Origin of the sequence: Butyrivibrio sp. VCB2006, assembly GCF_000420945.1 — a bacterium.
Classification (GTDB): domain Bacteria; phylum Bacillota; class Clostridia; order Lachnospirales; family Lachnospiraceae; genus Butyrivibrio.
The window spans coordinates 57672-115342 of the sequence record NZ_ATVX01000008.1 but is presented as its reverse complement, the minus strand read 5'-3'; the positions used below and the strand labels follow the sequence as shown (position 1 = coordinate 115342).

Sequence of the window (57671 nt, the reverse complement as noted above, 5' to 3'; positions counted from 1 at the left end):
CAGCAAAGTTCTTCATTCTAGCTTCGTCGATCTTACCACCGTCGTTAAGAAGATCGATGTAAGTTGTGTCGTCAGCCTTAAGACCTGCGTCAAGGTACTGACCAAATACGTGTGTACCTGAAGACCAGCCAAGGTTTGTAGGCTCTGCGCACCAACCAAATACAGCTGTGATTCCAAGCTCATCCTTCTTGGCATCAAGAGTTTCGCAAGCAGCCTTCCAAGCATCTGGGCTTGTAAGAGAAGCAGGATCTACTCCAGCCTTAGCAAGGAGATCAGCGTTATATCCAAGAGCTGTAGCCTCTACTGTGTAAGGGAATCCGATTGTTCCCATGTTAGCGTCAATAAGTTCGAAACCTGTCTTGTTTGTCCAATCTTCACCTGAAAGATCAGCAAGCATTCCGTCCCATGTTGCAGCCTGGTTAGCTTCGATTACGAAGATATCTGGCATGTTGTCAGCCTGATACATTTTCTTAAGCTCGTCAGATGCGTTTGTATCGCCACCGATAGTCTCAACTGTGAGAACATTACCAGTCTCTTCCTGATACTTAGCTGCAAGTGCCTGCATCTGGTCGTTGATTTCTGGCTTACCATTCAGAAGACGAACAGGAGCTGCACCGGATGCAGTATCTGTAGTCTCTGCTGCAGGAGTTTCTGTTGTTGTGGACTCTGTCTGAGTCTGTGTGTTGTCAGATGTTGTTGTGTCAGCTGATGTTGATCCGCAAGCTACAAGGGATGCTACCATTGCGCCAGCGAGAAGTACTGACATGAGTTTCTTTTTCATTTGTAATCCTCCTTTTGTGCATTTTGCCATAACATGATTATTTTTTGGCGGTTCCTTTTGCGCATAAGTTGTACGCTGAATACAAAATATCACATTATTGCACAAAAAACAAGCGGTTGACGCAAAAATATTGGTTATGAAAGGCGCGGATATCGGTGAAATGCAGATAAATACTGAGGATTTGACATTATTATTTTTTTATTAAATTATAAAATAATAATAAAGAAAAGCACGATAAAATGTATATTTTATAAACTTATGCGCAAAAGTTTCTTTTGGTCAACTTGCATAATGGAATTTGTATATTTTGCGCAACCGGTAACACAGTTGCAATAAAAAAGCTGACAGAAATAAATACTGTCAGCTGAAAATATGTCATATATATCCAAAGATCATTTTCTAATGTCTTTGACGGTATCTCTGATAACAAGCTTGGTGGGAAGCTGTATCTGATTTGGGGTTTTTTGACCGGATAATTGTTTGAGCAGTGTCTGGGCTGCTGTGACACCCTTTACTTTTACATCCTGATGAACGGTGGTAAGAGCAGGTCTGTGAAGCTTACCCAGCATATTGTCATCAAAACCTACAATGGAAATATCATCCGGAACAGATATTCCTCTATCTTCCAAGGCAGCTATGAGTGTAACTGCGTACAGGTCCGAAACACATACTATTGCAGTGAATTCGTTGGAGCGAGCACATATCTCATCTAAGCTTTCTTCGATTTCTTCTGTTCTTGGTCTGATCTTTAAGAAGTTCGTGGATTTGTATTTAATGCCTGCATCCTTAAGAGCCTTCTTGTATCCGTTGAGTCTGGCAAGATCGACACCGTTTGTGTTATCGGATAAGAAAGCAATCTTTTTGTGACCCTGTTTAATCAGGTAATTGGTAATGTCGTAGGTGCCCTGTTCATCGTCAAGTCCCACATTGGTAAAGTGCTTGAGACCTTCAATACTGTAAGTATCAATACACACAATGGGCTTTTTGTATTTTTCGCTGACACGGATTCCGTCGTCGCCGATCATACCAAACAGGATAAGGCCATCAACGTTCCATGTCGAAACGTGGCGCATGATCTCAACAGTATCTGAGGAAATATACAACATCATGAAGTATCCCGCGTTTCGTATTGTCTCCTCGACACCTCCGATAAGTTCTGATACAAATGGGTCCATGATCAGATTTTCGTACTTATCTGCACGGGCTTTAAGAGCTAGGCCGATGATCTTGGATTCGTTCTGTGCTAGGTTTCGTGCATTTATATTCGGCACATAATCAACCTTATCCAGAAAATCCTGAACCTTTTTCTTGGTATCATCAGATACTTCGCTGGTTTTTCCGTGAATAACATTTGAGACCGTTGTAGTGCTCATGTTAAGTTGTTTTGCAATCTCTTTAATCGTTATCATAATTTATTTTGGTCTTTACAAAGAAAAAAAGTTATTGTATGTTGTGTTCAAAATAACATGGCGGAACATAAGTTGTCAAAGAACCTACATTTCTATTGTTGCATAATTATGCAAGAAAGTGAAGAGGAGTATTATGAACACAAATTACAACAGAATATCTGAAGTGTCAGATGCTGTTATGGAAAAACTTGAGGCTGCAGCCGAAAAGGTTGCATCAGTATCAATCCCATCAGATATCCCACATGGGGATATGCCGGGAGATAAGATAGAAATCGGAGATAGTCATACAGCTAAGGCTAAGACTATTTTCCCTAAACTTGTAGATGAACTTAAGAAGACTATCGGATCAAATAAGTACGGACGTGCAGTTGTTGCTGTATGTGGTGGAAGTGGTGTTGGTAAATCCGAGATTGCGTCATGCCTGTCATTTTTACTTGAGCAGGCTGGAATCGGCAGCTACACAATGTCTGGAGATAATTACCCACATCGTATTCCTATGTACAATGATGCAGAAAGACTTCATGTATTTAGAGAAAGCGGAATAAGAGCTATGGTTGACGCAGGTGTCATGTCACAAGAACATATGGAAGTTCTTAAGAAGTGGCAGATTGCTGAAGATGATGCCAATAAGGCTCATGCAGAAACTGACACATGGTTCAAATCATATTTAGAAGGCGGTTCAAAGGGACTTAATGATTACCTTGGAACACCAAAGGAAACAGACTTTGAGGAAGTTGATCAGATTATGAAGGCCTTCAAGGATGGTGCTGACAAGCTCTACCTTAAGAGAATGGGAAGAGATGAAGCTTCTCTTTGGTATGACGAAGTAGATATGTCATCCAAGCAGGTTCTCATTGTTGAGTGGACTCACGGAAACAGCGATTATATGTCACAGGTTGATATTCCTGTACTTCTCAACAGTACTCCTCAGGAAACACTGGAGCACAGAAGAAGCAGAAACAGAGACGGTAAGCTTGACAGTCCATTCACTACTATGGTTTTGGAACTTGAGCAGCAAAAGCTGGTTGATCAGGCTCACAAGGCGAAGATCATCATTACTAAGGCAGGCGAGCTTATAAACTACGACGAGTTTAAGAAATTGTACAATATGGATTGATAAGGAGATTAAAGTGAGTAAAAAATTTGTTGATAACGGACCGATGCTCAATGCTTACCCGGATAGCATGGGTGGAACACTTTCCGATATTGTATCAGTTCTTTCAAAGAAAGAGTTTGAGGACGTATTTCAGTCCTTTTATATCCTTCCAAGTATCTTCAATACAGATCTGGACAGAGGCTTTTCTGTCATCGATTATGGTATAAACGAAGAACTTGCTGACAAAAAAGATCTTGAGGCACTGGATAAGCTTGGAATCAACCTTAAGCTTGATTTCATCCTCAACCATGCATCAGTCCTTTCACCACAGTTCCAGGATCTTATCAAGAATGGTGAAAAGTCCAAGTATGCCGATTTCTTCATCAATTGGAATAAGTTCTGGGAAGGCTGCGGAGAGATGACAGAGGGCGGATACATTCAGCCCAGAGAAGAATATATCAAGGATATGTTCTTTAGAAAACCGGGACTTCCGATCCTTATGGTTAGAATGCCTGATGGTAAGGATGTTCCTTATTGGAATACATTCTATCAGGAGGTACAGTACAAGAGACCTGATGCTCAGGACCTCATGGAAAAGATCGATATTCAGTATCTTGCAGCTTCCAGACTGTCCGAGAGAATCTGCAAGGCTCTGGATGAGGGCAAGAAGCCTGCAGAGATTGATTTTGCGGGTTATGAGAAATACAAGGATGCGGTTATAGATCTTCTTGAATCAGGTAGAAGATACCTTGGACAGATGGATCTTAATATCAAGTCTGACCTTGTATGGGAACATTATCGAAACACTTTAAAGGCTCTTTCCGGATATGGTGCAAGGATCGTAAGACTTGATGCATTTGCTTATGCTCCTAAGGAGCCGGGGAAAAAGAACTTCCTCAACGAGCCTGACACTTGGGATGTACTTGAAAAGGTTAAGAAGCTTGCTGATGAGTTTAACGTATCTCTTTTACCTGAGATTCATGCAAGCTACAAGGAAAAGATATATGAAACCGTAGCAGATAAGGGCTATATGACCTATGACTTTTTCCTTCCCGGACTTCTTATCTATGCTATTGAGCATAAGGACGGAGAAGTGCTTGCAAAGTGGGCAAACGAGATTCAGGAAAAGAAAATCCGCGTAGTCAACATGCTTGGCTGCCATGATGGTATTCCGCTTCTTGATCTTAAGGGAATTCTCTCAGACGAAGACATTGAAGATATGATTCAGACCATCGTTGGAAGAGGCGGCTATGTCAAGGATCTTCACGGTGCCAAGAATATGTACTATCAGGTTAATGCCACATATTACAGTGCTCTTGGTGATGATGACAAGAAGATGCTCTTTGCAAGAGCAATTCAGATGTTCATGCCCGGTAAGCCACAGGTTTGGTACCTTGATCTTTTTGCAGGCAAGAATGACCATGAAGCTGTTAAACGCGCCGGTGCAGGCGGACATAAGGAAATCAACAGAACTAATCTTTCCCTATCTCAGATTGAAGAGGCAATGGGCAAGGATGTAGTTAAGAAGCAGCTTGAGCTCCTTCACCTCCGTAACACCAATCCGGCATTTGGCTTTGATGCTAAGCTTGATATTAAGACAGATGGCAGCGTTATGACATTTACATGGACTAACGGAGAACACAAGATCTCACTTGCAGCAAACTTTGCAGATTATTCATATACAATACAGTAATTATGGTAAGCCATACGACCGTCACCATTGCAGGGGCAGTCGTATGGTTCTTTTTTTGCCCAAAGATGATATACTTCAAAGAGTAGTGAAAACATTAAGGTGTGGATGAATGGCTGAAGAAAACGTTTTGACAAAAAGAGAACAGCTTGATGAAGCAGGAAAGCGGGTGCTGGGGGCATCCAGAACAGAGCTTTATATTGATATGCGTTTTTTTGGCTCGGCTCTTAATAGTCTGGGGTATGAGATGGACCTGTCAATGACTACAGTTGGCACAGATGCTGTGAGTATCAGGTTTAATCCTAGCTATGTACTTCGGCTATTTTTAGAAGAACCGGGCAAGCTTAACAGAACTTATCTTCACATGCTACTTCATTGCATATTTATGCATATGTATACATCGGCGGGGTATAAGGACGAGAGACTTTTTGATGTATGTGCTGATATTGTAGTGGAGTCAATCCTGGATGGAATGGACTATCAGTGCATTTACAGGGTGTCTTCTGACTATAGGGATAGATGGTACGAGCTTTTGGAAAAAGAGGTTAAGGTTTTGACAGTTGAGAAACTTTATCGATATTTTTCTCAGGAGCATGAACTGGATATCTTTGAGCTTGAAAAGCTGGAAAGAGAATTTAAGCTTGATGACCATGGCTTTTGGAGTAGGCTGGTGGATAAGCCTTCAGATGATAAGGATGAGAACTCTGATAATAAACCGGAGGATAAGGAGATGCCTCCCCTTGATGATGACTATCAGAATCCTTTTAATAATGAGAGTAACGAATCAGAGAAAACTACGACAAAGTATATAAACCCAAGGCGCCTACAGCAGATCAAGGATGCCAAAAAAGATTGGGATAAAGAAGGAAAAAGGATCCAGACCGAAATAGAAACCATTGGTAAGGAACACAGCGACAGGCTGGGAAAACTTACATGGCTATTAAAGGTACAGAATACAAGCCATAGAGACTTTCGGGAATTCCTGCAAAGATTTAAGGTTCTAAGGGAAGAAGGAGGCGTTGATCTCGACAGCTTCGACTACGGAATGTACTCCTTTGGCCTTGAACACTACGGCAATATGCCTCTAATAGAAGAAAACGAATTCAGAGAAGTTAAGAAAATTCAGGAGCTGGTTATAGCAATTGATACCTCCGCTTCCTGCAAAGACAGTCTGGTTCAGAGATTTCTTAATGAGACTGCAGGGATACTTCTTGATAGGGAGAGCTTTTTTCAGAGGATAAAAATCTGTGTTATCCAGTGCGATAATCAGATTCAGAAGACGGATTTTATTGAAAAAAGTGATGAAATGAATAAATATTCTTCTGAAATTCATGTGGAAGGCGGCTATGGAACGGATTTCAGACCTGTTTTTGAACATGTAGAAGAATTAAAATCAGCCGGAAAATTTGAAAATCTAAAGGGACTTATATATTTTACGGACGGCTACGGAGAATTTCCGGATAAACCTACAAGCTACGATACAGCCTTTGTTTTTCCAAAGGATGAGGATTACACCGACGAAAACGTCCCGGACTGGGCCCTGAAGCTATACATCTGAGAGGGTAACCGAAACGAGGAGATAATACATAAAAGAAAATAATAACCGAAGTAGAGGTATATATGAACATAGATCAGGCGAAAGAAGAAGTTAAAAATGCGGTAAGAGCTTATCTGGAAAAGGATGAAGCGGGACAATATGAGATTCCTACTGAAAGGCAGCGCCCAATCTTACTTATGGGCCCTCCCGGAATAGGTAAAACTGCAGTAATGGAGCAGATTGCCCATGAACTTGGAATCAATCTTGTTTCCTATACAATTACCCATCATACCAGACAGAGTGCCATCGGACTTCCGATGATCTCAGAGAAAGAGTTCGGAGGCAAAAAATATTCTGTAACTGAATATACTATGAGTGAAATCATCGGTGCTGTGTATGAACAGGTTGAGAAGTCAGGAATTCATGAGGGAATTCTTTTTCTGGATGAAATAAACTGTGTCTCTGAGACGCTGGCTCCGACAATGCTGCAGTTCCTGCAGTATAAGACTTTCGGAAGTCATAAGCTCCCTGAGGGTTTCATAATAGTCACAGCGGGAAATCCGCCTCAGTACAACAAGTCCGTAAGAGATTTTGACATAGTTACACTGGACCGTGTGAGACAAATAAACATCGAGGAAGATTTTGAGGCTTGGAAGACCTACGCCTACAAGGCCGGAGTGCATGGCTCTATTATGGCCTACCTTGAGATCAAAAAAGATAATTTCTACAGTATAAAAACGGATGCTGACGGAAGAAGCTTTGTGACCGCAAGAGGTTGGGAGGATTTATCAAGAGTCATCAAGGTTCACGAAAAGCTTCAGATTCCTGTGGATGAAAACCTTACAGTTCAGTACCTTCAGAACAAAGATATAGCCAGGGATTTTGCTACCTACTACGAGCTGTATCGAAGATATAATGAGCTTTATAAGATTCCGGATATTCTGGAAGGAAGATTTCCTGAGGATAAAAAAGCTATCAGAGAGGGCTCTTTTGACGAAAAGCTCAGTATCATAGGACTTCTTACAGATAAACTTATGGATGAGTTCAAAGATTATGCAATGCAGCAGGCTGTGCAAAAAGAACTGTTTGAAATCATAAAGGAATTTGCTTCCAATAATTCTGATTTTGAAAATGGATTTTTGGCGTACAAGATTTCTGAGCTTGATAGCAAACTTAAATCCCAGCTTGATGCTGGCCTTGTCAGCAGGGAGGAAGAGAAGATTAAGAGGCTTGTGATAGCAGCTCTTAGTGAATGTACAGATATTGCCGGCAAAGCAGCTGTATCGAATTCTGGGGAAAAATCTGGAATTGAGCTTGCCAAGAAGTGGTTCAATGAAAGAGAAGCTGCCCGTCAAAGCAGCATTAAGACAACAGGAGAGCATCTCACAAACAGCTTTGAATTCCTGGAACAGACCTTTGGGAATAGCCAGTCTCTATCCGGAAGCCAGGAAATGGTAATCTTCTTAACTGAGCTTTCCAAGGCATATTACAGCCTTAAGTTCGTAAGAGAAACCGGCAATGAAGCTTATTACGAGTACAATAAGCTCCTTCTTCTAAACGACAGGAAACAGGAACTGAAAAATCTGGCTCAGAGCCTGATATTTTAAGGAAAAAAGTAATTGGGGGATAATATGTCGACCTACGAGGAAATGTTTGACAAAATTTTAAGGGCAGCAAGAGAGGATGACAGAATACGCGCCGTGACAATGGAAGGCTCGGCCGTTACTCCGGGAGCCAAAAAGGACAGGTTTTCCGATTTTGATGTGACCTTTTTTGTGACTGATATCAGGGAGTTTACCGGGGATCATGATTACATGAAGCGCTTCGGCGAAATCCTTATCATGCAGATGCCTGATGATTACTACGCTGAGCCCTATGATTATAACGGTACAAACCGTTTTGCCTACCTTACTCAGTACAAGGATGGTAACAGAATTGATCTGACCTTAATAGATATCAGTAACATTTCCGAGCAAAAGAGCTTTAACGAGCCAAGAACAGTACTTATAAACAAGGACAATTTTCCGGAGCTTAAAAATATCGAATCCAATGAAGTGTTCTATATAAAGAAGCCCTCGGAATTTGAGTTCTTTAACACAGTCAATGAATTTCGCTGGATAAGTAACTACGTAACCAAAGGGCTTTGCAGGCATGAACTGTATTATGCAAAAAGATGCCTTGAAGAATACATGATGGACATGTTCATGAAGATGATCAACTGGAAGGTTGGCATCGACAATGATTTTAAGGTAACAACAGGAGCCAATTCCAAGTATCTTGGTAAATATCTTTCAAAGGAAGAGATGGAGCGATTTGCAGGTATTTTTGCAAATGGCGAATATGAGGACATGTGGAATAAGCTCTTTTTGATGTATGACTATTTTGAAGAATTGTCTATCTATGTATCAGAGAAACTTGGATATCCGCTTGATCTTGAGGAGTCCGAAAATGTCAGGGACTTCATGAAGGCCAGACGCAGTTCTATTTTACGTTAGGCGATAATTCTCCGTTAGCAATGACGGTAAGGTGCTGGGTTGCACGTGACATTGCAGTATAGAGACAGTGTCTTCCCAATAAATCATTAGGGTAGGATTTGCTGTCAGCGTCAGCCAAAATAACATTGTCAAATTCAAGACCCTTGGCAAGTGACAGGTCAATCATAAATGCGCCTTCAGAAGGAAGAGCATCGTCCTCTGCAATAACAACAGGAGCATTCTTTCCAAGCTTAGCAACAGCATTTTCAAGATTAAACTGATTTCTGAAAATTACCGCGGTAAGGCCTTCTTTTTTGGCAGATTCATCAATGAGTCTGGTGAGCTCTGTGTAATACTCTTTATCAGAATCAAATGCTTTTACAGCAACCTTTTCTCCGGGTCTTTGCACAGAAGAAACCTGCAGCTTTTTCTCAGGTGGAAGGAGAGAAGCAAACATATCGGTGATCTCCGGTGAACTTCTATAACTTGTCATAAGAGGAAGCTCTACGAATTTCTTGTCATCGGCATTTGACATCTCAGCAATCTCTGCAAAAGATACAGTGCCTTCTCTGATAGCCTGATTCTCATCTCCAAGGAGCATGAACTTGGCATTTGGGAAGAACTTTCTAAATACCATAAGCTGGGCTTTGGTATAATCCTGTACTTCATCAATCATCATATACTTCATATTACGATCGCAGAAGCCTGTAAGCTCCATCTTGGTGTAAAGCCATTCTGATGCGGTTATGCGGTCACTTCCAAGAATTCTCTTGGCAATATGCATAACATTCACAAAGCCGCAGTGTTTGATATTTCTAAGGGCTCCGCCGTAGTCATTTTCAATTCTGTTGTTTTCGGCGGAATCCGATTTGGCTGATCCTTCTGATTCATCCTCCACCTCTTTATCAAGGTTGTGGAGTGTGTTCTTGGCGCGAACTTCAAGCTCATCCGATACGGTCTGGATGAGGCGCACTCCCATTGGAAATTGAGAGAATCTCTTAACGACAGCCAGCACATCATTTTTGTTTATGACCATAGTATCTTTTTGCTTGATGTCAAAAAAGTCGTCGGCTGTAGGAACAAGCGTAGGCAGCATATCGTGAATCTTTTGAAGATTCTCTGCAGTGGTAGAATCTGCGCCATTTTCAGTAAATGGCACATTTACCATTTCCAGGAATTCGTGCCAGGTAATTGTAAGAGGATTGGTCTCTCCCAGATCCGGAAGAACGTTATCAATATAGTCGCGAAATACTGGATTAAGTGTCATAAGGCACACCTGATCAGGACGCAGGGTTTTTCTTTTTTGGTAAAAGAGATATGCAATTCTCTGAAGAAGAACTGAGGTCTTACCACTTCCGGCAATCCCGTTTACAAGTAAAACGGGAACGTCCGGGTAGCGGATAACAGTGTTCTGCTCCTTCTGAATAGTAGCTGTTATTGCCTGCATCTTATCAGACCTTGCCTGAGAAAGAGATGCAAGAAGCATTGGATCTTCGATGGCAATCTGAGTGTCAAAGAAGGAAAGAAGCTTATCCTGCTTGATATCGAACTGGCGGCGAAGCTTAAGATCAACAGGGATTTCCCTGTCTTCCACAGTGTAGCTTGTATGCCCGCTTTCCTGATTGTAATAAACTTCAGCGATTGGGGATCTCCAGTCTACAACCATCTGGTCATAGCCGTTTTCAGAAATAGCTGCGCGGCCAATGTAGTAGTCCTCCGGATCTTCTGACGGGTCGAACTGAACCTGAATTTTGGCAAAATAAGGGGACTCCAGCAGCTTTTTGACAGTAGAAAGGCGGTTACTAAGTGAACTGCTTTCTACATTATAAGAATCTATATATCTGTTCCAAACCTCAAGCTCTGTCAGAGTTTCCATGGTAGTCTCGATATCAGCGTAGTCGAAACGAAGATTGTCTCTGATATCGTTCTTGTCATCCATGGCCTTTTCATTGAGGGCAGAGATCTGATCCTCCAGATCTTTTTTCATCTCAAGGAGCTTGTCGTATGTTTTGGTCAAATGGGATTGTTCCTGATTAAAGATTTCTTTTTCCATAATAATCACCTGTGTAACTGAATCTGATTGTTGCCATGAGTAGCTGTGTAGTTATTGTGGTGTGTAAAAAGTAAAACTGTGAATTGAGTGCTACTGTGTCTTATTAGTATAACATATATATTCAAATCTATTTTTTGTTTCCAAAATGCGCGCAGTTTTGTACTTTGTTATTTTTCCGTCTCACTTTGATGTAAGCGGAGCATATTTTGCAGAAAATGGCCAGGAAGCTGCACTTGAACAGTTGGAAACTTTGGGAGTAACTTATGGTCAACAGATGCTTATAAGTTCCATCAGCGCAATAGCTTATGGACCTCTTCTCAACATGATCTTTGCAGTAGGCGAAGAGGCCGGCTGGCGAGGCTACATGTATCCTGTGTTAAAAGAGAGATTTGGAAGAGTCGGCGGCTCTATCTTCGGTGGTATTATCTGGGGAATGTGGCACTGGCCGATGATTCTTTTGACTGGATATGAGTATGGTAAGGATTACAAGGGTTTTCCTATAGTTGGAATGGTGTCGTTCTGCGTATGCACAGTATTCCTGGGCGTGTTATGCGACTATGTATACGAGAAATCAAAGTGCACCTGGTATCCGGCAATTCTCCACGGAGCCTTTAACGGAGCAGCAACAATTCCACTTGCTCTGGCTGCACCATCGGTAGTAGCAGCGACGAGACTCCTAGGCCCAGCACCAAACGGATATATCGCCGGACTTCCGATTTATATTGTTGGAGCTGTGATCCTGTGGAAGATGAAAGAAAAAAGAGGATGAGAATATTGTAGAAAAATAGCCAGATGCCTGCAAAAGAGGTCTCTGGCTATATTTTTTTAATATACGAAGTTTGAGAAGCTGGCACTGCCGCTGGCTTCTTTTGTGCTATATACGAAAAGTCCAAAACGTGCGCCGGTGAAATGGTCAAGCTTGAACTGAAGTTTGTTGATGACGCCGAATTGCTGGGGATATCCAAAGGTGGCGGTGTCATCGTCATAGCAAATATTCGCATGAAGTGTTACCTTGGGACTATCAAGCTCGGTACATTCCTGCTCAACAAAGCTTTCAGTGTCATGCCTCTCACCCCAGAAGCCGCCAGTTGTGATCTCACGGTTCCCCTGAACCAGATAGAACTTGCCATCTCTTTTTGTAACACCGATAAAGCAGTAATTGCTCTCGAGAATGCAAAGTCCGGCGTAGTCACCTTCGGACAGATCAGAAGCATCAACATCCATACGGCAGGTGCAGCTTGGGAAGAGAGTGCGCTGAGTCAGGATATTTTTGGCCTGAACAAGGTTATCACAGAGCTTGTCTGTGGTGATGGTTACTGTGCCCTTTGCTGTATCTCTTTTTACTAAGGATAAGTCAGGCTCGTGGTTAAACTGCCAGCGGCTCATAAAGCCAAAGCTTTCGCCATCATCGCTTTTAAAATCATCGCTTCCAACAAGCGGAGTGTAGTTATAGCCAGGGTTTAAATCTTCTATTTCAAAGTCTTCTGGAATCTTGCCATCATCGCCAAATATCGGATAAGGTGAGGCTTCATCCCATGTAATTGGCATCAATACTGGGATTCTTCCTACAGCTCCGCTATCCTGGAAGAGAATTGAATACCATTTTCCTGAAGGCGTCTGAACAACGCCGCCCTGAGCTACTCCTGAACCGCGGTAGCCTCTGTCGTCATACATTACATCTTTTCCGGTATAAGGGCCATATGGATCATCAGCAACGAACACTGCTTCTGTGCGCTTTCCGATAGACTTGGGCATATGAATCAGGAAGATGTAGTATTTACCATTTATCTTGTAGAAGTGAGCACCCTCGTAGCCGAGGTATACATCGTCGGAGTCACTGATTATCACGCGGTCATCGCTGGTATTATCCGTCAGTGTAACCCCCAGCTCAGCTTTTTTAAGAGATAGCTCCTTTATGTGGATATCTTTATTTCCTGAAACAATATAAATCCTTCCGTCATCATCGAACAGAACGGAATTATCGTGATAGAAGCCATCGAGATAGTTCTTTTCCCAAGGCCCATCGATGCTACGGGATGTATAAACATAGGTTTTATGCGTGTCATTGCATACAAAGACAACGAAAAAATAGCCCTCATGATATCGCAGACTTGCAGCCCACATGCCCTGGCCGTAGATATTATCTTTATCCTCAAGGCGCTGAGCAGGAGTGGAATCCAATCTGTCGTAAACAAAGGCGGCATGCTCCCAATGCACCAGGTCATAGGAACGCAGAATCTCGCAGCCAGGCATGAAGTACATGGTGGTGCTGACCATATAGTAGGTGTTATCAACGCGGATAATATCTGGATCTGGGTAATCAAGCTTTATTATTGGATTTATGCTTTCTTTGTTCATAGAAACCTCTCCTAGGCATAATGACTGTTTTTTATCATTTCTAATTATACCTAGTACATGTGTATTTATATTGCAGATTTTTGCTATATTATTCCTTATTATTGCTAGATATAGCTGGAAATGATCACTATGTATAGCAAGGGAATTTGACTTTTTTCAATGTTAAGAGTATAGTTCTAATGCTTTACAAATAAATGATTTGAGCCATTCGGCTCGGTGGTATTTTTATCAGCCACAACAATCCCTAAATGAGATATTTTGTAGAAAATTGTGCATTGAAGATGAGTTATCCTGTCGAAGTGTAACAGAAATGGTATTTTGGCCTTATTTCTGATGGAGAATATGCCAAAAAAGCATGCCAGAAACTGAATCTGTATGAAGAGAATGGATTTGCTATAGGAGAAGATGTGATATTCTCGATGGAGACAGAGGATAGAACGTTGAATATAAAGCAATTGGAGTTAAAGATAGAAAAATACTTGAAATGAACTGCTTTACAAATCTCGCAAATATGGTATAGTAGACAAAGACAATACGCTTTAGCACTTTTAAGTGAAAAAGTGATAAAAGAGTAATGCCGACTAAACTGATGTGCACACAGAATGTGTTATTGATATACTAGATGTGAACAAAATACTTACTTGGAGGACGATACGAAATGCTTAAGCAGGTTTCAATTTATGCTGAAAATAAAAAGGGATGTTTGCAGAATATCACCGGACTTCTTAGAGAGAACGAGATCAATATTCTGGGCTCTGTAACCAACGATTCAGCAGAGTACGGAATTATCAGAATGGTGGTTTCCGATTCAGATAAGTGCATTGAGGTACTTCGCGGTGCCGGATATATGTGCAAGACTTCATCTGTCCTTGCTGTTGAGTGTAAGGATGAGGTAGGTGCCCTTGATAATATCCTTAAGACACTTAACGACAGCCATATTAATGTAGATTATACCTACCTTTCTTTTAACAGAGAGACTGGTAACCCTATCATGGTTATGCATACCGAGGATGTTAATGCGGTAGAGAATATTCTTGTAAATAAGGGCTATAAGTGCGACTAATGTAAAAATGGAATTGTTGCTTCGATAATACTGAGGTAACAATTTCTTTTTATGTCCCGACGCTTTAATGCGGTAATTTGACGAAGAATGCCGGATAGAAGCGGGAATCAAAAGAAATACTGAATCAATGATAAATTTAATCAACAAAAGTGATTAAATTCACCATGATGTAACTGCGCATTTTTATGGTAACATAATAAATATCATAAAATAATGATTAAAATTATTATTTAGGGGTAAATATAATCAACCAATACGACCGATATTAATATTACAGGATAAAATACATCAATTTGATCACATAAGAAAAGGGGAGCAGCGTTATGAAGAATTTCGAGAAGTATCAGCGTCAATATTTCATGCCACCTAAGGCAAGCTACGACTGGGTCAAGAAAGACTACTTAGATCACCCACCTATCTGGTGCAGTGTAGACCTTCGTGATGGCAATCAGGCACTTATTGAGCCAATGAGCCTTGATGAGAAGCTTGAATTTTTTACAATGCTGGTTAACCTTGGCTTTAAAGAGATTGAGATCGGATTTCCGGCAGCTTCTGAGACAGAGTTTGAATTTGCCAGAACTCTTATTGAGAAGAACATGATTCCTGATGATGTTACAGTTCAGGTTCTGACACAGGCAAGAGAACACATCATTAAGAGAACTTTCGAAGCGGTTAAGGGAGCTCCGAGAGCAATCATCCACTTGTATAATTCAACTTCCGTTGCTCAGCGTGAGCAGGTTTTTAAAAAGAGCAAGGAAGAGGTTAAGCAGATTGCAATCGATGGAGCAAAGCTTCTTGATAAAATGGCAAAAGAGACAACAGGAAACTTCTCCTTTGAATACTCTCCGGAGAGCTTCCCGGGAACAGAGGTAGACTACGCTGTAGAAGTCTGCAACGCAGTTTTGGATGTTTGGAAGCCTACCAAGAAAAACAAGGTTGTAATCAACATCCCTACAACAGTAGAGATTGCAATGCCTCATGTATTTGCTACTCAGGTTGAATATATCAGTAAGAACCTTAAGTACCGCGATGCTGTAGTTCTTTCACTTCATCCTCACAATGACAGAGGAACCGGTGTCAGTGACGCTGAGCTTGGATGCCTTGCAGGAGCTGACAGAATTGAGGGAACTCTTTTCGGAAACGGCGAGAGAACAGGAAACGTTGATATCGTTACTTTGGCAATCAATATGTATTCCCACGGTGTTGATCCGGGACTTGATTTTAGCCATATCACGGAAATTGGTGAGGCTTACGAAAGACTCACAAGAATGAGAATCTATGAGAGACAGCCATATGCAGGACAGCTTGTGTTTACAGCTTTTTCCGGTTCTCATCAGGATGCTATTTCCAAGGGCTTTGCGTGGCATGATCAGAAGAAGGACAAGGGCATCTGGTCAGTTCCTTATCTTCCTGTTGATCCCAAGGATCTTGGCAGAGAGTACGACGGAGATGTTATCAGAATCAACAGCCAGTCCGGTAAGGGCGGCGTAAGCTACATCCTCAAGACAAACTATGGCATGATGGTTCCCAAGGAAATGCAGGCAGATGTCAGCTACACCATCAAGGATATCTCAGACAGAGAGCATGCTGAATTGTCACCTGCTAGAATCTATCAGATCTTTGAGGATAAGTACGTTCATAATGACAATGTATTTAAGATCACAGCCTGCCACTTCAAGCAGATTGATGGTATTTTGACTGAGGTTACAATTGCTCATGCTGACAAGGAGCATGTGGTTGAGGCCAATGGTAATGGTCGCCTTGATGCTGTCAGCAACGCTATCAAGCAGTACTTCAACGTAAGCTACGAGCTTTCAACCTACGAAGAGCACGCTCTTTCAAGAGGATCTTCATCCAAGGCCTGCACTTATGTTGGAATCACACACAATGGCAAGAAGTATTGGGGCGTAGGAATCGACGAAGATATCATCAGATCCTCAATCAACGCTCTTGTAATAGCAGTTAATCAGATTGACGAGGTAAAAGAAATCAAGAATAGCAAGGATGAGAGAATCAACTCCATCATCAATTATATTCAGGAGAATTACCTGACTGTAACCCTGGATGATCTCTCAAGCCAGTTCTATTTGAGTAAGCCCTATCTTTCCAAATATATTAAGGAAAAGTCAGGCATGACCTTTGGCGAGAATGTTAAGAGAATAAGGCTTAACAAGGCCAGCACCCTTCTTAGAAACGGCAACATGAAGGTTGAGAAGGTTGCAGAGGCAGCAGGCTACCAGAATGTTGAACACTTCAACAGACTGTTCAAGAAGAAATACGGCATGACACCAGTTCAGTACAGAACCAGCAGATAAGGTCATTAGCTAAATTGTGATAGTTTAATAGAGGATAACCCGAGTATCGTATTGATAAACGGGTTATCCTTTTTTCTTGTATTTTGGGCCAAAAAAGTGGAATAATTATAGGTGGAGAGGTGACATATTTATGGCAAAGAATTATGTAATGATATCAGGAAAAAGAATAGTCTCTTGCATGATTGCCTGCGCTGTTTTGGCCGGATGTGGTAAAGCTCAGCCTCAGATATCAGCGGCCTGGAGTGGGCAAAAAACTTCAGAAACCATTACAAGTCAGAACACCTTAAGTTCGCCCAAGGTTACGGCAATACAAAAAAGCCAGAGCACTCCGGGAACTGTCACAATCTCCATGGTAGGTGATGTTCTCCTTCATATGCCAATTGAGAATGCTGCGGTTGACAGTGATGGATTCTATGATTTCAATTTCCTGTTTGAAAATATGACAGATGAGATAAAGGTCGCAGATGTGGCCATTGTCAATCAGGAGGTAATCCTTGGAGGTGAGGATCTTGGAATATCCGGATATCCATGTTTCAATGCTCCTTTTGAAGTTGGTGATGCTCTGGTACATTCAGGATTTGATGTGGTGTGTCATGGTACTAACCATGCTTTGGATAAGGGAAAGACAGGCATTATTAACTCTTATAACTTCTGGAAAGACAATTATCCGAATATAACAGTCCTTGGGATAAATGCATCCCAGGAAGAAAAAGATACAGTCAAGATAATAGAAAAGAATGGTATCAAGATAGCTCTTTTGAACTATACCTATGGAACAAACGGCATTCCACTGCCTAAGGATATGACATATGCTGTCGACCTTCTGGTGGAAGATAAGGTGGTAAAAGACCTTAAGTATGCCGAGGAAAACGCTGATTTTACAGTGGTTTGTCCTCATTGGGGCACAGAGTACAATCTTGGAACAGATAAAAGTCAGGCAAAGTGGGCGGAAATCTTCAGAGAAAATGGCGCTGACCTTGTGATAGGCACCCATCCTCACGTAATTGAACCAATAGAGATGATGGAGGATTCAAATCCCGGAATAACAAATAACCATGGAAACGGCGATATGCTGGTTTACTATTCACTGGGGAATTTTTGCAGCTGGACATCAAGCTCAGGTAAGAACATAGCAAACCGTATGGTCGGAGGAATGGCCCAGATAACAATAACCAGGGATGATAACGGCGAAGTGGTGATTGCTGATTATGGCGTGAGGGCGCTTGTATGCCATTTGACCGGAGGCTACCACGGAGCTACAGTCTATCCTCTTTCCAAGTATACAGATGAAATGGGAAAAGAAAGTAGGATAAAGACTCAGGATGGTGCTTTTTCCAGGGACTACTGCGTGGACTTGTGCAACAAGGTTTGGGGCAATGGTTGGAAGTAAGTGCTAAGACACTGCGGGGATGACATTGATGTCAAAAGAAAGAGAATATGTTATAATACATTGCTCGCAGATATTTCTTTATGCTATGGAGGTTTTATATGGCTAAAAATGTTGATGTAATTATTATAGGAGCAGGCCCGGGAGGAATCTTTTGTGCCTACGAACTTATGGAGAAAAGACCTGATCTTAAGGTCCTTATGATAGAAAAAGGTCGCTCAATTGAAAAGAGAAATTGCCCTAAGCGTGTGACCAAGACCTGTGCAGGCTGCAAGCCTTGTTCAATCACAACAGGTTTTGCCGGAGCAGGAGCTTTCTCAGATGGCAAGCTTTCTCTTTCACCGGATGTAGGTGGAAATCTTCCTGAGATCCTGGGATATGACGTGGCTACAACTCTTATTCATGAGTCAGACGAAATCTATCTTAAGTTTGGCGCAGACAAGAGTGTATATGGCGTTGACAAGGAGCAGGAGATCAGAGAGATCCGCAGAAAAGCTATCAATGCCAATCTTAAGCTTGTTGAGTGCCCAATCAGACACCTTGGAACAGAGGAAGGTTACAAGATTTACAGTAAGCTTCAGGAGCATGTTCTCTCTAAGGGCGTAGAGATCGAGTTCAACACCATGGTTACAGATATAATCGTTGAAGACGGTGTATGTAAGGGTGTTACTACTGATAAGGGCGAGACATATTATGCCAAGGAAATTGTCAGTGCTGTAGGCCGTGAGGGTGCAGACTGGTTCAAGGATAAATGCGAAGAAATCGGCATTGAGACTAAGCCTGGTACTGTTGATGTGGGCGTACGAGTTGAGGTCAGAGACGAAGTTATGCAGTTTCTCAACGAGAATCTCTACGAGGCTAAGCTTATTTATCACACACCAACCTTTGATGATAAGGTTCGTACTTTCTGTACTAACCCATCAGGAGAGGTTGCAACTGAGTACTACGAGAACGGTCTTGCAGTAGTTAACGGACATGCTTATAAGGGAAAAGACCTTAAGACCAGCAATACAAACTTTGCTCTTTTGGTTTCCAAGAACTTTACTAAGCCTTTCAAGACACCTATTGAATATGGTAAAAAGATTGCAGAGCTTTCAAACATGCTTTGCGGTGGCAAAATTTTAGTTCAGACCTACGGAGATTTCAGACGTGGCAGAAGAACAACAGAGGAGAGACTTTGCAGAAACAACCTGATTCCAACACTTAAGGATGCGGTTCCCGGAGATCTTTCACTGGTATTCCCACACAGAATCATGGTTGACCTTGATGAGATGATTCAGGCTCTTGATAAGGTTACACCGGGTATCGCCTCAGATGAGACACTTCTTTATGGTGTTGAGGTTAAGTTCTACTCCAACAAGGTTATTGTTAACAAGGACTTTGAGACAAGTATTAAGGGTCTTCGTGCTATTGGAGACGGCGCAGGCGTTACACGTGGACTTCAGCAGGCCAGTGCAAACGGACTTAGCGTTGCCCGCAGCATTATTAAATCTTTGGAAAACTAAAATCTATATTTGTATAGATTTGATATCAAGTTTATTAGTTGGGCTACACATAGGTTTACTACTACATGAAAACAATAAGAAAGTTACTACACAACAGAATAATGACAGCCCTTATTGTAAGTTCTTTAGCGCTTGTGTATCTTAACGGGTGCGGTTTTTCGGATGAGACCAAGAAGGTGGTTTTTACCACAGGCTTTTCTGATGACGAGATATTCAGAATTGAGGACAGCGTCTGTAGTATTCAGGAGATAATGGTTTATCTTATAAATACCCAGAATGGCTATGAGAGCACCTTCGGAGCGGAAATTTGGGACACTCAGACCAGTGATGGCACTGTTGCGCAGCAGCTCAAGGAGTCAATTCTTGCTAAGGTTGCTCAGATCAAGGCTATGAATCTTTTGGCAAATGACATGGAAATCGTGCTGGAGGATTCCGAAATCGAAACAGCCAGAAAGGCAGCACAGGCTTATTATGATACTCTTTCTGAGGAGGACATTGAGGCTATGTGCGGGGTGACCTTGGAGGATATTACCCGTATTTATTCTGAGTACGCCCTGGCGGACAAGCTTTATGACTATATTATCAGGGATATCAATCCCGAGATAAGTGATGATGAAGCAAGAACCATCACAGTGGAACAGATTTTTCTAAAGACCTATGATCTGGATGCATCCGGAGAAAAGGTTCCCTATACCGATACCGCCAAAAACACTGTTTATCTCAAGGCAAAGAGCATCAAGAATCAGCTGGTGGAAGGTACCAGCTTTGAGGAACTTATGTCTGAGTACAATGAAGCAGAGGAATCCACTATTTCTTTTGGCAAGGGAGAAATGGAAGAGGCCTATGAGACAGCAGCGTTCAATCTTGGAACTGATGAAATAAGTGATGTAGTGGAAGTGGCCGATGGATATGTGATCATCAAGTGCGTCACTACCTTCAACAGGGAAGAGACTGAATATAACAAGGTCAGGATTGTTGCCGAGAGGAAAAGAGAAGTTTTCGGGCAGCAGTATGATGCTTTTGTAGATACTCTCACCAAGGAGCTTAATGAAGAACTGTGGGATTCAATCACGGTAACTTCAGATGAGAATGTTACTACAAACTCTCTTTGGAACGTATACAACGAATATTTTGGTGAATGATGATATCCCCAATGTCCTGATGGATGTTGGGGATTTTTTTGACTATGGGATTGTTAGCACTCGTAAAAGCTGAGTGCTAATTTTTTATTGACTTTTGTTTTGGGCGGTCTTAAACTAGTTTTTGTACGGAAAATATATTGCCTGGAATAGTTTTTTATACAAATATTTCTGGCGAAAAATATTAAAAGGGAGTGAGAATTATGGCTTCAAAAAAGGGTAATCTTTCAATTAACAGCGAGAACATGTTCCCAATCATCAAGAAATGGTTGTATTCGGATCATGATATTTTTTACAGAGAAGTAATTTCAAATGCTTGCGATGCTATCACCAAGATCCGCAAGATGGATATGATGGGTGAGTACACACTTCCGGATGGCTTCAAGCCTCGTGTAGATGTTGTGCTCAATGATAAAGAGAAGACAATTAAGATCACTGATAATGGTATCGGTATGACAGCTGAGGAGGTTGAGGAGTACATCAACCAGGTAGCTTTCTCAGGTGCTACAGATTTCCTTAACAAGTACAAAGACAAGGCTAATGCAGATCAGATCATTGGTCATTTCGGACTTGGTTTCTACTCAACCTTCATGGTATCTGACTATGTAGATATCGATACACGTTCATACAAGTCAGATGCTGAGTCTGTACACTGGACCTGCGATGGTGGATCAGACTTTGAGATGGAGGACGGCAACAAAGCTGAGGTTGGTACAACAATCACACTTCACCTTTCAGAGGACTGCCTTGAGTTCTGCAACGAGTACAAGGCTAGAGAAGTAATTGAGAAGTACTGCTCATTCATGCCTTATGAGATTTATCTTTCAAAAGAGAATGAAGATGGTACAGAGACAATCAAAGAGTCAGAAAAGCGCGATGACGACGTTGTAATCGAGACCATCGAGCCTGAGAAAAAGGAAGCTAAGGAAGGCGAAGAGGCTAAGGAAGAAGAGAAGAAGCTTAAGATCAAGAGACGTCCTCAGCTTCTTAACGATACACATCCTCTCTGGGCTAAGACACCTAAGGATTGCACAGATGAGGAGTACAAGGAGTTCTACAGAAAGGTATTCCGCGATTACAAGGAGCCTCTTTTCTGGATTCACCTTAACATGGACTATCCTTTCAACTTAAAGGGTATCCTTTACTTCCCTAAGATCAACATGGAGTTTGAGTCAATCGAGGGAACAATTAAGCTCTACAACAACCAGGTATTCATCGCAGATAACATCAAGGAAGTAATTCCTGAGTATCTTATGCTCCTTAAGGGCGTAATTGACTGTCCTGATCTTCCTCTTAACGTTTCAAGATCTGCTCTTCAGAACGATGGATTTGTTAAGAAGATTTCTGAGTACATTTCTAAGAAGGTTGCAGAGAAGCTTGCAGGTCTTTGCAAGACAGACAAAGAGAACTACGACAAGTATTGGGATGACATCAGCCCATTCATCAAATATGGTTGCCTTCGCGATGACAAGTTCTGCGAGAAGATGACAGATTACATCCTCTTCAAGAATCTTGATGGCAAGTATCTCACAACTCCTGAGGCTCTTCAGATCAACAAGGCTGCAGAGGAAGAGGCTGCCAAGGCTGAAGCAGTTGATGAGAACGGTGAGAAGGTTGAGGCAGAAGTAGTAGACGAGGCTGCTAAGGCTGAAGATGACAAGAAGGATGAGGAAAAAGACAAAGAGCCTCGCACCATCTACTATGTAACAGACGAGCAGCAGCAGAGCCAGTACATCAAGATGTTCAAGGCACAGAAAATGGAAGCCTTCATCATGAACCACAACATCGATGTACCTTTCATGCAACAGCTTGAGAGTAAGAACGAGGGCATTTCCTTTAAGAGAATCGATGCTGACCTTACAGATACCTTCAAGTCCAAGACAAGCAAGAAGGCAGCAGCTGAGCTTGAGGAAAAAGAAAAAGAGCTCGCTGAGAAGATTAAGAAGGCCCTTAAGAACGACAAGCTTACTGTTAAGCTTGAGAAACTCAAGGATAAGAAGATGTCTTCAATGCTCACTGTATCTGAGGAATCAAGACGTATGGCTGAGATGATGAAGATGTATGCTATGAACGGCATGAGCATGGGCGACTTTGGTAACGAAGGCCAGACCCTTATCCTCAATGCTAACCATCCTCTTGTTCAGTATGTAATGGACAATGAGGATAACGACAACACCAAGATGATCTGCGAACAGCTCTACGACCTTGCCCGTATCCAGAACGCTCCACTTGAGGGCGAAGCTATGGCTAAGTTCGTTGCACGTAGTAATGAGATTATGATGGTTCTTGCTAAATGATTAGATAAATAATATGAATAGTTAAAAAGAGCTTCTGTCAGTTTGTTTAAGACTGGCAGAAGCTCTTTTATGTAATGGGAAATTGTTCAGCTATTGATGCGCCTTACGGCGTAGGCTTTTTCTTTTGCCTGAAACAATGTATGATAATTCATAAGTTGGAATAATTGTAGCAATTATTGGAATAGCGGTGGTTGCTTTAACTCTTTTAACAAGGAGAGCTCATTCGGTCTCAATTATCGGTGGAGCTGATGGACCTACTTCTATATTCCTAGCAGGGAAAGTGGATCCGTGGTCATTGATTATTGGGATTGTTGTTGGATAGGCACTTCTTGCAGCAGGAGTTGTTATGATTAGGAAAAGAAAATAATATTCAGTATTATGTACAAAACAGGGAGGCGCTTTGAAGAAGATAATTCGTGTTATTCTTATATTTATAGCTTTGATTATTGTAGTAGTGGCAGGGCTTTTGGTAAAAGTACATATTCAGACAGGACGGATTTTAACGGACAATTCAGAGATATATGGAAATGAGAAATACAGCTCTCCGGTATATGTTGAAGGAGTGGAAGTAATAACCCAGGATGTTTCCTGTGGCTATGCATGTATCGAAATGTTTTCAGCGTGGAATGGTGGGAATTTGACAGAAGAAGACCTGTGTAAGGAATATGGCAAAGTAGTGACTTCGACCGGAGATAAATTCTGTGAAGAAATGAACAAGCGCTTTCCAGAGTATACCACAACAATCCATAAATACATGACAAACAAGGACTTGATTGATGCGGCCTATGAAAACCTGGAAAACGGGGTGCCTGTTCCATTCGAGTGGGCAGCAAAGTATGGAGATGTATGGACTCTTCATTATTCCCTGCTTGTTGGGATGGATATTCCCAATGACAAGATAACTGTAGCAAATCCTTATGGTTATGTTGAAGATATATCCGTAGATGAATTCTTACAGCGCACAAGTTTTGAAGCCTATAAAAACATGCCCTTTTATTTTAAATTGGCATTTGCTATAGGCATGTTTGAGAAAAATACGATTTTTACTGTGCAATAAAGATTAAGATTTAACTATCAGTAAAACTTACAATGGAGTGTTACATAATGAAGCTTAATGAGATTGAACTCGTTGATAATATTCTTAAACCTGAGGATTTTGTGAGGCTTAGAAATGCTACAGCATTTGCTGATATTCCTATAGAACACGCAAGAAAGGCGCTCCAGAATGGCCTTATAAATGTCTCTGCTTTGAAAAACGGTGAACTAATAGGAATGGGCAGACTTGTTGGCGATGGTGCGATGTATTGGTATCTGCAGGAAATAGTGGTTTTGCCTGAATATCAGGGCATGGGTATAGGGACCATGATTGTCAATCACCTTGTAGACTATGCTGTGAAGAATTCTTCTACAGGGAAATTCACTACTATAGGCGGAGTTTCTGCCAAGGGAAAAGAAGGTTTTTATCAGAAACTTGGTTTCGAAGTAATACCAAATGGCATTAGAAAAATGATAGAGATATAGGATTATCTTCCAGTTTTATGTTTTATTGGGGGAAGAACAAGTGAAATCTTATTCTGAGTGGATTCAATATCTTATTGCGACAGCAGAACGAGCAGATCTGATGGGATACTCTGATCACATAGTTCAGGTTATTAAGAAACAAAACCGGGAGATACGTTGATATTATCAGAGATCTTGGCAAAGCAAATCTAAAAGGAGAAAAAATAGTTTTGGAAGAAAAAATGACTTTTGAAGATGTGTACAATGAGGCACGAAGCCTGATCAAAAGTAATCCGTTTGAGATAAGGGATGCAGTGGTCAAGGAACTCATAAAACCCATGTTAAAAGAGCATGGGTTTACTACAGGTGGAAATACCTGGTGCAGGAAGTTATCAGATGGGGAGAAACTTGTCATACACATGGATGGAAACAGGTTCAATAATATTCTTTCCGGAGCCTCTTTTGGCTTTCGCATCAGCCTTTATGATGGAAGGAATGGAGCAAAACCCCAATATGGGATAGGTGAGATGAAATTAGACAGCAATTTTTTTCTGCCGTACTATGGAATGTGCTCACCATTGTATGACATTGATGGTTACAATATAGGAGGCTTTAGGGATGGAATGCCTGTAGAGATGCCTGTTGAAGAGATTAAGAAATATATTAGAAATGACTTCGAAGAGTATATTCTGCAGGAGCTGTTAAAAGTTGATAGTCGTGAAGACTATAAAGAAATGTATAGCAGGTTCTGCCAGGAAAAACGATTTGAGGATCTTGACGTAAGGATAGCATGGTTTATTCGGGATGTGCAGTCATCGTTCACTTCGTATCGTGCGGATGGAAGAGAGTATGAAGAGCTGATCAAAAGTAAAAAGAGTCTGAAAGTCACAAAGGAAGAGATACTATCCAATCTTGATCTTGCAGATAAGATGAGATGCAATTTGAATGACACCAGTATCGATGCCAAGCCTCTTTTGATGCAACTTGCTGAAGAAGAGTAGTTCACATTCTAATCTTTGAACGATTTTGAAACGATTATCTTGCAGTATTATCTACAATAAAGGACAATCATGAATTTGAGGATATACAATGAAAGATAAAGCATTAGTATACATACATGATAAGGGTGGTACAGCCTCTGCTTCAGAACAGTTTAAGTCCATTTTCCCCGATTATGATACATATGGCTTTGATTATAAATCAGAGACGCCTTGGGAAGCGGAAAGTGAGTATAAAGAATATTTCTTAAAGTTGGCAGAAAAATACACATCTATTACTGTTCTTGCATCTAGTTTGGGGGCGTATTTTCTAATGGTTTCTGGTACAGGGGTTATGATCCAAAAGGCGCTTTTTGTCTCTCCTATCGTAGATATGGAGCGCTTGATACAGGATATGATGAAGCATGCAGATGTATCCGACGAGGATTTGAAAGCTAAAAGCACAATTCATCTTCCCGAAGGCGAAGTCCTCTCATGGGACTATCTTGTGTGGGTAAGAAATCATCCTATAGTATGGAATGTACCTACTTTTATTTTGTATGGTGAGAAAGACCACTTCCAATCATTAGAAACAATGGAGTCATTTGCAGAAGTAATAGGTGCTGATTTATCCGTAATGCCTAATGGAGAGCACTGGTTCCATACAGATGAGCAAACAGAATTCAGGAAAAGGTGGCTTATAAGATTTAAGTAATATTACAGTGATAATGATATTCAACCATGCGTTAAATGCGAAATGCCAATATATATGCGATTATTATTCATGACAGTATTTGGCATTTATAAAGGATAAACAAAGGATTATGAATAAAGAAAACGAAATTGTTCTTTTTGAAACTAAGGATAGGTCTGTTAAGTTACCAGTTGCCCTAGAAAATGAAATGGTATGGCTTACTGCAAATCAGATGGCTCAGCTGTTCGACAGAGATGAGAAGACCATTCGTAAGCATATAAATAACGTATTTTCTGAAGGGGAAATCGATAAAGATAACAACACGCAAAAAATGCGTGTTGATGGTGTTAAACAAAGAGTATCATTTTATACCTTGGACGTAATTATTTCTGTAGGATACCGTGTGAAATCCCAAAGAGGCGTTGAGTTTAGGCAGTGGGCTAATTCAGTATTGAAACAGTACATTGTAAAGGGCTATGCAATAAATGAAAAGAGACTTAAAGCTCTTGAAAAAACAGTTAGTATCCAAACAAGGATGTTGGCAGATGCTCTTGATGTAGAAGAGAAGGATGTGCTAAAAGCAGTTAATATGTATACTGAAGCACTTTCTTTGCTGGATGACTATGATCATCAGTCACTTAAACGCCCCAAAGGTAGTAAACCAACATATGTAATATCTTATAAAAGATGTTGTGAAATTGTAGATGCCATGAAAACTCAATTTCAGACTGATGTTTTTGGAGTAGAGAAAGAACACGGAAAAGTTGAAGGTATACTTGCTTCAATATACCAGAGCGCTTTTGGTGAGGATGCGTATCCATCATTAGAGGAAAAAGCTGCAAATCTTTTGTATTTCCTTGTGAAGGATCATCCATATAATGATGGATGCAAGCGCATTGCAGCATCATTGTTTTTGGACTTTCTTAGTGGGAATGATATTTTGCTGAAGGATGGAACAAAGAGAATCAGTGATGGAGAGCTTGTTGCGATAACACTTATGATAGCAGAGTCTAAACCAGAAGAAAAAGAGATTATGATATCTCTTGTGATGAATTTTTTGACATTGTAAGTTATATTCGAACATAATCTCCGAACATAATTTTACAAAATAGATTTGCCACACAACAAACCAGTTTCGTATATATGAGCATCAAACAAAAAAACAAAGGAGATTTAAAAAATGAGAATTTTAGGAAATATACTTTGGATAATTTGTGGTGGCTTTATCAGTTGGTTTTCATGGATAATTGCAGGATGCTTCTGGTGTATAACAATTGTGGGAATTCCAGTGGGATTCCAGTGCTTTAAGCTTGCTTCTATTTCACTTAATCCTTTCGGAAAAGAAGTAGAGTCCGATGGCGGATGCGTTTCCTTTGTCCTGAATGTGATCTGGTTCTTTGTAAGTGGCATTGAGCTTGCACTAATCAACTTTATACTTGGATGTCTTTTTTGCATCACTATCGTAGGAATTCCTTTTGGAAAACAGTTCTTTAAGATAGCAAAAGTATCACTCATGCCTTTTGGAACAACTGTAAGAAGAGTTCATTTTGCATAAGAAGAGTACTGGAAATTAACTATCACAAATAATATGAGCAAGTTTCACTAAGCTGGATCAGATTATATGACATCTGGTCCAGTTCTTTTTCATTAAATGACAAAAGATGATATAGTGTCATATATGCATTACAAAGATTTGTCTATATGAAAGGATATTTGAATAGTTCTATATGTTACGTGTTTTTAGATGTTCAGTTAGAACCGGTGATCTCTTTCTCAAGATTGCCTTTATATTTAGTATTCTCTTATTTCCAGGAGCGTTTAAGGAGCTTGTCAGGATTGGAGGCTTTATTTCAGAGGCGGGATTTGCACTTTATTTAGCTGGTTTTATAGGACTGTTTTATTTTGGCGTCCAGAATTGCCAGTATGTGCCGCACTGGGCGTATAGATTTGGACTTATTAGATCCATTAGGCTTCTCAAGGATGAGATGTTTGAATACTACGTCACCAAGGATGGCACAGTATGCGAAGATCTTCTGGTGGGGACCAGGTGGTTCTGCATTAGTTACAAGAATTTCCCAACCAAGCTGGTGGCAGAGGTTAAAAAGCATAATAATGACCTCCAGTTTACTATGATTGATGGCGGCAGAGCTGTGGTGAAAAACATCACAGATAAGAATACCTTCGTTGGGCTGCGCGAAATGTTTGGTAGCGACTTTAAAACAATTGGCGTCGATGATTCTTTTTACAGGTGGGACGATTGGAAGTACAAAGAAGCATTTGCCAAAGTTACAGCTGAAAAGAAATCATCCATTGCCAAGGCTGACTGGAATGACTTAAGGCTTTCTTTTGACAAGGAGATTCGTGCCAGAGAGAACAATTCTTATTACGAAAATTCTCATAGGAACGCTAAGGCCAGAACCACCTTTGAAAAATGCGTTGGCAAGCCGGGTAAGGGTTCTAAGGCCAAGCTAAGTAAAACCAAATCTCTCTTTTATAATGAAATCCTTTTGGATTGCGAGATCGATATTCTGAAGAGAGCTATAGATTTAAATAAGCCCCTTGGGTGGGATCTTGCTGATTTCATGCAGTATAGGGAAGACAATGAGAATGCTACTTATAACTCAGTAAGACTTATTGCCAAGTATGAATTTCCTGAGTCAAAAGTTGGAATGGACTTTCTGTTTGACTGTATGAAAGATATTTCTAAACCTGATTATCAAAGAGCTCTTGCTGTACTTAAGAAATTTCCGTCTCCCATAGTCAGAGAGCGCATAGATTTAGACATGGAAAAAGCGCAACAGCAAGCTGATGCGCTTTGGATTGCAGGACTTATGGGCCTTGCCAGAGAATTTAACTATAATGTTATTTCTTAAGGTAAATCGCGTAGTACATGGCACCGACACAAACTGAGCCGCCAATGATGTTTCCAATAGTTACAGGAATCAGGTTTGTTACGAAGAAACCAAACAAGCTAAGACCATCAGCCGGAAGTCCATAAATAGCGGATGTCAGCATTCCTGCAGGAATGAAGTACATGTTGGCTACGCAGTGTTCAAAGCCGCAGATGATAAAGAGCATTACAGGAAGCCAAAGAGCAAGGACTTTTCCGGCAACCTCGTCTGCTGAAAATGAGCACCATACAGCAAGACATACAAGAACATTACACAGGATTCCTCTAAGGAGTCCGTCACTAAAAGAGATATTTGCCTTGGCAACGGCGGTGTTTATAACTGCCTCTGCCAGGGCATTATTTGCAAATGAGTAAATGTGGGAGGTTGATGCGATAAGAGCAATAAGAAATCCCCCGACCATATTTCCGAAATATACTAAAACCCAGTTTTTAAGCATTCCTGAAAGCTTAGCCTTGCCTGATAATACAGGGATTATAATAAGGCAGTTTCCAGTAAAGAGCTCAGCACCTCCAACAAGAACCATAAAAAGACCTATAGGGAACACCACACTACTGATCATGCGGGCACTTGAAGGATCTGCCGCAGTACAGCTTGCTATCTGGCTTCCAAGTCCTCCAAGAGCAATGTATGCTCCTGCCAGTATTCCTAAAAGAAATGTCTTAAGAGCATTAAGCTCAGTTTTTCCCTTTCCAACAGATTCATATTTAACTGCTATTTCAGCGGGTGATTTCATATTTAATCCTCCTTTAATCCGGGTATATAGCGACAAAGTAAGCTTTAGATATCCATAAACCTTCAAGCTTATCAGTATTTATTTAGTAGTTTGAAAATGATTATTCATACATTATATAGTACAATACCGAATATAAAAACACAATATATAGTAATGCACTGTTGGCATATTTTGCCGCAAACGAATTGATTTTATAAAAAATTTATAATCTTGGCAAGTTTTCTTCAATAAAATAGGGGATAATAGAAGGCGTAAACGTTTAAATCTGTGAAAAAACAGTGTTTTTAAGTGATAAATTATTTACAAAAACAATATTATGGAATACTCTAGGTAGAGTTGATTAGATTTTATACAATGGAAACTACATTTGAATGCAATGCAATCTTTTGGCTATAGAGGAGAGGTATGAAAAAACTTGTCGAAGTTAAGGATGTATCCAAAGTATACAATCCTGGGGAAAATGAAGTCAGGGCTCTTGATCATGTGAGCCTGATAATAGGGGAAGGCGAATTTGTCGCCATCATTGGCCAGTCCGGCTCAGGTAAATCCACGCTTATGAATATGCTGGGGTGTCTTGATACACCAACCAGTGGCAAATATTTTTTACATGGACAGGATGTTTCCCATATGACTGACGATGAGCAGTCGGATGTCAGAAACAGAGAGATAGGGTTCATATTCCAGGGCTTTAACCTGATACCATCTCTTACAGCTCTTGAAAACGTTGAGCTTCCTCTTATATACAGAGGAGTTGGTAAAAAAGAACGAGAGCTTCTTTCCATGAATGCTCTTTCCAAGGTTGGACTTGGGCAGAGAATGACTCACAAACCAAATGAGATGTCAGGTGGTCAGCAGCAACGTGTTGCCATAGCAAGAGCCATAGCTCAGGCGCCGCCGATACTTCTAGCGGATGAGCCCACAGGTAACCTGGACTCAGGGTCAAGTAAGGAAATCATCAGTATCATCAAGAGGTTATACTCTGAGGGTCGTACAGTAATCATAATTACCCATGACCCGGGAATTGCCAAACAGGCAAAGAGAATCATAACCATATCAGATGGGCGAATCGTCAGCGATATTATGAATCCGGATTATAAAGAGGAGTGAAAAAGTATGGGACAGGATAAAGATTTAGAAGTAAAAGATATAGAAAATAAGGATAATGCAGTTAAAGGAAGTGATGCTCCAAATTTGCCAAAGGAGACTGATAAAGCAAGCGATACACAGGTTTACGAAGACTACGAAACCCACGAGGTTGCCAAGAAACCAAAGAGAAAATTTAAGAAAAGATATATTGCGATAGGAGTAGCAGCTCTCCTCGTAGCCTTTTTTGTTATCAGAAGCATAAATGCTTCCAAGAATGCTGTGGTGTTTGTAAACACTCAGGAAGCAAGCCTTGGAACTATCGAGAACATTCTCTCTGTTTCAGGAACGGTTCAGAGTGCAGAGTCTAAAACCTATTTCTCTGATGTAACAGCTCCTTTAGCAGAAATTAATGTCAAGGTTGGAGATAAGGTAGCTGTTGGTGATACTCTTTATACCTATGATGAGGATGCACTTAATCTTTCACAGCAGACTGCTGAACTTGCAATCAAGCAGGCTAAGGGAAGCTACAGCTCATACTGGTCAGGTACAGCTGCAGAAGACAGAAAATATGCAGAAGGTATGACTCCTGCCCAGATCAATGCAAGACTTGATGCAATCACTCTTGAAATTGATGCAATTAACAACAAGATAACAGATAAGACCAGCAGAATGAACCAGACATTAACTGATCTTCAGAAGGTTCAGTCAGATATCAACCAGAACGGTATTGCGGATAGCATGGAGAGCTATTTCGAAAATGGCAATACAGACTATATCTACAGAAATGAGTCCGGCAATCAGACTGATGGAGCCTACAACAATCCAGCTGAAGGTGACAGACAGATGTCTTTGGCTGTTTCTCAGTCTATGCTGGATGTTCAGTATGCTCTTTCCAATGACCCAGAGATTCAGGGCTGGAAGAGACAGATCACAACTCTTCAGGAAGAACAGTCACACCTTCAGTCAGCCAAGGCAGCTCAGGTTAATCCGGGAACAGCAACCTCTGCTAAGGCTCAGCTTGATTCAACAACCCTTACTCAGGAGGATACAATTTCCAAGATTGAGGAGGCAAAAGAGGGAGTTAAGGCTGAGTTTAACGGAGTTGTAACAGCGGTTTCAGTTGTTGAAGGCGCTACAGTAGCAGCCGGAGCCCAGACAGTTACACTTGCTAACCTTGATGATGTGGAAGTTTCTATTCAGATTTCAAAAAGTGACCTTCCTAAGATTGCCATAGGGCAGCAGGTTGACATTACTATTAACAACAAGGCATATACCGGAGAAATTTCCAAGATTTCCGGAACTGCCACCAAGAATAACAACGGCGTAGCAGTAGTAGATACTACAATCAAAATAACAAATCCTGATTCTGACATTATTCTCGGAGTTGAGGCAAACAATAAGATCCATGCTCAGAAGGCTGACAATACTCTTGTACTTCCTTATGAGTATGTGCAGACTGACTCAGAGGGCGACTTCGTGTATGTTGTTGAGAATGGCCTTGTAACTCGCAAAAACGTTACTATTGGTATTGCCTCAAGTACAGAGGCTCAGATTGTAGATGGTATAGCTGCCGGAGATCAGATCATTACAGGCAACTACGATACCCTTACTGAGGGTATGGCTGTAGTGGTTTCTGAAGGATGATGGAGTATTTCTATATTAAGTTGGCGGACATGAAATAAGATTGTCACGCAGATTGAGTATAATGGGCAAATTAGGGGAATATATAAAAAGCGCAATTAAACAGATAATAGGAAATGGCTATCGTACTCTTATGACAATGCTTGGAATTGTCATAGGTATTGCAGCAGTTATTGCGGTAGTATCTCTTGGAAATGGTATGAGCAGTTTTGTTCAGAGCCAGATCAACGGTATTGCCGGTAACTACGGTATGATCAGTATCGACTCAACCAAGACTTCAGAAACTCTGACTCGTGATGACATGGAACTGATTGAGAGCATGATGCCCGATATTAAGGGAGTTTCACCTAACCTTAGTGCCTACGGAAAGGTTTCTACAAGAAAGGGCACCTTCAATGCGGACATAACCGGTGGTGCGGCTGCCCTTGAATACGCACTTAGCAATGGAATCTGCAAAGGAAGCTATTTTAGCAAACAGCAGGTTGAGAGCGGTCAAAGAGTCTGCGTTATGCTGATCGATGATGCCAAGAAAATTTTTGGAACAGAGGATGCCATTGGACTTGAGGTTGAGCTTACTTTGTGGGGCAAGACTGCCACATATACAGTTGTAGGCCTTCGAGAGAGCATGAACAGAATGTATGAATTTCTGATGGAGGGCCAGGACTATTATGCCACCATAGAAGTTCCGTACACTGCACTAGGAAGTGATTTCGACTATCAGACAGAAAACTTTTATTCTCTGGTTGTCTTTGCGGATCAGGATATTCTTGCTGACAGAGTAGAAGAAGCCAAGGATATACTGACTAATGTACATGGCCTTAGAGGTACAAAAGCACTTAGTGGTTACAGCATGGCTGACTTTTCAGAGTCGCTTGATACAATTCTTGGCTATGCTACCAAGTTCCTTCTTTTGGTATCAGTCATTTCTCTTATTGTAGGCGGCATTGGAGTTATGAATATCATGCTGGTATCCGTAACAGAAAGAACAAGGGAAATAGGAATCAGAAAATCAATTGGTGCCAAGACGGGAGCAATAATGGCTCAGTTCCTTGCAGAAGCTGCAATTCTTACACTCCTTGGGGGAATTGTCGGAATTATCCTTGGAATAATAATGGCTTATATTATCTGCACCCTGATTGGTTTTGAGGTTATCATCACGCCAACATCAGTGGCAGGAGCAGCTCTTTTCTCGGTTCTGATAGGTCTTTTCTTCGGGCTGTATCCTGCAAGGAAGGCAGCCAAGATGAAACCTATAGATGCACTTAGACTGTGAGGAGTACTGAATGTACCTGGAGTATGTAAAAAGCGCAATAGCAAGCATAAGAAGCAATAAAGGCAGATCTTTTCTGACAATGCTGGGTATCATCATTGGTATTTCAGCTGTTCTTACTGTGCTTATAATTGGCGATGGTATGAAGGCCACCGTCAACGGCGAAATGGAATCAATTGGTGCAACAACCGTTTCTGTTTCACTGGATACCACCAAGACTGACAAGACCTTCGATATGGAGCAGATTAGAACCATAGAGGATAATATCGATGACATTATGGGAATTTCGCCCAGCGTAAATATGGGCGGAAGCTTTGTTAACAAGCAAAAGACCTATGACTGCTTTATAACCGGTGCTACCGAAGCTACAGTTAATGCTGCAGGAGTTGAGATTGTCCATGGCAGGTATTATTCCAAGAATGACGTTATGGAAGCAAAAAGAGTAATCACATTAAGTCAGACCGCTGCCAAAACAATTTACGGTTATGAAGAGGTTGTTGGTAACACGCTTACGCTGGATGCCTATGGAACACAGGCAGAGCTTACTGTCATCGGAGTTACCAAAGATACTTCCATGGACACAGCTTACGCTATGTTTGGTGATGAGCCGACACTTATGGGAGCAATGCCTTATACCACAGTGGCAGATATTTACCAGTTTTCAACTGACGGCATTTCCTCTTTTAACATTTATCTTGACAGTGAGAACAAAGATGCTGTTCTTGCCAGTGCCAGATCTGTTGTTGAAAATGTCATGGGTATAAGAGGAGAAGGCGCAGTTAAGGTGTCTTCCTCTATGGGCTTTGATCAGACTACAGACAGCATTCTCAATATCATCACTTCAGTAGTAGCCATAATTGCGGCCATATCTCTTTTGGTCGGCGGAATCGGTGTTATGAACATCATGACCGTTTCAGTTACAGAAAGAACTAGAGAAATCGGAATACGTAAATCCCTCGGAGCAAGAACATCTTCAATACTGACACAGTTCCTTGCAGAGGCAGCAATCCTCACCTTTACAGGAGGTGTAATAGGAATGCTCTTTGGATTTGCGGTCTCTTACCTTATATGCCAGGTAGTAGGCTTCTCTTTTACTATCAATCCTATCCTGGTTGTGATTGTAGTACTCATCTCAACAGCCATCGGACTTTTCTTTGGAATCTACCCGGCCAAAAGAGCTGCACAGCTCGATCCTATCGAAGCTTTGAGAACTGAGTAATGATGCGAAGAAGCATTTGGCAAAGCAACTTACAAAGGTAATGTCATTAAGACGCTGAACTTCATAGCCGCTTGCGGCTATGAAGTTACTTCGTAAATTTAAATTTTTAATGTTTTACATGCTTTTTATTGCATGTTTAGTGAAATGCGAATTCGATTTCTTAGTCATTTTCATATCCTTGTTTTGATGTAAATGTGCCGCCACGCCCCATTCTATGGTATAATATTGCATATATGTTTTGTTTTGGGGTGTGTCGTGAGAGAGATTGTTGATCAGCTGCTAAAGGGTAAATACTATTATGCGGAGAGAAATCTTGATTTCTCTACTTCCCGTGTTGAAATATCTCTAAGTGCAGGGGAAGTCGTAGAGGGCTCCTTTACTATCTTTGGGCCTGAAGACGGATTGCTTATAGGTGAAGTGTCATCTACTGAGATGAGAATGCAGGTCATCACAAGGGATTTTTCCGGAACACCTTATGAAGTATCTTATAGATTTAACGGTCTAGGCCTTGCCAAGGGCGATGTCCTGCAGGGCGACTTTAGAATAATATCTAATCAGGGAGAGTACTTTCTTCCTTTCGTTGTCACAGTGAGACTGGATCATATTGCGTCAAGTCTTGGTGACATCAAGAATCTATTCCATTTTGCAAATTTAGCTAAGACTGACTGGAGAGAGGCTGTTGACCTCTTTTATTCTCGTGAGTTCATTTCAATCTTCAGCGGAACCGAGGATTCCTATGAGAGCTTATACAGAGGGCTTTCTGAGATTCCCGGCAATGAGCAGAATGTGGAAGAGTTTCTGATATCTATCAACAAGAAGCAGCCAATGGCTTTTTTCCTGGATCAGAAGGAAATTGCAGTTGAGTTTACATCTTCGCTTAGGGAAATACCTGTCGTTATCACAAGAAACGGATGGGGTTATTCTGAACTGAAGGTTAGATTAGACGGAGATTTTCTGTATGTGGACAGGCAGGAAATACATGAGGATGACTTCGGAGGTTCCTCATGCCCGGTCAAAATCAAGATCCGCACAGATAAATTGCATGGTGGCAACAATTTTGGCAAGGTTATCTTTGAAAATGCTTTTACCAGCGTAGAGCTTCCTGTTACGGTGACAGTGAGCCTTGATGACAGACACCCCACAGTGGATTATCAGGAAAAGAAAAAGCTCACCGTGGAACTTGTCAAAGCCTACGAGAGCTTTAGCTGCAAAAAGATAACACCAAGGGCCTGGCTTTCTGAAACCGGGAAGATCATCACCAAGATGAACGCTCTGGATGAGAATGACCTGGAATTCAGGCTTTATACCGCTCATTATTACATTACAGCAGGAAGAGTCAATGAGGGAAAGTGGCTTCTTGACCAGATGGCAAGGGAAGTTGAGGATGCCCCAGGCGATACACTATACAGCTACTTCCTGTATCTGTCTACTCTCAGCAGTAGAGAAGATAGTTTTGTGAATGATATTTCCGAGAGAATGGAAGGGATTTTTAGAAGAAACCCCGACAACTGGCGAATAGCCTGGCTTCTTTTGTATATTTCCGAGGAGTATACTTCCTCAAGCCCCAGAAAATGGATGATGCTTGAAGAGCAGTTTTCCTATGGATCCAGAAGCCCGATTCTGTATCTTGAGGCAATGTCTCTTTTGAACGAGACACCCTCTATTCTGACAAGACTTGATGAGTTTGAACTTTATGTTCTTGAATATGGTGCCAAGAAGGGCACTATCAGCCTTAATCTTATTGACCAGATTGTATATCAGGCAGTCAGAGTGCGTAACTATAATGACAGACTTTTTAGGATCCTTAGAGCCTGCTATGAGATTAAGGGCAGCGATGATGTATTGGAAGCTTTGGTAGGTCTTTTGATAAAGGGAGGTCGAACCGATAAGGGCTCCTTTGAGTGGTATGCCAAAGGCGTTGAGAGAGAGCTGCGCATAACAAGGCTTTACGAATACTATATGATGGCCATTTATACTGATGAGGATGGGCTTCTTCCTTGCAAAATCAGCAAGATGGTTCTGATGTACTTCTCATATCAAAGTGATCTTGATTATGAAAAGAATGCGATTCTATACAGATATATCCATGAGACAAGGGAAGAGTATCCTGAGCTTTACGAATCCTACAAGCCTCAGATTGAGAAATATCTCATGGCTCAGCTTGATAAGGGCAGAATTAACAGGGATTTGGGATATCTTTACAAGAATCTTCTCACCAAGCAGATGGTAGATGCGGCCAATGCATCCAAGGTTTTAAGCGTCCTTCAGACTTCAGAGATCAAGACCGCTGACAAGAGGGTTAACTCGGTTTTGGTGGTCTATGACAAGTGTCAGAGAGGAATGAAATATCCGCTGACAGACGGAAAGGCCTATGTTCCGCTTTATGGAAGTGACTACTGCGTATTTTTGGCAGATCATGACGATAACAGGTATGCCAGCAGCATTCCTTACAGCAACGTCAAGATGATGCTTCCAGGAAAGCTTGCAAGCTACGCTATTCCATACATTCAGAAGGGCAAAGAGAACCTTGACCTGTTCCTGTCTGATCTTGGTAAAAATGCATATTCCATCACCATGGACAATGTGGGAAGATACAGAGATCTGGCGGCTTCTGAGCTTGTAAGAGAAAAATGCAGAAACGAGATCCGCAATAATCTTATAAGATTCTATTACGATAATGACTTTACAAGACAGCTTACAGAATATCTGGTGGACATTGATCCCTCCAAGCTTTCAAGGAGCGAAAGAGCTGAAATCCTGGAGCTTATTGTTATGGCAGGTCTGTATGAGAAGGCTCTTGACTGGGTTAAGACCTACGGAACCTTTGGAGTGGATCCCAAGACAATCCTTCGTCTCTGTGGCAGGATGATAGACAGGCAGCAGTATGAGGCTCAGCCTGCGGAGATAGAGATTGCGTACTTTGCCTTCTCCAACGGCAAATATGATGAGCAGCTTCTAACATATCTTGTTAAGTACTTTGAGGGAACCCTCAAGGAAGAGAGAAATATATGGAAGGCCGCTGAATCTTTTGGCCTTGATACCTATGTGCTGTGCGAGAGAATGCTGATACAGATGCTGTACACCGGCTCCTATGTTGGGGAAAAGATAGATATCTTCAAGGAGTATGTCAGAAATGGCGCCAATACTGATGTGGAAGTGGCATTCCTGACTCAGGGAGCTTATGATAGCTTTGTGATTGGCAAGGTTACGGACATATTCATATTTGAAGAAATTGCCAAGCTTTCTCTGGAGGGGATTCCTCTTCATGATGTATGTAAGCTTGCATATCTTAGATACTTTGCTACTGAGAAGAGCTCAGGGGAAGAGATAAACAGGAAGGCTGCAGCTTCCTTTATGAAGAGCCTTATGGGAAAAGATATTCATTTCCCATTCTACAAGGAGTATGAAGATCTTTTACCTGATATGATCCAGTTTGCTGATAAGACAATGCTGGAGTATAGGGCCAAGCCCGGAACTCACTGCGTAATCCATTACAGACTGGTGGGAGAAGCAGACAGTGAGTACAAGAAACGCGACATGCAGGAAATGTACGACGGGATTTTCGTAAGCAGCTTTGTTCTGTTCTTTGGAGAACAGCTTCAGTACTATATCACCGAAGAGGGCAAGGATAATGCTGAGGTGGCTACAGGAAGTGGAACTATAGCAAAGAGCGACATAGTCAAGAACATTGCAGGCAGCAGATATAGCATTATCAATGACATCATGATTGGTGAGACTCTTCAGGACTATGAGACGGTGGATAAGCTTCTTTTGGAGTATTACCACAAAAAGAACGTATGTGACAGCATTTTTACCGGCTATAGTAACACTGAAATTTATGATTGATACTGTGGATGCGAGGGTTTGTGCATCCATGAAATAATACGAGGAATGAGAAACAGGAATGCTATTTGGTAACTCAAATGAAAAACGCTTTGTGCTGGGATACGACCTTGGGGATAAGGTGTCGCAGATAAGCTTTTTAGCTTCTGATGCTGACATGCCCGAGACACTTTCAGTGCTGGCGGGAGCAGAACTTTATAATATTCCGACGGTTCTATGTAAGAGGAAGGACGTCAACCAGTGGTACTACGGAAAAGAAGCCGTACGCCATCTGGAGGATGGGGATTCTATCGCTGTAGACAACCTTGTTCAGGCAGCAAGAGATGGAAAGCCCGTGATGGTAGGGGATTCTGAGTATGACCCGATAGCTCTTTTGACATTGTTTGTAAAAAGAAGTCTATCCCTTCTGTCAATGGAGCTTAAGCTTGATATGGTAGAAGCTATCATGTTTACTACCAAATCTCTGGACCACAGAATGGTGCAGGTTTTAAATGCGGTTACAAGTGCTCTTGAGCTTAAAACTCAGAATATCTTTTACCAGAGCCACGAGGAGAGCTTTTACAATTATATGCTCTACCAGCCGGAAGAACTGATGCATCATGAAATTATTGCCTGTGACTATGATCTGGAAACCTTGCATGTGTATGAGATGAACCTTAATCCCAACACTACTCCTATCGTAGCTACAATAAATGTTTCAACCCATGATGATCTGAGGCTCGGTCCGGACGGATTTCCCAAGGATGCAGCTCTTTTCCACAAGACCTGTGACAGGCTGGATGATGAGTTCCTTAATATCATGCAAAAGATATGTGGGGAAAAGATTGTGTCGACTGTGTTCCTTCTTGGCGAGGGCTATAGGGAGAAATGGCCCAAGAGATCTCTTGAGTTTTTATGCAGGACAAGACGTGTATTTCAGGGAAATAACCTCTTTAGCAAGGGCGCAACTATTGCGGCAAGAGAGAGGATAAGGCCTTCTGAAGGGGCCGGAAAATATGTGTTCCTTGGAGAGGATAAGCTTAAATCCAATATCGGAATGAAGCTGTTAAAGTGTGGAACTGAAGCCTACCATGCTATTCTGGATGCAGGAGTTAACTGGTATGAAGCCCAGGCTCAGCTTGATATCTACGCGGATCCTTCAGGGGTCCTGGATATTGAGATCACGCCTCTTACAGGAAAGAGCCCCAAGGTGGTTCAGCTCTACCTTGATGGTCTTGAGAAAAGACCCAGAGGCACCACAAGACTTCGTCTCAATCTGACAATGAATGCGGTGGACGAGGTTTATATCAGAGTCCAGGATATGGGCTTTGGAGAATTGTTCCCGGCGACAAATAAAGTTTGGGAACAGGTTATTGAGTTATAAAAGGAGTTTTTATGGCTAAGCCAATTTTGTGCGTAGGCACCTATGCGAAAAAACCATATCATATAGATAAAATTGGCCGAAATGTGTATTGCATTGAGGAGCTGTGTTACCTTATCGTACAGAATGCATTTCTTTTGGATGAGGATAGTTTTGACAAGGAGCTTTTTGACTGGATTGCTGCCGAGTGCAGCCTGGACAGGCTGGCAGATGATCTTAGGAAAATGTATTCCAAGAAGTGCTCCATTGCGTCAATGGCTGGAACTATCCTTGATTATGTTGGCTACAATTCCAAGAAGGAAGTGGACAAGACTGAGGAAATTCTAAGGGCAAGTGCCGGTATGGACGATTACAAAAAGCGTCTTTCAAGAGCAGATTTCCTTATGAACAACGGCAGATACAGCATGGCCTTCAAGGAATATGAATACCTGTTGAACAACACTCCTGAGGTGGACAGAAAGCTCAGAGCAAGGATAGAGCACAACGAAGGAGTTATGTATGCCAAGCTCTTTTTGTTTGAAAGGGCTGAGAAGATGTTCATGCAGGCCTTCGAACATGGCAGGGACAGAGAGTCTTATATTCAGTATCTGGCAGCTATCAGGATGCGTCTTTCCAAGAGGGACTACGTGGCCTTTATCGCAGATAATGAGGATGCCTATGAAGCTTCACTTGAACTGGAAAAACGCATGAATGAAGCAGAGGATCTGTATTCAGCCAGTGATGACAAACATACTCTCGGCACTATTTCCGTATATAAGGCGGAGAGCAAGATGCACGAGTACTATGAGCAGGTAGGTAAACAGACAGAGGCACTTAAACTTGAGTATAGAAATCTTATAAAGGATAAGATTTCAGATTCACGAAGATAAAGTCATTTTTGATGGGGGAGAAAAAATGGGGTTTCTTCAGAACATTTTTGGTAAGATCCAGGATGATGAATGGGTCAAGCAGGCAGAGTTTGAGAATTGGAACGACATTGTCTATACCAGAAAAGAAATGGATATGGACGATCCTGTCCAGAGAAGAGAGTATATTGGAAGCTGCCTTCAGCAGATGGAGGAGGCTGCCAGAGAACTTGATGCTCTTGAACTTGAATATAATGACGTAACCAGTCATTTAAGGGATATTGACGAAATCAATTCCCTGCCCCCTGAGCAGAGGCTTGAAATCAATGAGCTTGCTCAAAAGATAATTGATTCTCAGACTCAGCAGGATAAGTTTGCCAAACGTAAGAGCAAAATGTCTGATGAAGAGTTTGAACATATGGAAAGACTGGAGTCTCAGGCCAAGGAAGGTGCCAAGAAGCTTTCCGAAGCAGAGGATTACCAGAAAAAAATCCGCAACGATCTAAAGCGTCTCGATAATGAACACGAGGCGTATCTATACAGAGAAGAGGAACTGGTTAATACCATAGAAAACAGCAAAAAGCTGATAATTACCATTGCTGTGGCACTGGGCTTTGTTATTCTGTTTCTTTTGATATTACAGTTTGTTCTTGAGCTGAATGTGGCCTATGGCTACATGATTTCAGTGCTCCTGGCTGCTATCGCAGTGACACTTTTATATGTCAACAGCACCAACTCCCTTGTGGAACTTAAGTCAGTCCGCAAGTCTATTTCAAGACTTATTATGCTTCAGAACCAGGTTAAGATAAGGTACGTTAACAATACTAACCTGATTGATTATCTATGCCTTAAGTACAGGGTATCTTCGTCAAAAGAGCTTACGAGTCTATACGATAGATATCTTAAGGAAGCTAAAGAAAGAGCTGAGCTTGAAGATGCTACCAAGAACCTTGATACAATCCAAAAGGATCTTGTGTTCATGCTAAGGCACTTTAGAGTTAAAGATCCTGAGATCTGGCTCCATCAGCCGGAAGGTCTTGTTAACCACAATGAAGAGGTTGAGATCAGGCACAGTCTCAATGTTCAGAGACAGTCTCTTAGAAAACGAATGGAGTACAACAGAGATGTGGTGGCAGGCAATGCCAAGCTTGAAATAGAAGATATGGCTAAACAGTATCCTAAGTACACTCAGGAAATACTGGACATGGTAAGCAGATATGAGGAGAAGTATCCGGACTAAAATGAGAGCGTATAAGTAATAGTTATAGGTGATTATAAGATGAGGGTATTTCACAACAGTCAAAATGTGATATATTATTAGTTCAAGTTAATAAACCGCAGGCAAACAGGCAGGCGGGTTGAGGAGGAAATAAAATATGAAAAAGAGATTATTTACATCAGTAGTTCTTGCAGCTGCTCTTTCATTCGGAGTACTTACAGGCTGCGGCAGCTCATCTGCTGAGACTACACAGGCACCTGCAAGCTCAGACGCAGGAGATAAGACAATCACAGTTGGAGCTACACCTGTTCCACATGCTCAGATCCTGGATAACATCGTTAAGGAAGTTCTTGCAGAGGATGGTTGGACCCTGGAAACAGTAGTATTTTCAGACTACGTACTTCCAAACACTTCCCTGGAGCAGGGAGAACTTGATGCCAACTACTTCCAGACACTTGGTTATATGAATCAGCAGAATCAGGATGCAGGACTTCACCTTGCAGCTGTAGCAGGTATCCACATTGAGCCAATGGGAATTTACTCAGAGAAGTATACTTCACTTGCTGATCTTCCAGATGGCGCATCAATCGGTATTCCTAACGATCCTGACAACGGACTTAGAGGTGTTGACCTCCTTGTTCAGAAGGGACTCCTTGTTTCTAACGGCGGCTTCGGAACAGATGCCAACTACACAGAGGATTCACTTACAAATGACAAGGAAGCAAATCCACACGGATATGTGATCACACCACTTGAGGCTGCAAGCCTTCCACTTTCACTTCCTGATCTTGATGCAGCTACAATCAATGGTAACTATGCCCTTGAAGCTGAGCTTCCTGCTAAGCATCCTGCACTTGATATCGAGTCATTTGATGAGGAGACAACCATTAAGAGAACTAACTTCCTTGTAGTTAAGCAGGGAAATGAGTCTTCAGAGAAGACACAGGCTCTTATTAAGGCTCTCCAGTCTGACAAGGTTCAGGCTTACATCGATGAGACCTACAAGGGTGCAGTAATCACATCATTTATTGATGCAAAGTAATATAACGGAACACAAGTAAAACAATTAGCCGATTAAACATAAAATGCCATAACTAATAGCCATAAAAATCCTACCTAAGAAAGGCACGCTGCTCATTCGTAGCGTGCCTTTCCATGTTAGAGCATTTTGTGATATACTTGTGCAGGTATTTTTTGAAATGCAGATATATTATAGGTTTTGAAAGTTGGAAGAAATGATACAGATTCAGAATGTAAAAAAATCCTTCAAAAAAACTGAAGTATTGAAGGATATCTCAATTGAAATCGAAAAGGGTGAGATCTACGGAATTATCGGTCAGTCCGGAGCAGGTAAGAGTACACTTCTTAGATGCATTAACGGCCTTGAGTCCTATGATGACGGCAGCATTCTTGTAGATGGTCAGAAGGTTGATATCAAGGACAAAAAGAACCTTCGACTTCTTCAGAAGAGAATGGGCATGATATTCCAGGGATTTAATCTTTTGGAGAGACTTGATGTATATCAGAATGTGGCTCTTCCTATGAAGTTCTGGGGAATCAATCCTAATACCAAAGAGTCCAAAGAGAAGATAGAAGGCCTCCTTCGCCTTGTTGGTCTTGAGGAAAAGATGCATGCCAAGCCAAGGGAACTTTCAGGAGGTCAGAAGCAGCGTGTAGCTATCGCAAGAGCATTGGTGCTTGATCCTGATTTCCTTCTTTGCGATGAGGCAACAAGTGCCCTGGATCCTGAGATTACAAGAGGAATTTTAGCTCTTTTGCAGAAAATCAACAAAGAGATGGGAATTACAATCGTAGTTGTAACTCATCAGATGGAAGTTGTTAAGCAGATCTGCCAGAGAGTAGCTTTCCTTAGTGACGGAAAAGTGCTTGCAGTTGGTAAGCCTGAGCAGCTCTTTATCTGGCCCAAGGAGCACGAGATTAGAGATTTCCTACGTGAGGAAAGTGATAAGCTTCCTACAACCGGTGTTAATCTTAAGCTCTTTTTCTTCGGAGAGGGCAATCAGAGACCTATCGTTACTATGATGTCTCAGGAGCTTGGTACTGATTTCAATATTTGCTGGGCTAAGCTTGAGGATTTCCGTGAGGATGTTTACGGAAGCCTTGTCCTTAATATGGAGGAAAAAGATTTGGAGAGGGCCTGCGCGTTCCTTGATGCACATGATGTAACCTGGGAAGTTGTAGGTAAATAATAAGTAGTGAAGCGAAGATACATTTCAGGTTGTTATGTGTCTTTTGGAGGAAATATAAATGTCTGGAATTTTAACATCAACCGGTATGACCGAGATTATATTGAACGCCTTTAAGCAGACTCTTTATATGGTGTTCTGGTCAACTCTTTTTTCTGTAATCCTTGGATTCATACCTGCTATAATACTTACGCTTACAGCTCCTGACGGACTTAAGCCAAACAAGATCGTATACGAGATTCTTAGCTTTATTGTAAATGTATTCAGAAGCTTTCCATTTATTATCTTGCTGGTAATCCTGATTCCGTTTACAAGATTTGTGGTAGGCAAGGCTATTGGAACAACTGCTTCTATCGTACCTCTTACAATATCTGCAATTCCTTATATTGCAAGAGTGTTTGAGACAAGCCTTCGTGAGACCAATCCGGGAGTTATTGAGGCTGCCAGATCCTTTGGGGCATCTAACTTCCAGATCCTTATGAGAGTATATGTAAAAGAGTCTATCCCTAGAATGCTCAACGGCGTAGTTCTTCTTATCATTTCTCTTATTGGATATTCAGCAATGGCCGGAACTGTCGGTGGCGGCGGTGTTGGTGATATTGCGATCAGATACGGATATCAGCAGTACAAGACAGATTACCTGATTGTATGTTCAATTATCCTTATTGCTTTTGTTCAGCTTATCCAGATGCTGGGCAACTATATGTATAAAAAGATGTCTTGATAATAATGACTGTTTGCAAGCTTTTTTCGATGATGAGAATGGCTTGCAGATAGTCATTTTTTTGTCCTATTTATGTGCAATATTTGCATTGTAATATGATAGGTCAAATGATATTATTCATGTTGTTGTGACACGGAAATTCATGTTAATGGGAGAGAGCGTATGAGCGATAACAGAACCGAGAGTTACAAGCGCCTGGGGGAAGAGTGCGGCGTCTTTGGAATGTATGATTTTGATGGGGGAGATGTGGCTGAGTCCATTTACTATGGACTTGTTTCACTTCAGCACAGAGGTCAGGAGAGCTGCGGTATTGCAGTTAGCGAGACAAACGGTCCTAAGGGTAAGGTTGTCAGCTACAAAGACATGGGCCTTGTTAATGAGGCATTTACGCCGGAACACCTGGATAAGCTTAAGGGTGATATCGGTGTCGGACACGTGCGCTATTCTACAGCGGGCAGCAGTACAAGAGAGAATGCTCAGCCCCTGGTTCTTAATTATGTAAAGGGTACTTTGGGCCTTGCCCACAACGGTAACCTTGTCAATGCACCAGAGCTTCGTAACGAGCTTGCTTATACCGGTGCGATCTTTCAGACTACAATCGACTCAGAAGTAATAGCATATCTTATCGCAAGAGAGAGACTTGTGACCAACTCGGTAGAAGAGGCTGTTGGTAGGGCTATGACCAAGATCAAGGGCGCTTACAGCCTTGTTATCATGTCTCCCAGAAAGCTTATCGGAGCAAGAGACCCATATGGTTTCAAGCCCCTTGTAATAGGAAGACGTGAGAACTGCTACGTTCTTGCATCAGAGACCTGTGCTCTTGATACAATCGGAGCTACCTTTATAAGGGATGTTGAACCCGGTGAGATTGTAACTATTTCTCCTGAATACGGAATCAGCAGCGATAAATCCATGTGCCTTCCCAAGAATCAGCATGCACGCTGCATTTTTGAATATATTTATTTCTCAAGACCTGATAGTACCATTGATGGTGTAAGCGTCTATGATGCCAGAATTGCTGCAGGAAGATTCCTTGCCAAGGATTCACCTGTGGAAGCTGACATGGTAGTTGGCGTTCCAGAGTCAGGTAATGTGGCGGCTCTTGGCTATGCCCTTGAATCAGGAATCCCTTACGGACAGGCTTTTGTCAAGAATTCCTACATTGGCAGAACCTTCATTAAGCCCAAGCAGAAGAACAGAGAATCCAGCGTTCAGGTTAAGCTTAACGCCTTAAAGAGCGCTGTTAACGGTAAAAGAATCATCATGATCGATGACTCTATTGTAAGAGGAACTACTTCAGACCGCATTGTGCGAATGCTTCGCGATGCCGGGGCCAAAGAGGTTCACATGAGAGTAAGTTCACCTCCATTTTTGTGGCCATGCTACTTTGGAACCGACGTTCCTGCAAGGGATCAGCTTATTGCCTACAACAGGAATGTAGATGATATCTGTAAGATAATAGGCGCAGATTCACTTGCTTACCTTGGAATAGAGAGACTTGAAGAGATGGTAGGCGGAAACCTTGGCATCTGCAAGGGATGCTTTACAGGTAAGTATCCTGTAGAGCCGCCAAGTGGGGATATTAGAGGTGAGTTTGAGCGATAACAACATTCCTAAGACGAAGATTGTTAATATATTAGGAAAAGACATCCGCGTTAAAAACTACATATGCTCAAGAGATGGTGGAGAATATCGGGAAAAGACCGGTCCGCTGCAGTTACAGCTGTCCATAATCCCTACAGAAATCTGCGGTTGCAATTGTTCTTTCTGCGCGGCGAAGGATTCCATGCATGGAAATACCCTGGATACAGGGAAGCTTGAAGATGTCCTTAGAAAGCTCAAAGAGGCAGATATTGTCAGGGGCATATCCATTACAGGCGGAGAACCCTTTACTGACATAGTGCTTCTTGATGAGATAGTCACCATGTGTTTCGAGCTCTTCGGAGATATGTTGGAGATGTCCATTAATACTAATGGAAGCGGATTGTCTCAGATGCACAAGATTAAGCGCCTTAAGGATATTGATACTATTCATATTAGTAGACATCATTATGATGATGCGGTTAATGCAGCTCTTTTTGCAGGGAAAGTTCCTACCAATTCTGAGTTAAAAGAAATAGTGAATAGCGTAAGCTTCAAGGATATCTTCGTCTTCAACTGCATCCTTATGAAGGACTTTATCGGTACGCGAGATGAATTCCACAAATTTATGGATTTCAATATAGAGATGGGAGTTCCCAAAACTGGCTTTATTACAGCCATGGAGGTGAATGACTTCACCAGGTCCCAGAGGGTGTCCTACGAGGATATCATTTCTAGAGATGATCAAAGGCTCCTTTTTACAAGATGCTATAGAGACTATGATATCTGCAGGTGCCAGGACGGTGTGTATACATCGCCAAATGGTGGAATTGCGGAGTTCTACGGTAGACAGACGCTTTTTGGAACTTATGATTATGTGAAGGGCTTTGTGTACGGTGCGGATAATCATTTGAGGACTGGATATACCGGGGACGTAATTATCTGAGAAACATATACCAGTATTTATAATAGGTTAGATTTATGAATGAAGACGAATTAATAGTGTTCCTGGATGAACTGATACAAAATAATAACACTGAGGGCGCGCAGCTTGCTATGGAGCAGCTTTGCCAGATACTGGACAGAAGCGGAATACAAAAGCCTTTGGTTGATAAGGTTAGGACTTTTATCAAATATGGTCCTGAAATGGGACAGCTCCATGACAGCCTCAAAAACGCCGGCTATGGCAGGAGTCTTACCATTGATGACATGAACGATGCCATCCAGCGCGGAAAGCGCAGAGAATATGCCGAAGAACAGGCGAGAAATCAGGGAAGGTGCTGATATGTTTAGTGGTGAACGAAGTGGCTTCCTTGTTTTGGACGATACGATTCTTTTGTACAAGGGACATGAATCAGAAATTGTGGTTCCGGGCCAGATAGATGGAAATAAGATCAGGACTATAGGCGCGGGGGCAATCAACAACAGGTCTAATATCAGCAAGATAGAGGTGTCAGAGGGAATTGAGACCATTGGGAAAAAAGGCTTGGGAGACATGTATGGCCTTCGAAAACTGGTACTTCCTCAGTCACTCAAGGAGATAGATTCCAGCTCCTTTGAAGGGGACGTTTTCCTTGATACCTTCAGGTTCAGGCTCAGGCTCGATGCGAACAGATACAATTCAATTCTTGCTGCCAGCTATGCTGACAATAACGGAAACAGAATAATTGACGGTATCCCAAGTGATATTTCTTCGCTGTCAGCTTTCAATGTGGGTCTTTATAAAAAGAACTTTGGACTGATTAAGCCCATCGCCAAGATTAACAGAGATGTAAGGCGAATATTTATTATGCCTGAATCCAAGGCTTTTTCTTACAATCTCATTGGCGGAGAGTCCGGAATTACCGAGGCCGATGATCTGATAGATAAAATAAGGGGAACCTTGGAGGGCTCCTACTTTAATCCTGTGGACAGTGAGGCTGAAAAGGTCAGTGATAATGCTCAGAGAAAGGGAGAGGACCTCAAGACAGGACTTGTTCTGGTTCCATATTTTGATGAGCGCAATGTGGATAGTAGTGATGGCTTTTATGAGCTTATGATAGAGCTTAAAGTCTGCAAGGCATACTGGATTTCAGTTCAGAGAGTCGTGGATAACGGAGTTTCTTATTTTACAAAGAGCTACTGTTACTACACCTCCAATCCAAGCTGCCCATATATAAGTCTTCCTACGGATAACTTTTATGATGAAAGGGGAGAACTTGTCAGCGGGTCACTTTTAGCTGCAAGGCTCCGTAGAAAAAGCAGATTCCTTAATATGATTTAAATATTTGTTTTGTTGGATTGGGAGTTAAGTTTTTAAATGGATTTATTTTGGTTTGGAATGTTTTTATATGGTGTTTTCGCCGTGATTGTTATTATTGCTCTTCGCAATGGTGATTCGGTCATCGGCGTTATTAAGCATGCCTATATAAAACTCATTGACAGAAGACCGGGGGAAATAGAAAAGCTTAATACCATATCCTTCAAGGCACTTCCTCCGGCTAACAAGAACAAGGCTCCGGCTCCGGTGAACTTACAGAGAAGGCCAACATCTTTTAACAGAACACATTCAAATACCGATGAGCCTATTTCCGTACCTGAGCCTCCGAAACCGATGATTACTTCTGATATTCAGAAGCAGATGATCGCTGACAATATTTTTGCCTTTAAAATGCAGCTTCTTAGGAAGTTCCCATTCTATGGCGATATTGTCATGAAACTTGAAATAGTAGAGGATGAGACAGTTCCTACAGCCTGCACCAACGGAAGGTATATTAGGTATAATCCAAACTTTTTTGCCTCTATGCCTAAGGCGCAGTACTGCTATGTTCTGATGCATGAGGTGATGCATGCGCTGCTATGCCATCCTACAAGAGTCGGAGACAGAAATCCAAGACTCTGGAATGTGGCCGGGGACTTTGTTGTTAACCATATGCTCAACACGCTGACACGAAGCTTCAAGCAAGGAGGAGTGGAAATTGAGCAGCCCTCCAGTGCACTGGTGCTTCCGTCATATGTCATGAACAGGCACAGCGTAGAGACCCTGTACAATGAGCTCCTTGAACAGAACAAGGACAATAAGAATGGCATTGCCAGGTATACATATAAGACTTACGGAACCAACACCAAGACCATGATCATGAAGCTTCCGGAAGATATGGTCATCACTGCAGGTCTTTCCGAAGCTGATAAAAAAGAAATTGAAGCAGCGATTAAGAATCTTTTAATGGAGTCAGGAGGTAAGCACGCCGGCACAGGAACCGGCGATGTCTGGATTCCTGAGGAACTACTGGTACGAAAAGACAGTAAGAAAATTCCCTGGAAGGTACTGCTTCAGGACTATCTGGAGGATGGCGAATACGGAGAGTATTCCTATTTTACCCCTGAGAGAAAGTATATTCATATGGACCTTATCCTTCCGGGCCCAGGAGAGCGAAATAGCGAACTGGGGGAAATCTGGGCCTTTATTGATGACTCAGGCTCTATCACCCCTGATCAGATGGGAGAGTTCCTGACTCAGCTATACAGAATCCTCAAGGAGTTTTCCGGAACTATGCATGTGGCCTTTTGGAACACTCAGGTTGATGCAGTTTACAGAAATATACAAAGCTACAAAGAGATAGATAACATCAAACCTAAGGGCTCGGGCGGAACAGACGTTAACTGCGTCTTTGAGTTTATGAAAAAAGAAAACATCAAACCGGAGATAATGCTGATTCTGACAGATGGTTATTACGGCAATCCCAAGGAAGAATATATTAAAAAGAGCCTTCGAAGAAATACCATTGTGGTCCTGACCGAGAATGGTGAGCAAAATATGGAAGATTGCAAGAAGATAGGCAAAGTGGCGTTCCTTGGGTGCGACAAAAAACAGAAATAAAAAAGATTGAAGGATAAAGATTATGACACTTAAAGATTTTCAGGCCTGCGTTGAGTTTAACATAGAGCATGGCATCAAGCATTCAATACTGGGACTTGGTGCTCCCGGTGTTGGTAAGAGCCAGATCATCAGACAGATCGGTAAAAAATATGGCTACAAGGTTATAGATATAAGACTTGCCCAGATGTCTGAGGTGGAGATCGGAGGTCTTATCTATCCTAACGAGGACAGAACCAAGACAAAGTGGCTCTCCCCGGAAATCCTTCCCGATGAGGAAAGAGATGGTAAGTATACGATACTTCTTTTGGATGAGATCACATCATGTCCTAAGCGCGTACAGGTAGCTGCATATCAGCTGATTCTTGATAGGAGGGTTGGACAATACACACTTCCTGACGGATGCGTAGTTGTAGCTCTTGGTAACAGAGAAGATGATGACGGCGTTTACATCAGACTTGCAGGACCTCTTGCAGACAGATTTGAGATTCACTACATTGATGTTGACTTCAACAGCTGGAAATACGATTTTGCCATTCCATTTGGAATTCATAATTATATAGTAGATTATCTTTCATTTAAGCCCGCAGCACTTCATAACCAAAGCGAGTCTTCAGATGAAATGGTATTTGCAACACCTCGTTCCTGGGAGAGAGTAAGCGATATCCTCAAGATTGATGATAATCTTAACAATCCTGTTGTTTGCCATAAGATCATCGGTAACGTAGGCGAGAGCGAAGGAACTCAGTTCATCAGATACGTCAAGAACCATTCCGGTCTTGTTTCTGTAGAAGAGTTTCTTGCGGGAAAAGACATAGATGAAAAGCCGGAAATGGTTTCTACCCTGGTCAATTCTCTGATGGATAAGGTGAATTTTGTTAGAAATAAGCAGTCCTTTGAGGAACTTGATGCAGGACAGAAAGAGATTTTGTCTAAGATAATTGGATCTCTTTTCCGCTTTAAGTCAGCTGAATACACTATAATGGGAATCAAGCAGCTCATGGAACTGAACAGGCCGGTCATAAAGAGCGCCTTTACCCAGTGTGATGATGCGAAAATTGATGAATTTCTTGAGAGACATGAAAGAGCCCTTGGTTTATAATAGATAAAGATTTTATATTTAGGAGGAGTTTTATGAGTACAGATCGTTACAGTAGCCCATTGTCAGAGCGTTATGCCAGCAAGGAGATGCAGTATATCTTTTCCCAGGATATGAAGTTCAGAACCTGGAGAAGACTGTGGATTGCCCTGGCAGAGATTGAGCATGAGCTTGGTCTTAATATCACTCAGGAGCAGATTGATGAGTTAAAGGCCCACAAGGATGACATCAACTATGAAGTTGCCATCGCTAGGGAAAAAGAGGTTCGTCATGATGTAATGAGCCATGTATACGCATACGGTCAGCAGTGTCCTAAGGCTAAGGGAATTATCCATCTTGGCGCTACAAGCTGCTATGTTGGCGATAATACAGATATTATTGTAATGACTGAGGCTCTTAAACTTGTTCGTAAAAAGCTCGTTAATGTTATTGCAGAGCTTTCTAAATTTGCAGATAAATATAAGGCTCAGGCTACCCTTGGATTCACACATTTCCAGCCTGCACAGCCTACAACAGTTGGCAAAAGAGCTTGCCTGTGGCTTCAGGATTTCACAATCGATCTTGAGGACCTTGACTACGTTCTTGATAATATGAAGCTTCTTGGCTCAAAGGGAACAACAGGAACACAGGCTTCTTTCCTGGAACTCTTTGACGGAGACCTTAGTAAGGTTGATAAGCTTGATCCAATGCTTGCTGAGAAGATGGGCTTTAAGGGCTGCATGGCAGTTTCAGGCCAGACCTACAGCCGTAAGATTGATATGAAGGTTATTAATGTTCTTGCAGGTATCTGCTCATCAGCTACCAAGATGGCACAGGACATCAGACTTCTTCAGCACCTTAAAGAGGTTGAGGAGCCATTTGAAAAGAGCCAGATTGGTTCATCAGCTATGGCTTACAAGAGAAATCCTATGAGAAGTGAGAGAATCTGCTCACTTTCCAGATATGTGATCGTTGATACACTTAACCCTGCTATTACAGAGGTTTCACAGTGGTTTGAGAGAACCCTTGATGATTCAGCTAATAAGAGACTTTCTATTCCGGAAGGATTCCTTGCTACAGACGGTGTCCTTGATCTGTGCCTCAATGTTGTAGACGGCCTTGTAGTATATCCTAAGGTTATCGAGAAACGCCTTATGTCTGAGCTTCCATTCATGGCAACAGAGAATATCATGATGGATGCTGTTAAGGCAGGCGGAGACAGACAGGAGCTTCACGAGAGAATCCGTGAGCTTTCCATGGAAGCCGGCAAGAATGTTAAGGTAGAGGGTAAGGATAACAACCTTCTTGAGCTCATTGCAGCAGACCCAGCATTCCATCTTTCTTTGGATGACCTTAAGGCTGCCATGGATCCTAACAAGTATGTGGGCTGCAGTGTTCATCAGGTTGAGAAGTTCCTCTCAGAAGTAGTGCAGCCAATTCTTGATGCTAATAAGGATGACCTTGGGGTTAAGGCTGAGATAAATGTGTAAGATAAAGGGATTCAAAGTCATGTAATGCTGTGCTTGCACAATGCATTACATGACCTTGAAGACCGAACGAACATGAGGAAAAAAGATACGCGAAGATTGAGCGGATCGATTTCCGAATGGTCGTAGGATTGCGAGAACAAAGTGAAGCAATCCGTATATCTTACACATATATAGGAGATAGTATATGAAAATAAAAGATATTTTAAGAGATAAAGAGGTAACTCTTTCATTTGAGGTATTTCCACCCAAGACAGATGCCGGCTATGAGGCAGTGGAGAAGGCAGCAGCTGAGATTGCAGCTCTTAAACCTGACTTCATGAGCGTAACCTACGGAGCAGGCGGCGGAACCAGTAAGAATACTGTTAACATCGCTGCTGACCTGCAGAATAAATACAATACTCCTGTCCTTGCTCATCTTACCTGCGTATCCTCAACCAAGGATTATGTAAAAGAGATGATCAAAGCCTACAAGGATAACGGTATAGAAAACATCATGGCTCTTCGCGGAGACATTCCCAAGGAAGGCCGTGTTTGCTATGACTATGACCATGCAACAGAGCTTATCTATGACATTAAGTCATTAGACCCAAGTATTTGCATTGGTGGAGCATGCTATCCTGAGGGACACGTTGAGTGTGCAAGACAGTCAGAGGATATTGAGCACCTTAAGGGCAAGGTCAATGCAGGCTGTGACTTCCTTACAACACAGATGTTTTTTGACAACTCAACTCTGTATCAGTTCCTGTATCGCATAAGAGAAAAGGGCATCGAGGTTCCTGTTCTTCCCGGAATCATGCCTATTACCAATGCCAAGCAGGTGGCAAGAAGCGTAGCTTTGTCCGGATCAACAATTCCTCAGAAGATGAAGGTTATGGTGGACAGATTCGCAGATGACCCTGAGAAGATGAAGGAAGCCGGAATCATCTACGCCAGCGACCAGATCATCGATCTGATTTCAAACGGTGTAAACCACATCCATGTTTATTCTATGAATAAGCCTGATATTGCAGCAGGAATCATGAGAAACCTGGCTACGATCATAAGATAATAATTTGAATTGAAATCTGTTACTCTTTTTTAACCAAATCAGAAAAGGGGTAGCAGATTTGCATTATATGAATAAAAGTTCTGTATTGTAACAATATGAAGACTATAATTGTTATTAGTATAAAGAATAGAAAAAAGTAGGGGATGCAAAATGAACGATCAGTTAAATAATCAAATGCAGGGGCAGCCTATTCCAAATGCTCAAATTCAGATTTCAGAGGAAGAATACCAGTATGCGCAGGAAGTAATCAAAAAGCTTTCCGATTACTATGATGCCAAGGTGGTTGGTCAGCAGCAGCTCAAGTTCTCACTTATCGGAGCTATTATTGCTGACGGACATATCCTTATTGAGTCGGTTCCGGGACTTGCCAAGACTACAGCTGCCAAGGCTATTTCAGATGCTGTTGACGGTAAGTTTGCCCGTATTCAGTGCACACCGGATCTGCTTCCTGGAGATATTATCGGTACCCAGATTTATAATCAGGCAAATGGCAAGTTTGAGACAATCCTTGGTCCTGTATTTGCAAACTTTGTGCTGCTGGATGAGGTTAACCGTTCAAGTGCCAAGACCCAGTCAGCCATGCTGGAAGCCATGCAGGAGAAGCAGGTTACTATCGGCGGAACAACCTATAGAATGCCAGAGGATATCTTTACTGTCATCGCTACTCAGAACCCTATAGAGCAGGAGGGAACATATCCTCTTTCCGAGGCTCAGACAGACAGATTCCTGATAAAAGAGGTAATTACATACCCACTCGCTTCAGAAGAAGTTGAGATCCTTAACAGAATGGAGAGCGGTGCAATAAATGCCACAACTCCACCTGTCCTTACCATCAAAGATGTTGATAAGGTTCAGGATATCTGCGAGAAGGTGTACGTTGACGAATCAATCAAGTGGTACATCTCAAGCATAGTAGTAGCATCCAGAAGAGCTAACCAGATCCAGGGATGTGAAGTTGGTAAATATGTGAGAATCGGTTGTAGCCCTCGTGCTTCAATTGCATTCCTCAAGATGGCCAAGGCTGTAGCTCTTATTCAGGGCAGAACCTATGTTATTCCTGACGATGTTAAGGCAGTTAGCCATCAGGTTCTTCGACACAGAATAGGCCTTAACTATTCAGCAGTTGCGGATAATGTCTCTATTGAACAGGTTATCGATGGTATTGTGGGTTCAGTTAAGACTCCTTGAGGAGGAAATCGAATACTATGCAGTTAGATTACGAGTATTTATCAAGGATAAGGCGAGCCGTATCTCTTTATACAAACCGCAAAACCTCAAATATTCTTGATGGAGACTTCCATTCAATTCATCGTGGCCGCAGCATGGAGTTTGATGATCTTAAGCTCTATTCCTTTGGTGATGATGTTCACGATATAGACTGGAAATCCTCCTCCAGAATGGGTGATATTCTCGTCCGCAGATACATGACAGACAGGCGTCACAATGTAATGTTTGTCTGCGACTGTGGTACCAAGATGCTTGGAGATTCCAAGGGCGGAGATGCCAAGAGAGAACTGGCCCTTATGACTTTTGGAACAATTGCATATATTACAGGCAGAAACGGTGCGGACTACGCCCTGGCTTATCCTGATGGAAATAAGTCAAGGATCAGTCTTTTCAGGTCAGGCCCTGAGCATATGGAAAAGCTTATATATGATCTGGAACAAAAGATTACTCTGGAGCATCAGACAACAGTTTATGACGTGTTAAATGAAATCATGAGCACAGTCAATAAGAGAATGATCATCTTTCTTATTACTGACATGGACGGCCTTAACAGACTTGACGGAAACATGCTCCGCGGTATTACCGCTGATCACGACCTTATGATCATCAATATAGAAGATTCCATGCTGACAAGCGATATAGCCTACGATACAGATATGTCCCTCTATGAGAGATTTTTCTTTTCCCATAACAAGAAGCTCCATGAGGAAGAAATCAGAATCCGCAAAGAGATTCTTGAAAAGGCGTCGGAGCTATGCAAGCAGAACAAGGTGGGACTTACCTGCATCAGCACGGAAGGCCAGATAATTGATGCAACTATAGATTTACTTGAAAGGTACAGACATGGTTACTACGGTTTCATTACAAGCGCCCTTTGAGTTTTATTTGTGGGTGGTTTTAATTGCAATTGCTATGCTGGCTGGGGCTATTGTTACTGCTCTTTATGTGGCCAAAAAGCTCTTTAAGATCGAGGGCTTCTTTAAAAAGAAAAATCCGGCACTTCACATTCCGCCGGCTAAAAAGCTTTTTGAGATCAAAAATGATTACACTGCTCAGATGGAGCGCCTGGCAGCCACTTATGCCAATAGTCAGATTGACAAAAGAGCTGCTTATCAGAAGCTAAGCCTTCTGATCAGAGGATTTGTTCATGACGCAACAGGGCTTAATGTTGAGAACTTTACTAAGAGCGAGATCAAGGCCTTTGGTATAAGACAGCTGGACAGACTTATGGAGGAGTACTATGTTCCTGAGTTTGCCGAGGATGAGAGAGCAAGAGACAAGGACTTTATGAGCTCATGTAATAAAGCTTTAGGGGTGGTTAGAGCATGGAGCTGATGAATAAATGGGCGATTTTCGTTGGGATTGTAGGAGCTGTCTTCGTGATAGCTGTTTCGTTATTCTTTAAGCTTGGTGGCAAAGAAAAGTACGTTTCTGGCACCAAGGTTTCGAACACATCCCTTCTGAAATCAACAAAACTATATAAGAGCCTCAATATAAGGTTCAATATACTGCGAGGCATCCTGGCCATAGGCATGATCGGTAGCCTTCTGGCTTCATTGGTGCTGGTAGCAAGACCATACAAGAACCAGGATGTTTATACTGGGGTCAAGAAAAGAGATATCATCATCTGCATGGACGTTTCATACTCACTGTACGATCTTAATGCAGAACTTACGGATTACCTCAAGGGCGTTGTAAAGGGCCTTGCAGGGGACAGGATTGGAATCAATATCTTTAACACATCAACTGTTACCTACGTGCCTCTTACAGATGACTATGACTACGTGGCCCAGAAGCTTGATGATCTGTATGATTACTTCGTTATGCAAAAAGAGCTGTATACACAGATTTACGATGTGTATGGCTATGAATATTACTTATATCCTGACAATGTGCAGAAGTGGCATGATGAACTCAGGGAAAAACTTGAGTACTATGATGCGGGAACGCTGCTTAATAACAATAACCGAGGATCTTCGCTGATAGGAGAAGGTCTTGGAACAGCGCTTTACTCTTTTCCTTATATAGAAGATGCAGAGCGCACCAGAGTCATTATC

General features: G+C 41.8%; 48 protein-coding genes (2 of these 48 cut by a window edge). 43 read left to right on the top strand and 5 right to left on the bottom strand.

The genetic code is table 11. From position 1 onward, the window contains the following. A protein-coding gene (locus G613_RS0109595; RefSeq protein ID WP_029232461.1) for an ABC transporter substrate-binding protein crosses the window boundary here: on the bottom strand, positions 1-781 show its 5' portion. The gene continues 548 nt to the left of window position 1, outside the view; the window shows 781 of its 1329 coding nt (coding positions 1-781); it begins with the start codon at positions 779-781; its stop codon lies off the left edge, out of view. Between the two features lie 392 nt (positions 782-1173). Beyond that, positions 1174-2190: a LacI family DNA-binding transcriptional regulator gene (locus tag G613_RS0109590; RefSeq protein WP_029232460.1), complete on the bottom strand. Its 1017-nt coding sequence runs from the start codon at positions 2188-2190 to the stop codon at positions 1174-1176. Positions 2191-2323: 133 nt separating this feature from the next. Between G613_RS0109590 and G613_RS0109585 the strand changes: the two genes are divergently transcribed. The 5 genes from G613_RS0109585 to G613_RS0109565 all read left to right on the top strand — a co-directional run bounded on the left by G613_RS0109585 (position 2324) and on the right by G613_RS0109565 (position 9008). Continuing rightward, positions 2324-3307, top strand: a complete 984-nt coding sequence (locus tag G613_RS0109585; RefSeq protein ID WP_242826134.1) for an adenylylsulfate kinase — start codon at positions 2324-2326, stop codon at positions 3305-3307. 43 nt (positions 3308-3350) lie between these two features. Beyond that, the gene (locus G613_RS0109580; protein ID WP_442852303.1) at positions 3351-4979 is read left to right on the top strand and encodes a glycosidase; all 1629 of its coding nucleotides are present in this window, start codon (positions 3351-3353) and stop codon (positions 4977-4979) included. A gap of 109 nt (positions 4980-5088) precedes the next feature. After that, the gene (locus G613_RS18640) at positions 5089-6534 is read left to right on the top strand and encodes a vWA domain-containing protein (protein WP_029232457.1); all 1446 of its coding nucleotides are present in this window, start codon (positions 5089-5091) and stop codon (positions 6532-6534) included. Between the two features lie 62 nt (positions 6535-6596). Beyond that, on the top strand, positions 6597-8120 hold the full coding sequence (locus G613_RS0109570) for an ATP-binding protein (RefSeq protein WP_029232456.1): 1524 nt from the start codon (positions 6597-6599) through the stop codon (positions 8118-8120). Between the two features lie 24 nt (positions 8121-8144). Continuing rightward, on the top strand, positions 8145-9008 hold the full coding sequence (locus G613_RS0109565; RefSeq protein ID WP_029232455.1) for an aminoglycoside 6-adenylyltransferase: 864 nt from the start codon (positions 8145-8147) through the stop codon (positions 9006-9008). On the opposite strand, the gene G613_RS0109560 is transcribed toward G613_RS0109565, so the two are convergent. After that, the gene (locus G613_RS0109560) at positions 8995-11040 is read right to left on the bottom strand and encodes a HelD family protein (protein ID WP_029232454.1); all 2046 of its coding nucleotides are present in this window, start codon (positions 11038-11040) and stop codon (positions 8995-8997) included. The genes G613_RS0109565 and G613_RS0109560 overlap by 14 nt on opposite strands. A gap of 157 nt (positions 11041-11197) precedes the next feature. Here G613_RS0109560 and G613_RS0109555 point away from each other — a divergent pair, with 157 nt between their 5' ends. Continuing rightward, positions 11198-11809: a CPBP family intramembrane glutamic endopeptidase gene (locus tag G613_RS0109555; protein WP_029232453.1), complete on the top strand. Its 612-nt coding sequence runs from the start codon at positions 11198-11200 to the stop codon at positions 11807-11809. Between the two features lie 56 nt (positions 11810-11865). Here the strand turns inward: G613_RS0109555 and G613_RS0109550 are convergent, their stop codons facing one another. Continuing rightward, positions 11866-13398, bottom strand: a complete 1533-nt coding sequence (locus G613_RS0109550) for a glycoside hydrolase family 43 protein (RefSeq protein WP_029232452.1) — start codon at positions 13396-13398, stop codon at positions 11866-11868. A gap of 658 nt (positions 13399-14056) precedes the next feature. Between G613_RS0109550 and G613_RS0109545 the strand changes: the two genes are divergently transcribed. From G613_RS0109545 to G613_RS0109480, 14 genes are all read left to right on the top strand, one after another. Continuing rightward, positions 14057-14461, top strand: a complete 405-nt coding sequence (locus tag G613_RS0109545; RefSeq protein WP_029232451.1) for an amino acid-binding protein — start codon at positions 14057-14059, stop codon at positions 14459-14461. A 323-nt stretch (positions 14462-14784) separates the two neighbouring features. Continuing rightward, on the top strand, positions 14785-16776 hold the full coding sequence (locus G613_RS0109540; protein WP_029232450.1) for a 2-isopropylmalate synthase: 1992 nt from the start codon (positions 14785-14787) through the stop codon (positions 16774-16776). A 130-nt stretch (positions 16777-16906) separates the two neighbouring features. Beyond that, positions 16907-18166, top strand: coding sequence for a CapA family protein (locus G613_RS0109535; protein WP_029232449.1), 1260 nt, complete (start codon positions 16907-16909; stop codon positions 18164-18166). Positions 18167-18225: 59 nt separating this feature from the next. After that, the gene (locus G613_RS0109530) at positions 18226-19668 is read left to right on the top strand and encodes an NAD(P)/FAD-dependent oxidoreductase (RefSeq protein WP_278246499.1); all 1443 of its coding nucleotides are present in this window, start codon (positions 18226-18228) and stop codon (positions 19666-19668) included. Between the two features lie 65 nt (positions 19669-19733). Further along, a complete protein-coding gene (locus G613_RS0109525; protein WP_029232447.1) occupies positions 19734-20810 on the top strand; it encodes a peptidylprolyl isomerase in 1077 nt (358 codons plus the stop codon). Positions 20811-21010: 200 nt separating this feature from the next. Further along, the gene (gene htpG / locus G613_RS0109520; protein ID WP_029232446.1) at positions 21011-23104 is read left to right on the top strand and encodes a molecular chaperone HtpG; all 2094 of its coding nucleotides are present in this window, start codon (positions 21011-21013) and stop codon (positions 23102-23104) included. Between the two features lie 160 nt (positions 23105-23264). Beyond that, entirely contained in the window at positions 23265-23426 is a 162-nt protein-coding gene (locus tag G613_RS20120) for a sodium ion-translocating decarboxylase subunit beta (protein ID WP_155828061.1), read from the top strand. Between the two features lie 78 nt (positions 23427-23504). Next, positions 23505-24161 (top strand): C39 family peptidase, encoded by a 657-nt coding sequence (locus G613_RS0109515; RefSeq protein WP_029232445.1) that lies wholly within the window; start codon positions 23505-23507, stop codon positions 24159-24161. Positions 24162-24208: 47 nt separating this feature from the next. Next, a complete protein-coding gene (locus G613_RS0109510) occupies positions 24209-24625 on the top strand; it encodes a GNAT family N-acetyltransferase (protein WP_029232444.1) in 417 nt (138 codons plus the stop codon). Between the two features lie 209 nt (positions 24626-24834). Next, a complete protein-coding gene (locus tag G613_RS0109500; RefSeq protein WP_029232443.1) occupies positions 24835-25605 on the top strand; it encodes a hypothetical protein in 771 nt (256 codons plus the stop codon). 88 nt (positions 25606-25693) lie between these two features. After that, positions 25694-26296: an alpha/beta hydrolase gene (locus G613_RS0109495; protein WP_029232442.1), complete on the top strand. Its 603-nt coding sequence runs from the start codon at positions 25694-25696 to the stop codon at positions 26294-26296. Between the two features lie 79 nt (positions 26297-26375). After that, a complete protein-coding gene (gene rhuM / locus G613_RS0109490) occupies positions 26376-27344 on the top strand; it encodes a RhuM family protein (protein ID WP_330361457.1) in 969 nt (322 codons plus the stop codon). Between the two features lie 111 nt (positions 27345-27455). Beyond that, entirely contained in the window at positions 27456-27830 is a 375-nt protein-coding gene (locus G613_RS0109485; RefSeq protein WP_029232440.1) for a YccF domain-containing protein, read from the top strand. 172 nt (positions 27831-28002) lie between these two features. After that, positions 28003-29148, top strand: coding sequence for a hypothetical protein (locus tag G613_RS0109480; RefSeq protein WP_029232439.1), 1146 nt, complete (start codon positions 28003-28005; stop codon positions 29146-29148). Here G613_RS0109480 and G613_RS0109475 read toward each other — a convergent pair. Then, positions 29138-29920, bottom strand: a complete 783-nt coding sequence (locus tag G613_RS0109475; RefSeq protein WP_029232438.1) for a formate/nitrite transporter family protein — start codon at positions 29918-29920, stop codon at positions 29138-29140. The genes G613_RS0109480 and G613_RS0109475 overlap by 11 nt on opposite strands. 405 nt (positions 29921-30325) lie before the next feature. On the opposite strand from G613_RS0109475, the gene G613_RS0109470 reads away from it, so the two are divergent. From G613_RS0109470 to G613_RS0109360, 23 genes are all read left to right on the top strand, one after another. Beyond that, entirely contained in the window at positions 30326-31027 is a 702-nt protein-coding gene (locus G613_RS0109470; protein WP_029232437.1) for an ABC transporter ATP-binding protein, read from the top strand. A gap of 6 nt (positions 31028-31033) precedes the next feature. Further along, positions 31034-32650, top strand: coding sequence for an efflux RND transporter periplasmic adaptor subunit (locus G613_RS0109465; protein WP_029232436.1), 1617 nt, complete (start codon positions 31034-31036; stop codon positions 32648-32650). Positions 32651-32711: 61 nt separating this feature from the next. After that, the gene (locus G613_RS0109460) at positions 32712-33920 is read left to right on the top strand and encodes an ABC transporter permease (RefSeq protein WP_029232435.1); all 1209 of its coding nucleotides are present in this window, start codon (positions 32712-32714) and stop codon (positions 33918-33920) included. A 10-nt stretch (positions 33921-33930) separates the two neighbouring features. Then, the gene (locus G613_RS0109455) at positions 33931-35136 is read left to right on the top strand and encodes an ABC transporter permease (protein ID WP_029232434.1); all 1206 of its coding nucleotides are present in this window, start codon (positions 33931-33933) and stop codon (positions 35134-35136) included. A 255-nt stretch (positions 35137-35391) separates the two neighbouring features. Then, positions 35392-38982: a DUF5717 family protein gene (locus G613_RS0109450; protein ID WP_029232433.1), complete on the top strand. Its 3591-nt coding sequence runs from the start codon at positions 35392-35394 to the stop codon at positions 38980-38982. Between the two features lie 58 nt (positions 38983-39040). After that, the gene (locus tag G613_RS0109445) at positions 39041-40342 is read left to right on the top strand and encodes a DUF5716 family protein (RefSeq protein ID WP_029232432.1); all 1302 of its coding nucleotides are present in this window, start codon (positions 39041-39043) and stop codon (positions 40340-40342) included. 11 nt (positions 40343-40353) lie between these two features. Further along, positions 40354-41208 carry a hypothetical protein gene (locus G613_RS0109440; RefSeq protein ID WP_029232431.1) on the top strand — a complete coding sequence of 285 codons (855 nt, stop codon included), beginning with the start codon at positions 40354-40356 and terminating at the stop codon, positions 41206-41208. A gap of 25 nt (positions 41209-41233) precedes the next feature. Continuing rightward, a complete protein-coding gene (locus G613_RS0109435; RefSeq protein WP_029232430.1) occupies positions 41234-42424 on the top strand; it encodes a hypothetical protein in 1191 nt (396 codons plus the stop codon). Between the two features lie 136 nt (positions 42425-42560). Next, positions 42561-43445, top strand: a complete 885-nt coding sequence (locus tag G613_RS0109430) for a MetQ/NlpA family ABC transporter substrate-binding protein (protein ID WP_029232429.1) — start codon at positions 42561-42563, stop codon at positions 43443-43445. Positions 43446-43638: 193 nt separating this feature from the next. Then, positions 43639-44613, top strand: a complete 975-nt coding sequence (locus G613_RS0109425; RefSeq protein WP_029232428.1) for a methionine ABC transporter ATP-binding protein — start codon at positions 43639-43641, stop codon at positions 44611-44613. Positions 44614-44671: 58 nt separating this feature from the next. Continuing rightward, complete coding sequence (locus tag G613_RS0109420; protein WP_330361456.1) at positions 44672-45334, top strand: methionine ABC transporter permease; 663 nt, start codon at positions 44672-44674, stop codon at positions 45332-45334. Positions 45335-45496: 162 nt separating this feature from the next. Beyond that, positions 45497-46939 carry an amidophosphoribosyltransferase gene (purF, locus tag G613_RS0109415; protein WP_029232426.1) on the top strand — a complete coding sequence of 481 codons (1443 nt, stop codon included), beginning with the start codon at positions 45497-45499 and terminating at the stop codon, positions 46937-46939. Continuing rightward, on the top strand, positions 46929-47861 hold the full coding sequence (locus G613_RS0109410; RefSeq protein WP_029232425.1) for a radical SAM protein: 933 nt from the start codon (positions 46929-46931) through the stop codon (positions 47859-47861). Before purF ends, G613_RS0109410 begins: the two co-directional genes overlap by 11 nt. Before the next feature lie 35 nt (positions 47862-47896). After that, complete coding sequence (locus G613_RS0109405) at positions 47897-48199, top strand: hypothetical protein (RefSeq protein ID WP_029232424.1); 303 nt, start codon at positions 47897-47899, stop codon at positions 48197-48199. Between the two features lies 1 nt (position 48200). After that, positions 48201-49178 carry a leucine-rich repeat protein gene (locus G613_RS0109400; RefSeq protein ID WP_029232423.1) on the top strand — a complete coding sequence of 326 codons (978 nt, stop codon included), beginning with the start codon at positions 48201-48203 and terminating at the stop codon, positions 49176-49178. Between the two features lie 36 nt (positions 49179-49214). Next, complete coding sequence (locus G613_RS0109395; RefSeq protein WP_029232422.1) at positions 49215-50774, top strand: vWA domain-containing protein; 1560 nt, start codon at positions 49215-49217, stop codon at positions 50772-50774. Positions 50775-50796: 22 nt separating this feature from the next. After that, complete coding sequence (locus tag G613_RS0109390) at positions 50797-51873, top strand: AAA family ATPase (protein WP_029232421.1); 1077 nt, start codon at positions 50797-50799, stop codon at positions 51871-51873. A gap of 32 nt (positions 51874-51905) precedes the next feature. Further along, positions 51906-53339, top strand: a complete 1434-nt coding sequence (gene purB, locus G613_RS0109385) for an adenylosuccinate lyase (protein WP_029232420.1) — start codon at positions 51906-51908, stop codon at positions 53337-53339. A 184-nt stretch (positions 53340-53523) separates the two neighbouring features. Next, on the top strand, positions 53524-54387 hold the full coding sequence (gene metF / locus G613_RS0109380; protein ID WP_029232419.1) for a methylenetetrahydrofolate reductase [NAD(P)H]: 864 nt from the start codon (positions 53524-53526) through the stop codon (positions 54385-54387). Between the two features lie 150 nt (positions 54388-54537). Beyond that, on the top strand, positions 54538-55575 hold the full coding sequence (locus tag G613_RS0109375) for an AAA family ATPase (RefSeq protein WP_029232418.1): 1038 nt from the start codon (positions 54538-54540) through the stop codon (positions 55573-55575). A gap of 17 nt (positions 55576-55592) precedes the next feature. Next, a complete protein-coding gene (locus tag G613_RS0109370; protein ID WP_029232417.1) occupies positions 55593-56492 on the top strand; it encodes a DUF58 domain-containing protein in 900 nt (299 codons plus the stop codon). A gap of 7 nt (positions 56493-56499) precedes the next feature. After that, positions 56500-56949, top strand: coding sequence for a hypothetical protein (locus G613_RS0109365; protein WP_029232416.1), 450 nt, complete (start codon positions 56500-56502; stop codon positions 56947-56949). Next, positions 56940-57671, top strand: the 5' portion of a protein-coding gene (locus G613_RS0109360; RefSeq protein WP_029232415.1) for a hypothetical protein. The gene runs 381 nt beyond the window's last position; the window shows 732 of its 1113 coding nt (coding positions 1-732); it begins with the start codon at positions 56940-56942; its stop codon lies off the right edge, out of view. Before G613_RS0109365 ends, G613_RS0109360 begins: the two co-directional genes overlap by 10 nt.

Coding starts and splice junctions, on each gene's coding strand:
- G613_RS0109535 (WP_029232449.1), top strand. CDS start 16,907: ATGGCAAAGAATTATGTAATGATATCAGGAAAAAGAATAGTCTCTTGC.
- G613_RS0109585 (WP_242826134.1), top strand. CDS start 2,324: ATGAACACAAATTACAACAGAATATCTGAAGTGTCAGATGCTGTTATG.
- htpG (WP_029232446.1), top strand. CDS start 21,011: ATGGCTTCAAAAAAGGGTAATCTTTCAATTAACAGCGAGAACATGTTC.
- G613_RS0109480 (WP_029232439.1), top strand. CDS start 28,003: ATGTTACGTGTTTTTAGATGTTCAGTTAGAACCGGTGATCTCTTTCTC.
- G613_RS0109550 (WP_029232452.1), bottom strand. CDS start 13,398: ATGAACAAAGAAAGCATAAATCCAATAATAAAGCTTGATTACCCAGAT.
- G613_RS0109495 (WP_029232442.1), top strand. CDS start 25,694: ATGAAAGATAAAGCATTAGTATACATACATGATAAGGGTGGTACAGCC.
- G613_RS0109430 (WP_029232429.1), top strand. CDS start 42,561: ATGAAAAAGAGATTATTTACATCAGTAGTTCTTGCAGCTGCTCTTTCA.
- G613_RS0109510 (WP_029232444.1), top strand. CDS start 24,209: ATGAAGCTTAATGAGATTGAACTCGTTGATAATATTCTTAAACCTGAG.
- purB (WP_029232420.1), top strand. CDS start 51,906: ATGAGTACAGATCGTTACAGTAGCCCATTGTCAGAGCGTTATGCCAGC.
- G613_RS0109390 (WP_029232421.1), top strand. CDS start 50,797: ATGACACTTAAAGATTTTCAGGCCTGCGTTGAGTTTAACATAGAGCAT.
- G613_RS0109425 (WP_029232428.1), top strand. CDS start 43,639: ATGATACAGATTCAGAATGTAAAAAAATCCTTCAAAAAAACTGAAGTA.
- G613_RS0109565 (WP_029232455.1), top strand. CDS start 8,145: ATGTCGACCTACGAGGAAATGTTTGACAAAATTTTAAGGGCAGCAAGA.
- metF (WP_029232419.1), top strand. CDS start 53,524: ATGAAAATAAAAGATATTTTAAGAGATAAAGAGGTAACTCTTTCATTT.
- G613_RS0109405 (WP_029232424.1), top strand. CDS start 47,897: ATGAATGAAGACGAATTAATAGTGTTCCTGGATGAACTGATACAAAAT.
- G613_RS0109545 (WP_029232451.1), top strand. CDS start 14,057: ATGCTTAAGCAGGTTTCAATTTATGCTGAAAATAAAAAGGGATGTTTG.
- G613_RS18640 (WP_029232457.1), top strand. CDS start 5,089: ATGGCTGAAGAAAACGTTTTGACAAAAAGAGAACAGCTTGATGAAGCA.
- G613_RS0109475 (WP_029232438.1), bottom strand. CDS start 29,920: ATGAAATCACCCGCTGAAATAGCAGTTAAATATGAATCTGTTGGAAAG.
- G613_RS0109580 (WP_442852303.1), top strand. CDS start 3,351: ATGCTCAATGCTTACCCGGATAGCATGGGTGGAACACTTTCCGATATT.
- G613_RS0109440 (WP_029232431.1), top strand. CDS start 40,354: ATGGCTAAGCCAATTTTGTGCGTAGGCACCTATGCGAAAAAACCATAT.
- G613_RS0109465 (WP_029232436.1), top strand. CDS start 31,034: ATGGGACAGGATAAAGATTTAGAAGTAAAAGATATAGAAAATAAGGAT.
- G613_RS0109435 (WP_029232430.1), top strand. CDS start 41,234: ATGGGGTTTCTTCAGAACATTTTTGGTAAGATCCAGGATGATGAATGG.
- G613_RS0109525 (WP_029232447.1), top strand. CDS start 19,734: ATGAAAACAATAAGAAAGTTACTACACAACAGAATAATGACAGCCCTT.
- G613_RS0109420 (WP_330361456.1), top strand. CDS start 44,672: ATGTCTGGAATTTTAACATCAACCGGTATGACCGAGATTATATTGAAC.
- G613_RS0109560 (WP_029232454.1), bottom strand. CDS start 11,040: ATGGAAAAAGAAATCTTTAATCAGGAACAATCCCATTTGACCAAAACA.
- G613_RS0109470 (WP_029232437.1), top strand. CDS start 30,326: ATGAAAAAACTTGTCGAAGTTAAGGATGTATCCAAAGTATACAATCCT.
- G613_RS0109370 (WP_029232417.1), top strand. CDS start 55,593: ATGCAGTTAGATTACGAGTATTTATCAAGGATAAGGCGAGCCGTATCT.
- G613_RS0109540 (WP_029232450.1), top strand. CDS start 14,785: ATGAAGAATTTCGAGAAGTATCAGCGTCAATATTTCATGCCACCTAAG.
- G613_RS0109570 (WP_029232456.1), top strand. CDS start 6,597: ATGAACATAGATCAGGCGAAAGAAGAAGTTAAAAATGCGGTAAGAGCT.
- G613_RS0109590 (WP_029232460.1), bottom strand. CDS start 2,190: ATGATAACGATTAAAGAGATTGCAAAACAACTTAACATGAGCACTACA.
- purF (WP_029232426.1), top strand. CDS start 45,497: ATGAGCGATAACAGAACCGAGAGTTACAAGCGCCTGGGGGAAGAGTGC.
- G613_RS0109445 (WP_029232432.1), top strand. CDS start 39,041: ATGCTATTTGGTAACTCAAATGAAAAACGCTTTGTGCTGGGATACGAC.
- G613_RS0109400 (WP_029232423.1), top strand. CDS start 48,201: ATGTTTAGTGGTGAACGAAGTGGCTTCCTTGTTTTGGACGATACGATT.
- G613_RS0109375 (WP_029232418.1), top strand. CDS start 54,538: ATGAACGATCAGTTAAATAATCAAATGCAGGGGCAGCCTATTCCAAAT.
- G613_RS0109455 (WP_029232434.1), top strand. CDS start 33,931: ATGTACCTGGAGTATGTAAAAAGCGCAATAGCAAGCATAAGAAGCAAT.
- G613_RS0109485 (WP_029232440.1), top strand. CDS start 27,456: ATGAGAATTTTAGGAAATATACTTTGGATAATTTGTGGTGGCTTTATC.
- G613_RS0109395 (WP_029232422.1), top strand. CDS start 49,215: ATGGATTTATTTTGGTTTGGAATGTTTTTATATGGTGTTTTCGCCGTG.
- G613_RS0109460 (WP_029232435.1), top strand. CDS start 32,712: ATGGGCAAATTAGGGGAATATATAAAAAGCGCAATTAAACAGATAATA.